This is a genomic window from Pseudomonas sp. PDM22 (genome assembly GCF_014851965.1).
In the GTDB taxonomy this organism is placed as follows: Bacteria; Pseudomonadota; Gammaproteobacteria; order Pseudomonadales; family Pseudomonadaceae; genus Pseudomonas.
In genome coordinates this window covers 228,585-285,582 of the sequence record NZ_JACVAR010000002.1, presented here as the reverse complement: position 1 = coordinate 285,582, position 56,998 = coordinate 228,585, and the positions used below count along the sequence as shown (strand labels likewise).

General features: G+C 65.9%; 48 protein-coding genes and 1 pseudogene (2 of these 49 only partly in view). 19 read left to right on the top strand and 30 right to left on the bottom strand.

Annotated elements, in window-relative coordinates:
• On the top strand, positions 1–439 hold the 3' end of the coding sequence (locus IB255_RS06980) for a fimbrial protein (protein WP_081517555.1). Its footprint begins 920 nt before the window's first position; the window shows 439 of its 1,359 coding nt (coding positions 921–1,359); the start codon falls outside the window, past its left edge; the stop codon is at positions 437–439.
• Positions 429–1,148 (top strand): molecular chaperone, encoded by a 720-nt coding sequence (locus IB255_RS06975; protein ID WP_081517554.1) that lies wholly within the window; start codon positions 429–431, stop codon positions 1,146–1,148. The genes IB255_RS06980 and IB255_RS06975 overlap by 11 nt, the downstream gene beginning before the upstream one ends.
• Before the next feature lie 75 nt (positions 1,149–1,223).
• Here IB255_RS06975 and IB255_RS06970 read toward each other — a convergent pair whose 3' ends face one another.
• The 4 genes from IB255_RS06970 to IB255_RS06955 form a co-directional block, all read right to left on the bottom strand.
• Positions 1,224–1,874: a response regulator gene (locus tag IB255_RS06970; RefSeq protein ID WP_081517553.1), complete on the bottom strand. Its 651-nt coding sequence runs from the start codon at positions 1,872–1,874 to the stop codon at positions 1,224–1,226.
• A 91-nt stretch (positions 1,875–1,965) separates the two neighbouring features.
• Positions 1,966–5,196 (bottom strand): hybrid sensor histidine kinase/response regulator, encoded by a 3,231-nt coding sequence (locus IB255_RS06965; RefSeq protein ID WP_081517552.1) that lies wholly within the window; start codon positions 5,194–5,196, stop codon positions 1,966–1,968.
• Between the two features lie 144 nt (positions 5,197–5,340).
• A complete protein-coding gene (locus IB255_RS06960; RefSeq protein WP_081517551.1) occupies positions 5,341–6,537 on the bottom strand; it encodes an EAL domain-containing protein in 1,197 nt (398 codons plus the stop codon).
• Complete coding sequence (locus IB255_RS06955; protein ID WP_081517550.1) at positions 6,516–9,362, bottom strand: ATP-binding protein; 2,847 nt, start codon at positions 9,360–9,362, stop codon at positions 6,516–6,518. Before IB255_RS06955 ends, IB255_RS06960 begins: the two co-directional genes overlap by 22 nt.
• A gap of 169 nt (positions 9,363–9,531) precedes the next feature.
• Between IB255_RS06955 and vapB the strand changes: the two genes are divergently transcribed.
• Both vapB and IB255_RS06945 read left to right on the top strand, forming a co-directional pair.
• Positions 9,532–9,780 carry a type II toxin-antitoxin system VapB family antitoxin gene (gene vapB / locus IB255_RS06950; RefSeq protein WP_081517549.1) on the top strand — a complete coding sequence of 83 codons (249 nt, stop codon included), beginning with the start codon at positions 9,532–9,534 and terminating at the stop codon, positions 9,778–9,780.
• Positions 9,781–9,805: 25 nt separating this feature from the next.
• Complete coding sequence (locus tag IB255_RS06945; RefSeq protein WP_081517548.1) at positions 9,806–10,219, top strand: type II toxin-antitoxin system VapC family toxin; 414 nt, start codon at positions 9,806–9,808, stop codon at positions 10,217–10,219.
• A gap of 33 nt (positions 10,220–10,252) precedes the next feature.
• Here IB255_RS06945 and recD read toward each other — a convergent pair whose 3' ends face one another.
• The 4 genes from recD to IB255_RS06925 all read right to left on the bottom strand — a co-directional run bounded on the left by recD (position 10,253) and on the right by IB255_RS06925 (position 20,347).
• Positions 10,253–12,280 carry an exodeoxyribonuclease V subunit alpha gene (recD, locus tag IB255_RS06940; RefSeq protein ID WP_081517547.1) on the bottom strand — a complete coding sequence of 676 codons (2,028 nt, stop codon included), beginning with the start codon at positions 12,278–12,280 and terminating at the stop codon, positions 10,253–10,255.
• Entirely contained in the window at positions 12,277–15,951 is a 3,675-nt protein-coding gene (recB, locus tag IB255_RS06935; RefSeq protein WP_192209919.1) for an exodeoxyribonuclease V subunit beta, read from the bottom strand. Before recB ends, recD begins: the two co-directional genes overlap by 4 nt.
• Complete coding sequence (gene recC / locus IB255_RS06930; protein WP_192209918.1) at positions 15,948–19,415, bottom strand: exodeoxyribonuclease V subunit gamma; 3,468 nt, start codon at positions 19,413–19,415, stop codon at positions 15,948–15,950. Before recC ends, recB begins: the two co-directional genes overlap by 4 nt.
• A gap of 101 nt (positions 19,416–19,516) precedes the next feature.
• Complete coding sequence (locus tag IB255_RS06925; protein WP_192209917.1) at positions 19,517–20,347, bottom strand: VirK/YbjX family protein; 831 nt, start codon at positions 20,345–20,347, stop codon at positions 19,517–19,519.
• 243 nt (positions 20,348–20,590) lie between these two features.
• Here IB255_RS06925 and ppk2 point away from each other — a divergent pair, with 243 nt between their 5' ends.
• On the top strand, positions 20,591–21,409 hold the full coding sequence (gene ppk2 / locus IB255_RS06920; protein ID WP_081518169.1) for a polyphosphate kinase 2: 819 nt from the start codon (positions 20,591–20,593) through the stop codon (positions 21,407–21,409).
• A 109-nt stretch (positions 21,410–21,518) separates the two neighbouring features.
• Here the strand turns inward: ppk2 and IB255_RS06915 are convergent, their stop codons facing one another.
• Positions 21,519–22,409, bottom strand: coding sequence for a LysR substrate-binding domain-containing protein (locus IB255_RS06915; RefSeq protein WP_192209916.1), 891 nt, complete (start codon positions 22,407–22,409; stop codon positions 21,519–21,521).
• 127 nt (positions 22,410–22,536) lie between these two features.
• Between IB255_RS06915 and IB255_RS06910 the strand changes: the two genes are divergently transcribed.
• A complete protein-coding gene (locus IB255_RS06910) occupies positions 22,537–23,154 on the top strand; it encodes a glutathione S-transferase family protein (protein WP_081517542.1) in 618 nt (205 codons plus the stop codon).
• Between the two features lies 1 nt (position 23,155).
• Here the strand turns inward: IB255_RS06910 and IB255_RS06905 are convergent, their stop codons facing one another.
• Both IB255_RS06905 and IB255_RS06900 read right to left on the bottom strand, forming a co-directional pair.
• Entirely contained in the window at positions 23,156–23,671 is a 516-nt protein-coding gene (locus tag IB255_RS06905; RefSeq protein ID WP_225594723.1) for a DUF6882 domain-containing protein, read from the bottom strand.
• A gap of 61 nt (positions 23,672–23,732) precedes the next feature.
• Positions 23,733–24,935 (bottom strand): MFS transporter, encoded by a 1,203-nt coding sequence (locus IB255_RS06900; RefSeq protein ID WP_081517541.1) that lies wholly within the window; start codon positions 24,933–24,935, stop codon positions 23,733–23,735.
• Between the two features lie 169 nt (positions 24,936–25,104).
• On the opposite strand from IB255_RS06900, the gene IB255_RS06895 reads away from it, so the two are divergent.
• Positions 25,105–25,335 (top strand): DUF2789 domain-containing protein, encoded by a 231-nt coding sequence (locus IB255_RS06895; RefSeq protein WP_081517540.1) that lies wholly within the window; start codon positions 25,105–25,107, stop codon positions 25,333–25,335.
• A gap of 45 nt (positions 25,336–25,380) precedes the next feature.
• Here IB255_RS06895 and IB255_RS06890 read toward each other — a convergent pair whose 3' ends face one another.
• Positions 25,381–25,656 (bottom strand): metal/formaldehyde-sensitive transcriptional repressor, encoded by a 276-nt coding sequence (locus IB255_RS06890; RefSeq protein WP_024764116.1) that lies wholly within the window; start codon positions 25,654–25,656, stop codon positions 25,381–25,383.
• 60 nt (positions 25,657–25,716) lie between these two features.
• Between IB255_RS06890 and dmeF the strand changes: the two genes are divergently transcribed.
• From dmeF to IB255_RS30920, 3 genes are all read left to right on the top strand, one after another.
• Positions 25,717–26,673 (top strand): CDF family Co(II)/Ni(II) efflux transporter DmeF, encoded by a 957-nt coding sequence (dmeF, locus tag IB255_RS06885; RefSeq protein ID WP_192209915.1) that lies wholly within the window; start codon positions 25,717–25,719, stop codon positions 26,671–26,673.
• A 98-nt stretch (positions 26,674–26,771) separates the two neighbouring features.
• Positions 26,772–27,701, top strand: coding sequence for a pseudouridine synthase (locus IB255_RS06880; RefSeq protein WP_081517538.1), 930 nt, complete (start codon positions 26,772–26,774; stop codon positions 27,699–27,701).
• Between the two features lie 79 nt (positions 27,702–27,780).
• On the top strand, positions 27,781–27,915 hold the full coding sequence (locus IB255_RS30920; protein WP_017519380.1) for a hypothetical protein: 135 nt from the start codon (positions 27,781–27,783) through the stop codon (positions 27,913–27,915).
• 181 nt (positions 27,916–28,096) lie between these two features.
• On the opposite strand, the gene IB255_RS06875 is transcribed toward IB255_RS30920, so the two are convergent.
• Positions 28,097–28,405 (bottom strand): PsiF family protein, encoded by a 309-nt coding sequence (locus IB255_RS06875; RefSeq protein WP_045209676.1) that lies wholly within the window; start codon positions 28,403–28,405, stop codon positions 28,097–28,099.
• Positions 28,406–28,629: 224 nt separating this feature from the next.
• Between IB255_RS06875 and IB255_RS06870 the strand changes: the two genes are divergently transcribed.
• The 3 genes from IB255_RS06870 to IB255_RS06860 all read left to right on the top strand — a co-directional run bounded on the left by IB255_RS06870 (position 28,630) and on the right by IB255_RS06860 (position 31,921).
• On the top strand, positions 28,630–29,706 hold the full coding sequence (locus tag IB255_RS06870; RefSeq protein ID WP_081517537.1) for a sigma-54 interaction domain-containing protein: 1,077 nt from the start codon (positions 28,630–28,632) through the stop codon (positions 29,704–29,706).
• Positions 29,707–29,946: 240 nt separating this feature from the next.
• Complete coding sequence (locus IB255_RS06865) at positions 29,947–30,162, top strand: hypothetical protein (protein ID WP_081517536.1); 216 nt, start codon at positions 29,947–29,949, stop codon at positions 30,160–30,162.
• A 286-nt stretch (positions 30,163–30,448) separates the two neighbouring features.
• The gene (locus IB255_RS06860; RefSeq protein ID WP_081517535.1) at positions 30,449–31,921 is read left to right on the top strand and encodes an inorganic phosphate transporter; all 1,473 of its coding nucleotides are present in this window, start codon (positions 30,449–30,451) and stop codon (positions 31,919–31,921) included.
• 60 nt (positions 31,922–31,981) lie between these two features.
• Here the strand turns inward: IB255_RS06860 and IB255_RS06855 are convergent, their stop codons facing one another.
• Positions 31,982–34,762 carry an ATP-binding protein gene (locus IB255_RS06855; protein ID WP_081517534.1) on the bottom strand — a complete coding sequence of 927 codons (2,781 nt, stop codon included), beginning with the start codon at positions 34,760–34,762 and terminating at the stop codon, positions 31,982–31,984.
• Positions 34,763–34,770: 8 nt separating this feature from the next.
• Positions 34,771–35,241, bottom strand: coding sequence for a TadE/TadG family type IV pilus assembly protein (locus tag IB255_RS06850; RefSeq protein WP_081517533.1), 471 nt, complete (start codon positions 35,239–35,241; stop codon positions 34,771–34,773).
• Positions 35,242–35,515: 274 nt separating this feature from the next.
• Here IB255_RS06850 and IB255_RS06845 point away from each other — a divergent pair, with 274 nt between their 5' ends.
• Positions 35,516–35,995, top strand: coding sequence for a prepilin peptidase (locus tag IB255_RS06845; RefSeq protein ID WP_081517532.1), 480 nt, complete (start codon positions 35,516–35,518; stop codon positions 35,993–35,995).
• A gap of 149 nt (positions 35,996–36,144) precedes the next feature.
• Positions 36,145–36,981, top strand: a complete 837-nt coding sequence (locus IB255_RS06840; protein WP_081517531.1) for a response regulator transcription factor — start codon at positions 36,145–36,147, stop codon at positions 36,979–36,981.
• A 24-nt stretch (positions 36,982–37,005) separates the two neighbouring features.
• Here the strand turns inward: IB255_RS06840 and IB255_RS06835 are convergent, their stop codons facing one another.
• The 9 genes from IB255_RS06835 to cpaB all read right to left on the bottom strand — a co-directional run bounded on the left by IB255_RS06835 (position 37,006) and on the right by cpaB (position 46,363).
• Positions 37,006–38,781 (bottom strand): pilus assembly protein TadG-related protein, encoded by a 1,776-nt coding sequence (locus IB255_RS06835; protein ID WP_081517530.1) that lies wholly within the window; start codon positions 38,779–38,781, stop codon positions 37,006–37,008.
• 18 nt (positions 38,782–38,799) lie between these two features.
• Positions 38,800–39,081, bottom strand: a complete 282-nt coding sequence (locus tag IB255_RS06830; protein ID WP_081517529.1) for a DUF3613 domain-containing protein — start codon at positions 39,079–39,081, stop codon at positions 38,800–38,802.
• A 19-nt stretch (positions 39,082–39,100) separates the two neighbouring features.
• Positions 39,101–39,901: a hypothetical protein gene (locus IB255_RS06825; RefSeq protein ID WP_168190493.1), complete on the bottom strand. Its 801-nt coding sequence runs from the start codon at positions 39,899–39,901 to the stop codon at positions 39,101–39,103.
• A complete protein-coding gene (locus IB255_RS06820) occupies positions 39,898–40,806 on the bottom strand; it encodes a type II secretion system F family protein (protein WP_081517527.1) in 909 nt (302 codons plus the stop codon). Before IB255_RS06820 ends, IB255_RS06825 begins: the two co-directional genes overlap by 4 nt.
• 10 nt (positions 40,807–40,816) lie before the next feature.
• Positions 40,817–41,704, bottom strand: coding sequence for a type II secretion system F family protein (locus tag IB255_RS06815; RefSeq protein WP_081517526.1), 888 nt, complete (start codon positions 41,702–41,704; stop codon positions 40,817–40,819).
• Complete coding sequence (tadA, locus tag IB255_RS06810; RefSeq protein ID WP_081517525.1) at positions 41,701–42,948, bottom strand: type 4b pilus Flp biogenesis ATPase TadA; 1,248 nt, start codon at positions 42,946–42,948, stop codon at positions 41,701–41,703. The genes IB255_RS06815 and tadA overlap by 4 nt, the downstream gene beginning before the upstream one ends.
• A complete protein-coding gene (gene tadZ, locus IB255_RS06805) occupies positions 42,945–44,129 on the bottom strand; it encodes a type 4b pilus Flp biogenesis protein TadZ (RefSeq protein WP_192209914.1) in 1,185 nt (394 codons plus the stop codon). The genes tadA and tadZ overlap by 4 nt, the downstream gene beginning before the upstream one ends.
• A gap of 65 nt (positions 44,130–44,194) precedes the next feature.
• Positions 44,195–45,427, bottom strand: coding sequence for a type II and III secretion system protein family protein (locus tag IB255_RS06800; protein WP_192209913.1), 1,233 nt, complete (start codon positions 45,425–45,427; stop codon positions 44,195–44,197).
• A gap of 15 nt (positions 45,428–45,442) precedes the next feature.
• On the bottom strand, positions 45,443–46,363 hold the full coding sequence (cpaB, locus tag IB255_RS06795; RefSeq protein ID WP_192209912.1) for a Flp pilus assembly protein CpaB: 921 nt from the start codon (positions 46,361–46,363) through the stop codon (positions 45,443–45,445).
• A gap of 376 nt (positions 46,364–46,739) precedes the next feature.
• Between cpaB and IB255_RS06790 the strand changes: the two genes are divergently transcribed.
• The 4 genes and pseudogenes from IB255_RS06790 (at position 46,740) to IB255_RS06780 (ending at position 51,305) form a co-directional block, all read left to right on the top strand.
• A complete protein-coding gene (locus IB255_RS06790; protein ID WP_192210331.1) occupies positions 46,740–46,937 on the top strand; it encodes a Flp family type IVb pilin in 198 nt (65 codons plus the stop codon).
• Positions 46,938–46,967: 30 nt separating this feature from the next.
• Positions 46,968–48,119: pseudogene (locus IB255_RS31185) on the top strand (cache domain-containing protein); the annotation flags it as partial.
• Positions 48,120–48,209: 90 nt separating this feature from the next.
• The gene (locus tag IB255_RS31180; protein ID WP_412548088.1) at positions 48,210–48,974 is read left to right on the top strand and encodes a methyl-accepting chemotaxis protein; all 765 of its coding nucleotides are present in this window, start codon (positions 48,210–48,212) and stop codon (positions 48,972–48,974) included.
• Between the two features lie 441 nt (positions 48,975–49,415).
• Positions 49,416–51,305, top strand: coding sequence for a methyl-accepting chemotaxis protein (locus IB255_RS06780; RefSeq protein WP_192209910.1), 1,890 nt, complete (start codon positions 49,416–49,418; stop codon positions 51,303–51,305).
• Between the two features lie 157 nt (positions 51,306–51,462).
• Here the strand turns inward: IB255_RS06780 and IB255_RS06775 are convergent, their stop codons facing one another.
• The 6 genes from IB255_RS06775 to IB255_RS06750 all read right to left on the bottom strand — a co-directional run.
• Positions 51,463–52,947, bottom strand: coding sequence for a helicase HerA-like domain-containing protein (locus IB255_RS06775; RefSeq protein WP_192209909.1), 1,485 nt, complete (start codon positions 52,945–52,947; stop codon positions 51,463–51,465).
• Positions 52,948–53,042: 95 nt separating this feature from the next.
• Positions 53,043–54,242 carry a nicotinate phosphoribosyltransferase gene (gene pncB, locus IB255_RS06770; protein ID WP_192209908.1) on the bottom strand — a complete coding sequence of 400 codons (1,200 nt, stop codon included), beginning with the start codon at positions 54,240–54,242 and terminating at the stop codon, positions 53,043–53,045.
• Positions 54,243–54,332: 90 nt separating this feature from the next.
• Positions 54,333–54,557, bottom strand: coding sequence for a hypothetical protein (locus IB255_RS06765; protein WP_081517518.1), 225 nt, complete (start codon positions 54,555–54,557; stop codon positions 54,333–54,335).
• The gene (locus IB255_RS06760; protein ID WP_081517517.1) at positions 54,554–55,258 is read right to left on the bottom strand and encodes a lipopolysaccharide kinase InaA family protein; all 705 of its coding nucleotides are present in this window, start codon (positions 55,256–55,258) and stop codon (positions 54,554–54,556) included. The genes IB255_RS06765 and IB255_RS06760 overlap by 4 nt, the downstream gene beginning before the upstream one ends.
• A gap of 3 nt (positions 55,259–55,261) precedes the next feature.
• A complete protein-coding gene (locus IB255_RS06755; protein ID WP_081517516.1) occupies positions 55,262–55,933 on the bottom strand; it encodes a class I SAM-dependent methyltransferase in 672 nt (223 codons plus the stop codon).
• An 82-nt stretch (positions 55,934–56,015) separates the two neighbouring features.
• Positions 56,016–56,998 carry the 3' portion of a sensor histidine kinase gene (locus IB255_RS06750; protein ID WP_081517515.1) on the bottom strand. It continues 292 nt past the right edge of the window, so only the last 983 of its 1,275 coding nucleotides appear in the window; its start codon lies off the right edge, out of view — the gene reads right to left on this strand; the stop codon is at positions 56,016–56,018.

The window sequence follows — 56,998 nt, the reverse complement described above, 5'->3', positions numbered from 1 at the left end:
CGACTTCAAATGCCAGTCGGGCGTGATCAACAGCACCGCCGTCAACGGCACGGCACTGGGCATCAAGGTCTCCGCGGGAGCACTGGCAGCCTCCACCGGGCTCGGTCTGGTCAACTCCAACGGTGGGCTTTCCTACCTGGTCTCCGATCGCTACGGCCAACCGGGCGTAGCCCAGGGCGTGGGCATCCGCCTGCTGCGCAACGGCAGCGAGATGAACCTGCTGGCCAACGAGAACTCCGCCAAGGGCAGCAATGCGGCAGCCGTCGGCTGGTACCCGGTGATCGGCGGCGCGTCGAACAACACCGGTACAGTGAGTGGTATCACCCAGTACACCGAGACCTTCCGCGCCCGCCTGGAAAAACTCGGCGTCGGCAGCATGCCCACCGTCACTCCCGGTCGCGTGGAAGCCACCGCCCAGGTGGTGATCCGTGTGCAGTAAACGGCTGCTCATCGCGCTGTTCGGCCTCGCGCTTCTGGGGGCCATGGAGGCTCACGCCGGCGTCACCGCCGAACGCACGCGGGTGATCTTCGACGCCGACCAGCGCGAGGCTTCGCTGGCGCTGGTGAACCAGAACAGTTACCCGGTCATCGTGCAGACCTGGATCGACGACGGCGATCTCGACGCCGCGCCGCAGACCGCGCAGGCGCCGATCATGCCCCTGCCCCCGGTATTCCGCCTCAACCCCGGCCAGCAGCGCAGCCTGCGCCTGCTCTACACCGGCGAGGCGTTGCCGCAGGACCGCGAGTCACTGTACTGGCTCAACCTCTACGAAATTCCGCCGCAATCCAGCGAGCCGCTGGCCGAGGGACAGTCGCGCCTGACCGTCACGCTGCGCACGCAGATGAAGGTCATCTATCGACCGCGCGCCCTGGCGAAAGACGCCGAGGAAGCTCCGCGCAAACTGGTCTTCCGAAGGGCCGGCAATGCGGTGCAGGTGGAGAACCCCACCGCCTACGTCATCACCCTGGCCGGCGCCGAAGTGCGTCAGGGCAGCGCCGGTTCGCCGCTACCGGCCGACCTGTTGCCACCATTCTCGCAGCGCACGCTGGCGCCAACCCAGCCACTGCCGGCAAGCGCTGGCGAGGTTCGCTACCTGTGGATCGACGATGGCGGGAACAGTCAGCAGGGCACTGCGCCACTGCGCTGAGGTCCGAAGCGACGGAGCCCGCTCCTTCAGGGGAAATCCAAAGCCGGGCCTCTGTGCAGGAGTACGGCATTGGGCCTACTGGAACAAATTGGCCATCACGCAGAACGTCAGCAGCGCCTGGTCGGTATCGACGTCCAGCTTGCGCATGGCGGAGATCTTCTGCGCGCTCACCGTCTTCACACTGCGGTTGAGCAGCAGCGCGATGTCACGCACGCTCATCCCCGAGACGAAGTGGCGCAGCACCTCATACTCCTTTACCGACAGGCTGGCGATACGCCCCTCCACATCGTCGCCGCTGGACAGCACGCTGCTCGAGGACTGCATGCCCGGCCCACGGTAGATGCGGTCCTGGGACAACGCCTTGAGCGCCACCAGGATCTCGTTGAGGTCGCCGTTCTTCAGGATCACCCCCGACACGCCCAGGTCGTACAGGCTGGAGAGGATCAGCGGGTTGGACAGCATGGTGAGGATCAGGATGCGCGTGTCGGGGAAGTTGCGCAGCAGGAACTCGATCAGCTTGATGCCATCGCCATAGGTCTGGTCGCCCGGCATGTTGTAGTCGGTGATGACGATGGCCGGCCGCTGCTCGCGGTACAGGGCCACCAGCTCGCTGGAATTGTGCGCCTCGCCGATCACCTCGAAGCGATCGTCCCGTTCGATCACCTCGCGAACCCCCATCAGGACGATGGGATGGTCGTCCGCTAGTGCCACTCTGACTTTTTCCATGAGTTTTCTTGAGTCCCAACGTTTGCGATCGTCGGCCGGCCACAGAGGCACGACCACACTTCCAGAGTAGCCCCGGTTATCGAACAGGCTCTCAGAGGCTGGCCAGGGCCGCCTCGATTCGTCCCAGCAGCGCGTTCACCGCCGCGGACAGTTCCGGCCCGGCGGGCTGCGCGATCAGCGCCTCCTCCACCGCGCCGCAGGCATCACTCAGGCCATGGGCCTGGACCACCGCCAACGCGCCACGCAGGCGATGGACCTGCTGGCGGACGGTCGCCAGGTCGCCCGCCTGCAGGGCTTGGGTCACGCCCTGCATGTCCTGGCGCATGGTGCGCAGGAACAGCTCGCGCATCTTCTCCGAGACCTGGATGCGGTCCTGTGCCGGCTCCTGTCCCTGCGCCGGGCTTTCCGGCGGTTCTGCCGGCGCATGCCCGCAGACCTTGAGCAAGCCGTCGTGCAGCGTGCGCAGGCTCATCGGCTTGACCAGCCAGGCGTTCATCCCCACCGCCATGCAACGCTCGCCCTCCTCGCGCAGGGCATTGGCAGTGACGCCGATGATGGGCAGCCAGCTGTCCTGGCGACGCAGTTCGCCGACCAGTTCGTAGCCATTCATCACCGGCATGTTCACATCGGTCAGCAGTGCATCGAAGGCGCCGGGCGCCCAACGCTGCAAGGCCTCGCGACCGTTGCTGGTGAGGGTGACGCGGCAACCCAGCTCCTCGAGCTGCTCCTTGAGCAGCGCCTGGTTGATCGGGTTGTCCTCGGCCACCAGGACCCGCAGGCCGAGCTTGCCCAGTCGGGCGACACGGGGAATCTGGCGGGGCTCGCCCCCTCCGCCCCGCTGCGCCAGGCGCAAGGCCTGGGCAATTCCGGACAGATGGTAGAGGCTGACCTCCCAGCCCAGGACTGAAGCTTGTGGCTGCACGCTGGCCTCGGTCAAAGCATTTACCCGCGCGCCGCTCCACAGCGGCTCGTCGCCGGCCTCGAGCAGGTCCAGCAGCACCGCACCAGGCGGAACGTCCAGCGGCAGCTCCTCCTGGACCAGCGCCGAGCCGCCCCAGCAGTCGACCCAGGCAGCCAGGTTCTGTGCCAGCTCCTTCACTGGCGCCCGCACGTAGACCGGTTGCGGTAGCAACGGCGCGTCGTCACCCAATGGCCGGGCGCGCTCCAGCACCGGCAGCACCAGGGTGAAGGTGAAACTGCTGCCCAGCCCGGTTTCGCTGACCACCCGCAGCTGTCCCCCCATCAGGTCGCTCAGTCGCGCGCAGATCGACAGGCCCAGACCGGTACCGCTGACCGTGTGCTCGTGGCCGTGAGCCTGGTAGAAGGGTTCGAACAGCCGCTGTTGCTGCGCGTCGGACATGCCGATGCCGGTATCGGTCACCTGCCACTGCAGGGCCGTCTCGCCCTTTTCGCCGACCACGATGCGCAGTCGCAGCACCACGCGGCCGATGTCGGTGAACTTCAGCGCATTGCTCAGCAGGTTGGCGAGAATCTGCCGGATGCGCGCAGCATCGCCGCGCACCAGGCTCGGAACATTCGTGTCGAGGCAGGCATACAGCTGCAGCTCCTTGCCCTCGGCCACGCCGGCATAGCTGGCGACCACGCCCTCCGCCAGCTCCAGCGGGTTGAACTCCACAGCCTCGAGCGCCATCTGCCCGGCCTCGATCTTGGACACATCGAGGATGTCGCTGATCAGTTGCAGCAGGGTCGAGGACGAGCGCTGGATGGTGGCGAGGTAGTCGCGTTGCTGGTGGCTCAGCTCGGTCAGCCCGAGCAGCTCCAGGGTGCCCAGCACCCCATAGAGCGGCGTGCGGATTTCATGGCTCATGGTGGCGAGGAACACCGATTTGGCCTCGCTGGCAGCATCCGCCGTGAGCTTGGCGTCGGCCAGCATCTGCTGCGCCTGCTTGTGCGCGCTGATGTCGTTGAAGGCGCAGAGCACCACTTTTTCGCCACGGTAGCGGGTCGGTGCAAAGCTGGCATGCAGGGCGCGTCCTTCCACCTCGAAGACCAGTTCGCCGTTGCCCTCGCCCACCCTTGCGCTGAGGTCCCAGTCGCGGCTGATGCGGGTGATGGCCTCGCCATCGCCCAGCCATTGCTCGGCCAGGCGATTCTGCATCACCACCTGATGGCCGCCATGGCGCAGCACGCACAGAGCCACCGGCGCGGTCTGGATCACCGCGCGACTGAAAGCATCGCTCTCGACCAGATCGAGGTGCGCCTGGCGTGCCGGCCCGATCACCCGCCGCGAATACCAGGAAATGGCCAGCCAGCCGCCAGCCAGGCTACCGAGGATCAGGGCCAGCCCGCCGAAGAACTCCCACTTGGCATAGCGGAAGAAACTGCCATAGCCCAGGTGATAGAGCCCGGTCCAGCCGCCGTCGAACTCACTGCGAATCTTGAACACCAGGCCGTCAGTCCCGATGTTGAGCCCATCCGCGTAGTCCCTTTCAGAACCGGGGACATCGATCAGCACGTTGCCGTGGGGGGTGATCAGCTCCAGCTCGTCGAACACCGGGCGATCGAGGATCTGCTCCATGTCATTGATCCGCCCCAGATCCAGCAGCGAAACCGCCACCACCCTGCGATCCAGGTCCGAATCCCACCAGAGGTCGTCAGGCAGGTCGAGGCTGACATAGGCCAGCAGTTCGCGACTGCCGCCCGTGTAGTTCTGCGCTTTTGCCCAGTGCACCCGCGTGTCGCTGCGCTGGGGGGAGCGTGCTTCCAGCGCCTGGCGCACCTGCTCGATCACCGGCAGGTAGGAGCGCCGGGTCACCGGACGATGATCACGGAAGTTGCCGATGGCGGGCACCGCCAGGCTGGTCGGCCCATTGAGATCGAGCACCAGGACCTGCGGCGACGGGAAGGACGAAGTGCTCCAGTAACTGCTGTAGAAATTCGCCAGCATGACGCCGAAGGAGAAGGTTCCGGCCCTCGCACGCGGGCCTACGCCCCGTACCTGTTGCGCCAGGGTGAACGGCATGGCGAAGGAAAACTCCCGCCCTTCGTGGATCTCCATGCCGTTCTCGCTGACCAGCATTCGCCGTTGCAGCGGGATCACATCCAGGTCCTGACGCTGGGTGGAGGCGTCGCTCTGCTGGGCAACGCGGTTGAGGAAAGCCTCGTGCTCGTGGAGGTCTCCCACCAGCCGGCTGAAATGGAAATGCACCTTGTCCCGCTCTTCCTGCACCAGTCGGCCAAGCGCCCAGTAACAGGCGCCAACCAGTATCAGCGCAAGGGAGACGGCACACAGCAGGACGATGTTCAGGCGCAGCGAAGTGCTCGCCAGTTTACGAATCGAGCCGTTGTCATGTTCCTGCATGCGAAGCATCCGGTGTCGCGGAAAGTGGCGGCGGAGGGCCCGCCGGATACCAGCAGACTGTAGATGTGAGTCAGGCATTAGGCGACCCGTCGGGCCTTTCGAAGCCGACGAGCATCCTGGCATCTGCGATGTTTCTGCCGTGGATCAATGTGCCATCGCGGAGCGTTCCTGGAGCAACTGGCGGGTGAATACGGCCGGCGGCACTGCCTCGGAGAACAGATAGCCCTGTGCGCAATCACACCGCAGCCGGCGTAGCAGCGCCAGCTCGTCCGGATGCTCCACGCCCTCGGCAATCACCTCCAGCCCAAGCTGCCGGCCGAGCTTGACGATGCTCTCCAGCGCCGCGGCCAGGCCGTCGTCGTCAACGCATCCGTGCACCAGCGCGCGATCGATCTTGAGCTCCGTGAAGGGTGTCGAAACCAGGTTGTACAGCGAGCTGTAGCCCTGGCCGAAATCGTCCTGGGCGAGGCCGAAGCCCTTCATGCGCAAGCGGCAGGTGCCGGCATAGTAGTTCGCCGGGGTCGCCGTGCTGCTGCATTCGAGCAGTTCGAAAACGATGTGCGCCGGCACTCCGCCACGGGCAGCGACGAAGGCTGCGAGCCGGTCCGGCAGCTCGGGATCATCCAGCAGGTGGGTCGGCAGGTTCACCGCCACCGACAGATGAAAGCCCAGCTTGCCCCAGTCGGCCTGGGCCTGCAGCGCCTGTTCGAGCACCGTCCAGAGCAGCGCTTCATCCAGCCCGGCAGCGGTCAGCGCCGCCATGAAGCTGCCCGGCCGCAACACACCGTGGCGAGGGTGCTCCCAGCGCACCAGCGCCTCCGCCGCAACGATGCGGCCATCGATCAGCGAGGCCTTGGGCTGGAACCACGCACAGAACTGCCGCTGCGCCAGGGCCTGTTCCAGCTCCTCGCGAGTCGGCGCGGGAACCGCCGGCGCACGCTGCTGCTCCGCACGTTCCAGGCGCAGGACGAGCTTCTCCAGCAGCCGGCGAATCACTGGCGCACGGGCAGGCTTGGCGATCTGTTCCAGCACGGTGATGCCATGGGCGCGGGCCACCATGCAGGCACTGCCCATCAGCGGGCGCGAGGCCGAACTCATGATCGCCAGCAGCGGCGGATGACTCATTGCGGCCAGCCGCTGGATCAGCTGCACGCCGTCAAGGCCAGGCATCATCAAGTCGCTGACCACCAGGTCGAAGCGTTCCCGCGCCAGCCAGCGCAGCGCCTCGGCGCCATCCTCGGCGGCACGCAGCTGCACGGCACCCTGCTCGCGGAACAGGTTGAGCAGGTACTCCCGCTGGAAGGGCTGGTCTTCGACGATCAGGATTCGCTGATGTCGCATGGCGGCACCTCCGCGGGCAGGCTGGTCAGGCATTGGCGCAAGGTGCGCAGGTCCACCGGTTTGAGCAGGCAGAGGTTCATGCCGGCAGCGAGGCAGCGTTCGCTCTCCTCGTGCATGGCGTTGGCCGTGGCGCCGACGATCGGCCCGCGATAGCCGCGCTGGCGCAGCGCACGGGCCAGTTCGTAGCCGTTGATATGGGGCATGTTGACGTCGGTGAGCACCACGTCGAAGGCATCGGGCTGCCAGCGCGCCAGCGCCTGTCGGCCATCGGCGGCCAGTTCGACTGCGCAACCGAGCATCTCCAACTGGTCGCGCAGGATCAGCTGGTTGATCGGGTTGTCCTCCACCAGCAACACGCGCAGGCCGAGGCCGATATCGGGCAGGGTCTCGGCCAGACGCGTGGCCTCGCCACTGGTGCAGCCCTGCGCCGCTGCCAGGGCACGACGCAGTCCTTCGAGGTTGTAGCGGCCCACATGCCAGTCGCAGCCTTCCTGACGGGGCTGCTCGCCGCCCAGGTCAGTCACCAGCACCCGGCAGCCCCGCCAGGCAGGCAGCGGCTTGCGGTCGTGGGGATTGAAGCGCAGGTCCACCAGCACGCTGGACGCGTCTTCCTCGAGCGACTGGTCGGCGGCCACGACCTGGGCCCGCGCGCCCCAGCGGGTGATCCAGCCGCAAAGGCTATCGGCCAGTTCGCGGGTCGGTGCGTGCACCCACACCATCGCGTTGCACAGTCTGGGGGCGCTGGAACTCTGCCGGTCCACGCATTGCAACGGCAGGCTGAGGGCAAAGCTGCTGCCCAGCCCCACGTCGCTGACCACCCGCAACTGCCCGCCCATCAACTCGGTCAGGCGCTTGCAGATCGACAGGCCGAGCCCGGTCCCGCCGGCCATGCGGGCGTTGCCGGAAACCTGGTAGAAAGCGTCGAAGAGGTTCTCCTGCTGGTCCTCGGGAATACCGATGCCGGTATCGGCCACCTGCCAGTGCAGGGTGTCGTTCCAGCCCTCGCCGGTCTCGGCGCGCACGCGCAGAACGATGCGCCCGCTGTCGGTGAACTTCACCGCATTGCTCAGCAGGTTGTTGAGAATCTGGCGGATGCGCGTAGCGTCGCCCAGCACCCGCTCGGGCATCTGCGAGTCACAGCAGGCATAGATCTGCAGGCCCTTGGCGCGAGCCGCGGCAGCGTATGACTGGACGCTGTCGAGGGTGAGCTCCAGCGGCGAGAACTCCACCGGTTCCAGGCCCAGTTGGCCAACTTCGATCTTCGATACATCGAGCACATCACTGATCAGTTGCAGCAAGGTCGAGGATGAGCGCTGGATGGCGCGCAGGTAGCCGGACTGCTGGTGGTCCAGCGATGTGCGGCCGAGCAGCTCCAGGGTGCCCAGCACACCGTAGAGCGGCGTACGGATCTCATGGCTCATGGTTGCCAGGAACAGCGTCTTGGCCTCGTTAGCGGTGTCGGACAGGCGCTTGGCTTCGGCCAGCGCCGCCTCGGTCTGCTTGCGCGCGCTGATGTCGCTGAAGGCGCAGCAGAGCACTTCCTCGCCCTTGTAGCGGGTCGGCGTATAGCTCAGGTACAGGTGCCGGCCGGTATGGGTTTCCACTTCCTCCGAGCCGCCCTCCTCGCCACTGCTGAAGCCACGCTCCAGCCAGCCGTGGCTCCAGTAGCGACGTTCGTCGCCGCTGCCCAGCCATTGCTGGGCGAGGCGGTTCTCCAGCACCACCTCGGCATCGCTGCGCCGCAGCACACAGAGCGCCACTGGCGCGGTCTGGATCATCGCGCGGGAGAACCCCTCGTTCTCCACCAGCGCAGTGAGGCGATGCTGCGCCGGGGCGATCAGGCGCCGGTTGATGCGCCGGCACATGCCCCAGACCAGCAGCGCACAGCCCAGCAGGAAGGCCAGCGATGCGAGGATCCTGGGCCACATCGGCAGCAGCAGGTCGTACAGGTTGAAGTAGTAGATCAGCGACCAGTCGGAGCTGCCCAGGTGCTTGAGCAGCGCCAGGTGGCTGGGCAGCACACCGGGCCCGCTGAAGGCGAAATTGTCGCCGTCCCACAGGTCGCTGAACTGCAGGCCGAGCTGCGGCGTCACCGCGCTGCCGAGGATCGCCCGGTGATCACGGTCCAGCAGCAGGAAGCGTCCGGCCTCGGGCACGCCGAAGGCGGCGGAGAGGTCGGCGCCGAAAAGCTCCAGCCCCAGCCAGCCGTTGTCCTGCTCGCTGGTCACGCGGGTGAACAGGTACTGCCGCGCCTGCGGGTCGGTCGGGTCGGCGAGCCAGCGCACCTGTCGCTCCTCCTTCGGCGTACCGGGCTGCGCCAGCGCCTCGAGCACCGACGGCGGCACCACGGCGTTGAGCGCCGGCGCTCCGTACAGCCGGTTCACCGAGCGCTCCGGTTCGGGGGAGACATAGATCAGGTTCAGCCGCTTGGCCTCCATCTCCGCCAGGTCGCGCCCGGACAGCGCCAGGCTCCAGCTGGAACCGGGCTCGCCGAGGGTGACGAAAATCTGCTCGTGGGGCGGCACCGGCACGCTCAACTGGCGCCACTGCACCGGTGGCTCGCGCATCTTCCAGGTCACGCCCCGGCTGATGTGCTCCAGCAGCGACTCGCGCTGGCTGAGATAATCCTGGGCCTCGTACATGGCCGCGTTCATCTGCCGGCGCAACTGCGACACTTCGCTGTTGAAGCTCGCGGCGAGGAACAGGCTGAGGGTGAAGAAAAGGCAGGCGATCACCACCCAGGCCAGCAGACGAAGGAGCTTTCGGGCCGCCTTCGGGGTGGAAAAGGACGAATCCTGACGACGAAGGAACTGCTTGAGTTTCATGGCCGCCAGCCTGGCGAAAAGCTTGCCAGGACGACATCAGACAAATCTAAAAAGTGTGGAAATGCGAGTTGCCGTCCATCTGGACCCATCGCCACCACAAAGACATATGCCTGGCATATGCTAGACTGACAGCATCAGATTGGCTGACCCATTTGCCAGGAGGTGCAACATGCCAACGACGACCGTTTCCCTGTTTCGCAACGGCAAGAACCAGGCCGTCCGAATCCCCAGGGACATGGAATTCAAAGGGGTAACCGAGCTGGTGATGAGCCGTGAGGGCGACACGCTGACCCTGCGTCCGGCGCGGCCGACCTGGAGCAGCCTGGCTGAACTCGAGCCCCTCGATGCTGATTTCCTGGGAGATCGCCCCGCGGTCATCAAGCCCGGCCGGGTAGACTTCAGCGAAGACGAGGGCTGACCCTGTGGCCGCTCCCGTGACGTACATGCTTGATACCAACATCTGCTCATTCATCATGCGCAACAACCCGCCCCAAGTCCTGCAGCGGCTGCAGGAGGCCTCGGAAACCGGCAACCGGTTGGTCATCTCGTCCATCACCTATGCGGAGCTTCGCTATGGCGCGGCGTCGCCGAAAGCTCCGAAGGCGGTGACGGCCTGGATCGATGCGCTGGTGCAGCGCCTGGATGAAGTGCTGCCCTGGGACGTCGACGCCGTGGATACGTCGGCAGAACTCATGAAGCAACTGCTCCAGTCGGGAACGCCGATCGGGCCGAACGATACCGGCATTGCTGGCCATGCCTTGGCGGCCGACTGCATCATCGTAACCAACAACACCCGCGAGTTTCGACGGGTGCCGGGACTTCTGGTCGAGGATTGGTGCAACGACCAGCCGGCCTGAAGAAGGCCAGGATTGCCCAGGCGCTCCGCTGCTTCAGGAACGATCCAGCAACCCGCTGGCCCGCTGCACCCGTCGTTCCGTCGCTGCCTCCAGCACCTGCCAGCCACGCCCGGCGCTGGCCAGGGTGAACCATTTGCGCGCGCGGGTGATGCCGGTGTAGACCAGCTCGCGGGTGAGGATGGGGTTGAGGCTGTCGGGCAGCAGCAGCGCGGCGTGGGTGAACTCCGAGCCCTGGGACTTGTGCACGGTCATGGCGAACACGGTTTCCACCGCCTGCAGGCGGCTGGGCAGGATCCAGCGGATGGCGTCGGTACCGTCGCCCGCCGGGAAGGCCACGCGCGCCACCCAGCGCACCGAGCCATCGTCGGCCGTCTGCGGCAGCGCCAGGGTGATGCCGATGTCGCCGTTCATCAGTCCCAGGCCGTAGTCGTTGCGGGTGACCAGCACCGGGCGCCCGGCGAACCAGCCGCTCGCCGAGGGGATCAGTCCTTCGCGTTGCAGCAGGTCGCCGATCAGGCTGTTCAACCCTTCCACGCCCCAGGGCCCGCGGCGCAATGCGCAGAGCAACTGGAACTGGCCGTGGGCTTCCAGCACCTTCCTGGCCCAGGTATCCAGTGCAGCCTGATCGGCAGTGTCCGCCGGGCGCGAACCGCTGACGACGCGCAGGTAATGGGCATAGCCGACCGGACCGAACAGGTCGCCACCGCGTCCGCCGTCGATCACCAGATCACGCAGGCTGCGGGTTTCCTGGGCGTCCACGGCGATGCGGGCGAGGTCCTCGTGCTGCGCCTTCCACACCTGGCGCAGGGCCGGGATATCGCCGGCGTTGACCGCCTCGGCCAACTGGCCGATACCACTGTCGGCACTGAAACGGTGACTGTGGCGGAGCATCGCCACGGCCTGATCGAGGTCACTGCCGGAGGTGTCCAGCAATGCAGGGTCGATCGGCTCGCCGGTCACGGCTTCCAGCCAGTCGCGGGTGACCGGGCGGTAATGACCTTCGCGCGCGCGGCTGCACAGCTCGCCGAGCACTGCGCCGGCTTCTACCGAAGCCAACTGGTCCTTGTCGCCGAGCAGGATCAGCCGCGCGCGCGGCGGCAGCGCGGCGAGCAGCGAGGCCATCATTTCCAGGTCGACCATCGAGGCTTCATCCACCACCAGCAGCTCCAGCGCCAGCGGATTGCCAGCATGGTGGCGGAACTGGCGGCTGTCCGGCCGGCTGCCGAGCAGGCGATGCAGCGTGGTGACTTCCGTCGGGATCGCCTCGCGCGCGGCTTCGCCATTGGCCAGCCCAGCGAGGTCGAGGCGCTGCACGGCGCCGGCGATGGATTCGTTCAAGCGCGCCGCGGCCTTGCCGGTGGGCGCGGCAAGGCGGATGCGCAGCGGTCGCCCGCCCTCCCCCAGCGCCAGGCTTTGCAGCAGGGCCAACAGCTTCACCACGGTGGTCGTCTTGCCGGTGCCAGGGCCGCCGGTGACGATGCCGAAAGCGTTGCCGGCGACCAGTGCGCAGGCAAGTTTCTGCCAGTCCGCGGGCGCGCCGTTTTTTTTCGGGAACAGCGCATCCAGCGCCTGGCGCAACTGTGCCGCAGGCAACCCGGCACGTAACGCATCGCCCTGCTGCAGACGCTGGTCGATACCGGCGCGCACTTCGCGTTCGTACTGCCAGTAGCGGCGCAGATACAGACGACGGCCGGACAGCACCAACGGCGTATCGCCAGGGCCTTCGCCGACCAGTCGCGGATCACTCAGCACGGCACGCCAGGCGTCGAGGTCGAAGCCGTCGAGCAGTACGCCAGGCAGCTCCGGGGCGTCCTTGGCCGAGTCGCCTTCGGGCGGCAGGGACAGGGCGAATCGGCTGTCGGCCAGGGTCGCTTCCAGGTCGAGGCAGACATGCCCGCGACCGAGCTGGTGGCTGGCCAGCGCGGCGGCGAGGATCAGCAGCGGATTGGCGTCGGGCGCGCGCTCGACCAGGAAGATCGCGAAGGCGCGGTCCAGCTCGCGCAGCCAGCCGCGCTCGGCCCAGCGACCGATCAGCTCAAGCATCTGGGCGGTGCTCTTCATGCCGGCACCTCCGCGCGGAACAGGCGGTCCAGCTCGTCCATCAGTGCCTTCGGCGGGCGCTCCAGGTACATGCCCTGGGTCGCCGAGGAACTGCCGCGCAGGAACAGGTACATCGCGCCTCCGATATGGCGGTCGTAGTCGTAGTCGGGCAGGCGCGCCTGCAGCAGCCGGTGCAGGGCGAACAGGTAGAGCGCGTACTGCAGGTCGTAGCGGTGCTCCAGCAGTGCCTCGCGCAGCGCGCTTTGGGTGTAGGCCTCGTCGTCGGCACCCAGCCAGTTGGATTTGTAGTCGGCCACGTAGTAGCGGCCCTCGTGCTCGAACACCAGGTCGATGAAGCCCTTGAGCATGCCGTTGAGCAGGTTCGCCTGCAGTGTCGGCCGCGCCACGCCGCCGAGCGTATGGCGAGTCACGGCGGCGTCGAGGCGCTGGCTGTCGACATGGCGGGTGGAGAACCAGAACTCCATTTCCTTCTGGAAGGTGGTCAGCCCGGCAAGGCTGACCGGCGTGGCATCGGGCACGCGGAAGGCCGTGCGCAGGTACTGCCCGAGCCAGCCGGTGAGCGGCTCGATCCACTCTTCCCAGCCGCGCACGGCGCAGCGCCGGGCGATCTGGTCGCGCAGCTGTTCTTCGTCGGCGTTGAAGCCTTCGTCGGCAGCCCACTCCAGCAGGCCGTGGAGGAAGCTGCCGGGATTCGCGCCGCGCGGGAAGGCGTGCAGGCTGAAAGGTGCGGGCACGGCTTCCAGCTCGCGATGTTCTTCCAGGCTGCTTTCGCGCAGCAGGTCTTCGCCGGCGCTGATGGGTTCGTCGGCGGCCGGCGCCGGGGCAATGTCGCTGTCTTCTTCAGTGGCCAGCGTCGCCAGCGCGGAATAGCTGGCGATCCACCATTTCTCCGCCACCCGGCGACGCGGCTCGCGGGCCGCGCCCAGTTCGCCGGCCTGCAGGCCGACGAAAAGCTCAGTGCCGACTTCCGGCGCCGGCCCCAGGGCGATTTCCACCTGGCCGGCCTGTAGGTCGCCCAGGCGCCCGGTCACGTCATCGACACTCAGCGCGTTGCCGCCGCCCAGCAGGTAGCCGATGGCGCCCTTGTGCAGTTCGGGGCTCTTGCTGTTGCTCATCACCAGCGGCGCCATGCCCAGCCATACAGCGTGGCGCGCACGGGTCAGGGCCACGTAGAGCAGGCGCATGTCCTCGCTCAGGCGCTCGTCGTTGGCCAGCTGGAAGGCGGCCTTGGCCAGCTCCTTGTCGCGGGACAATTCGACTACCCGCGACTCGCCGGACTGGAAGCTCGGCGGCGTGCCGCTCTTGCCGTCCAGCTCGCGCCAGGTGCAGATGAAGGGCAGCAGCACCAGCGGGTATTCCAGGCCCTTTGACTTGTGGATGGTCACCACCTTGATCAGGTCGGCGTCGCTTTCCAGGCGGAGGATTTCCTCGCTGGACGGGCTTTCCAGCTGCTCGGCCAGTACCCGCAGCAAAGCGTGCTCGCCATCCAGCTCCACGGCTTCGCGCTGCAGCCACTCCGCCAGGTGCAGCAGGTTGGTCAGGCTGCGTTCGCCATCGGTCTCGCGCAGCAGGCGCGCCGGCAGAGCGAAGTCGGCGAGCAGGCGACGCAGCATCGGCAGCACGCCCTGCTGTTGCCAGAGCACGCGGTAGTCGCGGAAGCGCAGCACCATGTCTTCCCAGAAGCGCTCGTCCTGGTTCAGCCGCTCCAGGGTCGCCCAGTCCAGCGCCAGGCTGCGGGTCGCCAGGGCGATGCGCAGGGCGCCATCGTCGCCGGGATCGGCGCAGGCGCGCAGCCAGTGCAGCAGGTCGACGGCTTCGGGACTGTCGAATACCGAATCGCGGTCGGACAGGTAGACGCTGGCGAGCCGGCGTTTGGCCAACTCGCCGCGCACGGCTTCGGCTTCGCTGCGACCGCGCACGAGGATGGCGATATCCGCCGGGCGCAGGGCACGCCATTGGCCATCGGCGTCGCGGAAGCCGCTCTGCGCGGAGCTCAGCCAGCGCTGGATGGCGCTCGCGCTGCGCTCGGCCATCTGCTGGCGGTACAGCGTGGAGCCGCAGACCTGGCCGTCGTTGTCCAGTTGCCAGAAGGTCATGGCCGGCGTTTCGCTGCCTCCGAGCAGCAGCGTTTCATCGCGGCCGCGTGCGTCGACGTTGAGGAACGGCACCGGGTTTTCCTGCCCTTCCACGGCAAAGCGGAAGGCGCCACGCGGATGGCCTTCGGCGAACAGGAAGCAACGGTTGGCCGCCTTCACCATGGCCAGCGTGGAGCGGTAGTTGGTGCCCAGCGTGTAGTGCCGCCCGGCGGTGGCGGCACGGGCGCGCAGGTAGGTGTGGATGTCGGCGCCACGGAAGGCGTAGATCGCCTGCTTGGGGTCACCAATCATGAACAGCCCGAGGTTTCGCGGGTTCTCGCCGATACGGTAGACGCGCTCGAAGATGCGGTACTGCAGCGGGTCGGTGTCCTGGAATTCGTCGATCAGCGCGATGGGGAACTGCTCGCGGATGCGTTCGGCCAAGCGCTCGCCACCGCTGCCGGCCAGGGCGCGGTCAAGGCGCACCAGCAGGTCGTCGAAGCCCAGTTCGGCGCGCTTCTGTTTTTCCACTTCGAGGTTGTGCCGCACTTCGCCCAGGGCGTGCAGCAGCAGTTGCGGGGCGATCTCCGGGCGCTGCTCGGAACGCTCGACCCAGGCATCGATGGCCAGCAGCGCGGGGTGCTCCGGCACCACGGCCTTGGCTTTCACCTTGATCCGCGTCTGGCCGAACTTGGCCAGGTTGTCCGGCGCGTCGGCGCCTTCGCTCCAGGCATCCAGCGCTTCGATCCAGCCGGTGAACACGGCGTCGTCATCCTTGCCGCGATAGCTGTTGCCGTTGAGATCGCCGCGCAGGTTGCGCAGCAGTTCGGCGACGCCCTGGCGATCCGCCGCCCAGGCTTCGCGGGCGCGGGTTTCGGCGGCGGCGAGTTCGTCGTAGAACTGCCCGGTGGCTTCCAGCAGTTCGCCCAGCGAAGCCGGGGCGGTCAGCGGCTGGTCGGCGTAGCGGAAGCCGGCCTCCTGCGCCGCCAGCAGCGGTTGCAGGGCGCGGGCCAGCGCTTCGGGGCCGGCGTAGCAATGGCGCACGGCGTTGGCCGCCGCCACGCCCAGCGGGTAGAAGTTGCGCCGCCAGTAGTCGCGCACGGCCTCGGCCAGCAGTTCGCTCTGGTCGGCGGCAAGGTCCTGGGTGAACAGGCTGCCGCTGTCGAAGGCGTGCTCGCGCAGCATGCGGTAGCACCAGCTGTGGATGGTCGAGACGGCGGCCTCGTCCATCCATTCGGCGGCCAGCCGCAGCAGGCGTGCGCAGCCGGGCCAGCGCTCGGCGGCGTAGCTGTCGCGCAGCTTCACCAGCAGGCCGTCGTGCTTCTGTTCGGGCTCGGCAAAGCAGCGCGCGGCCTCACCCAGGCGCGCGCGGATACGCTCGCGCAGTTCCTGGGTCGCGGCTTCGGTGAAGGTCACCACGAGGATTTCCGGCGGGCTCAACGGCCGGCCGAACGCGGCTTGCTCGCCGCCGTGGTCGAGGACCAGGCGCACGTAGAGCAAGGCGATGGTGAAGGTCTTGCCGGTACCGGCGCTGGCCTCGATCAGCCGGCTGCCATGCAGCGGAAAGTCGAGGGGGTTGAGCTCGACGGCGCTCATTGTTCGGCCTCCTTGCGCTGCAACAGTTCGAACAGGGGCCCGTAGAGTGCTTTCGCCCAGGCAGCGAATTCCCCGTCGGCGTTGAGCGCAGAGAAATCCGGGTAGACCCGCGCCAGCGCCGCCGAAGACGCCGCCTCGCCGCTCAGGTTGAAGCCGCCGTCGTAGCGCTTGGCGGCCTCGCGGGCGGCGCGATCTTCGTCATCTCCGGCGGCCAGCCAGGCGAACGCCGCCTTGCAGGCGACCGGCAGCGGGCGGCTCATACCCTGGAACCAGGCGTCCATCAGGTTGTTCAGTTCGGCGCGGGCTTGCTCGGCCGGCAGCGGCGGGAATTCCAGGGTGCCAGTCAGCCCGACCAGCACGCTGGTCACCGGTTCGCCGCACAGCTGCAACGCCAGGTGGCGCACCCACGGGCGCACCAGCCCGTGCCATTTGTAGCCCTTGCCTTCATGCAGTTTGCCGCTGACCAGTTGCAGGCTGGCGAGTTGCCCGTCGGCATTGCGACGCAGGCCGCCAAGCCAGTCGGCCAACTGGATGCCGGCGTGTTCGTGGTTGAGCTCGCGCTGTTCGTCTTCTACCTGCGACCAGTGCTCCAGCTGTTCGCGGTAGCGTGCCAGCAGGTCGTGCAACGGTGCCACCAGCGCCTGGGCGGAGAAGTCACCGAAGGCCGCCAGCGGCAGCCGGCCTTCGCGGCGCAGGCGCTCGACCTGGGCGGTCAGTTGCGCCGCCAGCTGATCATCCTGCCAGTGCTGTTCCACCCACGGGCGCAGGCGCTCGCAGAGTTCGAACTGCAATTGCCAGACATCCAGGCCATTCAGCTCGAAGGGCTCTTCGTCCTGGCCGGTCAGTTGTTCCTCGCCGAAGCGCACTTTCAGGCGTTGCAGGAAGAAGGCGCCGACCGGATTGGCGAGGAAGTCCGAAACCACGCGCAGGCCGATGGGCGCGTCGAGCACCGGCGGCGACAGCGGCGCGTTGTTCGTCTCGCCATCGTGCTCGCGGTGCACATCGCGCCACTCACGGGCGTAGGTATACAGGCCGTCGATGCCCTGCACCGAGGGAGCATCGAAGTAAGCGCGGCTGAAGGGTTGCAGCGGGTGCTCCAGGGTCAGCCCGTGCAACAGGTCGCTGTCGTTGGCGCCGTGCCAGCCGGCGGCGAGGTGGTCGCGCAACTGGCCGACCAGCACGGACGGCGGGCGCTCGCTGTTGTCGCGGATGCTCCGGCCAACCCAGCTGACGTAGAGCTGGCGGCGCGCGGAAAGCAGCGCTTCGAGCAAGAGGTAACGGTCGTCCTCGCGGCGCGAACGGTCGCCGGGGCGGTAGTCGTTGCGCATCAGGTCGAAGTCCAGCGGCGACTGCGGGCGCGGGTAGTCGCCGTCGTTCATGCCCAGCAGGCAGACCAGCTGGAAGGGAATCGCGCGCATCGGCATCAGGGTGCAGAAGCTCACCGCACCGGCGAGGAAGCGCTGGTTCAGGCCGCCGGCATCCAGCCCGCTGAGCCAGGCCTCGCGCACCACCGAAAGCGGCAGCGGGTCGGTGAAGCCGGCGTAGCCGCAGGTTTCCAGCCAGCCGTCGAGCAGGTCCAGCAGTTGCTGGCGGAGCAGTTCGTCGTGGTCGTCGGTGACCCGGAAGAAATCTTCCAGCAGGCCGCGCAGGCGTTGCACCCAGGTCGCCGCGTCGGCTTCCTCGGCGAGCAGGTCACAGGCCTTTTCCAGTGCGCCGAGCAAGCCGGCCAGCGGGCCAAGGGCGGCGGCGTCGAGGCCGCCGATTTCCGCGTAGGGCTGGATGCCCTGGAAGGCATCGCCCTCGCCCACCGCAAAGCCCAGCAGCATCCGCCGCAGGCCGAAGCGCCAACTGTTGGCTTCAGCGGCAGCGGGCAGGCCAAGGCGTTCGCGCTGCTGGCCGTCGAGGCCCCAGCGCACACCGGCGCCATCGATCCAGCGGCGCAGCAACGGCAGGTCGGCATCGGCCAGCCCGAAGCGCGCGCGCACGGCGGCGACGTCCAGCAGGTCGAGGATTTCGCTCACCGCGAAACGGCTATCGGGCAGCCGCAGCAGGTGCTCCAGCGCCACCAGCAGCGGCTCGCGGCCGCGCTGGCCCTGGTCGGCCAGGGTGTAGGGGATGAAGCGCTTGTCGTCGCGGGCGATCTGGCCGAACACGGCTTCGATGTGCGGCGCGTAGGGGTTGATGTCCGGGACCATGACAATCACGTCGCGCGGACGCAATGTGGGGTCGGCATCGAAGCGCGCGAGCAACTGGTCGTGGAGGATTTCCACTTCGCGCTGGGCGCTGTGGGCGACGTGGAAGCGCACCGAGTCATCGGTACGTGGGTCGACTGCCGGCCAGTGCTCGCGGGTCTCGTTGATCGGCCGCAGTTCGAGGATGTCGTCCTGCAACTGGCCGAGCAGGCTGCCCGGTTCCACGTCGCTGAACAGGTCGATACGCCCGTTGCTCACTGCGCCCAGGCGCGCGCGGTAGGTTTCCGGATCGTCGTACTGGTCGAGCAGGTTGATGTAGTCGCGGCCCTGCTTGCCCCAGGCGGCCAGCAGCGGCTGGGCGTACTGGTGCTGCTGGTCGTCGCTGAGCAGCTCCGGTGTGCCGGCGCGACGGCGCTGGCGACGGTATTCGTGGCGCAGCAGGTCCTTGTCGGCAACGATGTCGGCCCAGTGGTGACGGCAGGGGTTGTGCACGCAGAGCAGTACCTGGGCGTGGCGCGCCAGCACCGCGAGGGCCTCCACTGTCTGTGCGGGCATGGCGGAGATGCCGAATACCACCACGCGACGCGGCAGGTTCGGCAGCAGGTTTTCGGCGCCCTTCAGCTTCTCGATGAAGCGCCCGTGCACACCGGCACGGCTGGTGGCCAGGCCTTCGGTGCCGACATCGTCGAGCAGCGCGCGCCACAGGGCAGCCTGCCAGCGATTATCGGCCTCCAGCTCGCGGACTGTGCCGTTGGCCAGGCGCAGCTGATCGACGCTGCGGCTCCAGTCCTCCAGCCAGTCGGCGCGGTAGACCTGGTACTGGTCGAACAGGTCGGCCAGGCGTTCGGCCAGCTGGTGGCGCTTGCGCAGGTCGGTGTCGTCGGCGAGAAAACGTTGCAGGGTGGCGAACTCGTCGCGCTCCAGCAGCGTGGGCAGCAGGCGCATCAGACGCCAGGTCAGCGGGCCCTTGTCGAGCACCGAGACCTCGGGGATTTCATCGCGGCCCAGCGCCCCCCGGTAGGCACGCCAGAGGAATTGCGCGGGCAGTTGTACGTCCAGCGCGGCAGTGACACCGCAGCCGCCGTCCGCCACGTCACGCCCCAGCGCCAGCTTCAGCCACTGGGCGATGCCGTTGCTCTGCACCAGGATGACTTCGTTCTCCAGCGGCGCCAGCGGGTGCAGGCTCATCCACTGCACCAGCAGGTCGCGCAGCGCTTCCGGATGGTTGCCGTGGATCACCATCAGGCCGGGGGTCAGTCGCTGCTCGCTCATCGTGTCTCCTGGTGCGGAGCGGGCAACTGGGAGCGCCCGCCGGGGATGTCGGGCATTTCACCAAAAAAGCGGGCGGGCGGGGCAGTTTTTTACAGGGCGGCTCAGGCGGCGACGGCACCCTGCTCCCAGACTTTGCGGATGGAGCAGGCGATCTCTTCACGCAAGGCTTCGCGGCGACGAAACTCGCTGCGCCGCTGGCTCTTCACCTCGGCGATGTCACGCACCGGTTCGCGTTCGGGCAGGCGGTACCAGTGACGGTCGTGGCGGTTGCCCTGGAGCTCCAGCCAGAAGGCGTCGTAACTGGACTTGAGCTTGTGCGAACAGGTGTGTGCGGCGTCGCTGATGCCCAGCAACCGGCGGCCACCCATCTGCTCGCCCAGCGTATAAAGAGCGGTGAGCAGCAGGCTCTTGGGGCGCAGACCGAACATTTCCTTGCCCAACCATTTGACGGTGCCTTCATCCATTGTCGTGCGAGGGCCCTGCAGCCCACCGATCAGCAACTGGCCATTCTTCCCGAGGCTGAAACTCAGGGAGTACAGGCGCTCGCCGTCGGCATTGCGCAGGTACAGGCCCAGTTCCCCCTCGCGATAGAAATCCGAGGGTTCCAGCAGCACTTCCAGCGCGTCCCCGCTTTTCAGCGGAACCCGGCTGAGGTGTACCGTCCCCAGCGCCAGCAACTTGTCTCTCCAGCCGCCGGGCAGGCACTGAAGCTGCGAATAGTGCTCCAGCAGCGCAGCAAGCCGGCGCCGCACGCTCCAGTGGCGACACAGATACTTTCGCCGGTGCTTCCGGGCGGGAGGCAAGCCGCCCCTGTAGGACTCCGACAGCACAGGCATGTGCGCGATGCAGCGCGACCAGCGCCAGTGGAGACGGGGAAACAGGGCCGCGGCCAGCGCCAGTTGGCCGGTCTTGCGAATGGTTTTCCAGCGCATGAGTGAGAGGGCTCCGGAGCGGGAGAAAGCGGCGCACCCCTGCGCGCGCAGAATGAAAGGCGCGCCAGTTTGGTCGTGAGCATCACACCGGGGGATCGGCTTACAAGCCGCCCTGCAGAGTGATACTTCCGATTGGTATGCAGCAAAGTCCGACGGATATCGGCTCGCTTTCGCAGATGCTCGATGGCAAACCACCGCTATGCTCTGGAGTGGTACCCCCGACGCCCCTACATGGAGACCAAGATGGGCAAGAAGAGCAAAGCCAAGAGCCAGGCTGTAGAACCGCAAGGCAAGATGAAGAACAGCGAGTACGAGGAACACCTGCGCAAACTGTCCGTGGAACTGGTCAAGCTGCAGGAGTGGGTGGTGCACAAGGGCCTGAAGGTCTGCATCGTCTTCGAAGGTCGCGACGGTGCCGGCAAGGGCGGCACCATCAAGGCGCTCACCGAGCGCGTCAGCCCGCGAGTGTTCCGGGTGGTGGCGCTGCCCACGCCCACCGAGCGCGAGAAGTCCCAGCTCTACGCCCAGCGCTACATCAAGCACCTGCCTTCAGCCGGCGAGGTGGTGATCTTCGACCGCAGCTGGTACAACCGCGCCGGCGTCGAGCGGGTGATGGGCTTCTGCACCGAGGAGCAGGCCGACAAGTTCCTCGCCGTGACCCCGATGTTCGAGCGCATGCTCACCGAGTCGGGGATCATCGTGCTGAAGTTCTGGCTGGAGGTCAGCCCCGAGGAGCAGGAGCGCCGCCTGAGAGACCGCATCACCGACGGCCGCAAGATCTGGAAGCTGTCGCCGATGGACGTGAAGTCCTTTACCAAGTGGGACGAATACACCCGCGCCCGCGACCTGATGTTCGCCGCTACCGACTCGCCCTGGGCGCCCTGGATCGTGGCGCCGTCCGAAGACAAGAAGCGCGTGCGCCTGAACGTCATCAAGCACATCCTCAAGCACGTGCCGTACAAGGAAATCCCGCGCGAGGAAGTGAAGCTGCCCAAGCGCGGCAGGATCGGCAAGTACAAGAGCCCCGACTATCCGTTCCACTACATCGACGAGGTCTTCTGAGGCCAACCGGGGCTGGTGCTCGCCGGCCCCGGATCGATCTGCACCAAGCGCCCACCGCTCACTGCGCTTCGAGCCAATCGCGGACGAAGTACGCCCCCCCCAACTGGCCTCAGGCAATGGAGCGCAGATACTTGGCGACCTCGCCAGACAACCATCCGGCAAACGCTGCCACCTTGGCCTGGGTTGCCTCGCGCTCGGGCCACACCAGCCAGTAGGGGAAGCCGTACGGCACGCGCAGATCGCTGAGCGCCACCAGCTCGCCGCTTTCCAGCGCTCCGGCCACCAGGCTGCGCCGTTCGAGACCGATTCCCTGCCCCATGCGCACCGCCTCGATGCTCAGGTTGGAGTCGTTCACCACGAACTCCGCCGCCTCCTGTGGCACCGCTACGCCAGCCGCCTGGCACCAGCCCAGCCAGGACTCGAAGCCGGTGACACGCGGGCAGCGAAGGATTTCTGCAGGCGTCAGGGGCAGACGCCCACCGTTGAAGTCGGGCGCGGCAACGACCACCACTTCATCCTCGAACAGGTATTCCTGCGCCAACCCTTCCCAGTGGCCCTGGCCGATGCGGATCGCCACGTCGGCCAGGCCCTGGCGCAGGTCCATCACTTCCAGGCTGGCCAGCAGGCGCAGGCGGTACTGTGGATAACTTGCGCGCAAGCCCGGCAGACGTGGAAGCAGCCACTTCTGGCCAAAAGACGGCGTGAGTGCCACCACCAGCTCATCCTCGCCCGGACGCGCCTTGGCCAGGCGGGTCGCCTCGGCGATGTCGCGCAATGCGCCGCGAATCTGCAGGGCATAGAGGCGGCCTTCCTCGCTCAGGCGCAGTCCTCGCCCCTCGCGCTGCAGCAGGGTGATGCCCAGCAGGCTTTCCAGCTGGCGCACCTGCTGGCTGATAGCCGAGTGGGTGACATGCAGTTCGCTGGCGGCGAGGGTCACGCTGCCGAGCCGGGCAACGGCCTCGAAACTGCGCAGGGCGGAGAGCGGTGGCAGTGCGCTCATGTAAGTTTTCCTAACCGAATCGGTCACTAATCGTCGCTATTTCCCAGCGACCAAAGCCGCTAGATTCATGACCAACGCGCGAAAACCGCGCCAGCCACGATGCAATTTCCACTAACAGGATGTACCCATGCAACAGAAGCTTCCGCACCTGATCGGCATGCTCGACTCGCCCTACGTGCGCCGCGTCGCCATCACCCTGCGCCTGCTCGGCATCGAGTTCAGCCACCAGTCGCTGTCGGTGTTCCGCACCTACGAGGAATTCCGCGGCATCAACCCGGTGGTGAAGGCGCCGAGCCTGGTCCTGGGCGACGGCCAGGTGCTGATGGACTCCACTCTGATCATCGACTGCTTCGAACACCTGGCCGGGCGCAGCCTGATGCCCGCCGAACCGGCCGCGCGGGTACGCGCCACGCGCTTGCTGGGCCTGGCCCTGGCGGTCATGGAAAAGGCCGTGCAGCGCTACTACGAGCAGCAGCGGCCGCAGGACAAACAGCTCGCCACCTGGCAGGAGCGGGTCGACCAGCAGTTGCACGCGGCCCTGGCGCAACTGGAAAGCGAGCTGCGCGAGATGTCGCTGGACGCCGGCGCGCCGCTGGATCAGGCCGGGCTGAGCATCGCCGTGGCCTGGACCTTCGTGCAGCTGCTGCACTCCGAGGACATTCCGGCCGAAAGCTACCCGGCAGTACGCGACTGGGCGGAACAGGCCGAAGCGCTGGACGTCTTCAAGGCCTTCCCGCCGATGTGAGTCAATGAGCCTGCGGCTTGCTCAGGGTGACGGTGCCGAAGGTCATGAAGACGAAAGCGCTGCCAGCGGGGCCGCGATAGGCTCCCTGGGCCTCGCCCAGCTTGCAGGCCAAGGCGGTGAATTCCCAGGCCTGCTCCTGACTGCACTCCAGCTTCTGCGTGGTGAGCAACTCGATACCGTTCTCCTCGCCGTACTGGCGCACGGCGAAGGCATGCTCCTGCAGGGGCGCCACGACGGAGGGATGCTCCCAGCCCCACAGCCAGGTGCCATCGGCCGAGTTGTAGGTGCCGATGATCTGCACCGGGCAGCTCGCAACCATGCCCTCGGGATGGGCGAACTCGATGATTCCGCTGTCCTGATCGACACTCCACGAGCACTCGCCAAGGTGCCAGGTGCCATCGTGCACCTCGGCCTTGGCGGTCAACTCGGCGACGCATTGGTCGAGGAATGCCTGGAATGGCGAAGCCGGAGGGCTCGGCGGGGTTTCCTTGCCCAGAAGGCGTTTGAAAAAATTCATGGTCGGTCCTTCAACTCTCTGCATGGAAAATCATGGGTGATTGCGGCTGCCCGCATGGCTGTCAGTCGCGCGGCAGCTCCTCGTGCTGCTGCCGGGTGAAGCGCAGCAGGCCGAAGCAAATGACGAAACCGCAGAGCGCCAGCCCGGCGGCAACCAGGAAGATCGACGCATAGCCATGTCGGGCGGCAACCAGCCCCATCAGCGGGCCGGCGATGCCCATCGCCAGGTCGAAGAACAGCGCGTAGGCGCCCAGTCCCGCACTGCGGCTGCTGGCCGGGATGCGCAACACCGCCTCGACGCCCAGCGATGGATAGACCAGCGACAGGCCGCAACCGGTGAGCGCCGCGCCCAGCAGCGCAAAACCCGGCCCCGGCGCCTGCCAGAGCAGCAGCAGGCCGAACACTTCCACGCCGAGACAGACCACCGCGACGGCGAAACCGCCGAAGCGATTGACCATGCCCGAGAAGATCAGCCGCGCGCCGACGAAGCAGACGCCGAAGGCCGTCAGGCACCAGGCCGGGTTCGCCCAGCCCTGACTGCCGTAATAGAGGGTGATGAAGGTCGCCAGGGTGCCGAAGCCGATGGAGCCGAGCATCACGCACATCCCGTAGGGCAGCACGCGGCCGAGCACGGCATGGAAGGCCATGCGCACGCCCGGAATGGTCGGCACCTCCTCCCGACTTCGAGCTGCCAGCCAGCCCAGCGCGGTGAGTACCAGGATACTCACCCCCAGGCTCCACAGGCCCAGCGAGGCCGACATGGTGACTCCCAGCGGCGCCCCGATGGCAATGCCGCCGTAGCTGACGATGCCGTTCCAGGAAATCACCTTGGCGGTGTTATGCGTGCCCACCAGCGCAATGCCCCAGCTCGCCGTACCAATCCCCAGCAGTCCCTGCGCCAGGCCGAACAGCAGGCGGCTGCCGAGCAGCAAGGTCAGGCTCAGCCAGGTCACGGACGCGAAGCTGGTGGACGCCAGCACCAGCACACCGCCGGCGCCCAGAACGCCCAGGCCGTAGAGCACGGCGCGCTTGGCCCCGTAGGTATCGGCCACGTAGCCCGCCAGTGGGCGGGACAGCAGGGTGGCAATGTACTGCAGGCCGATCACCACGCCGGCGATCACTGTCGAGTAGCCCAGGCCTTCGTGGACGAAGCCGGGCAGCACCGGCAGCAGCAGGCCGATGCTCAGGAACAGGACGAAGGTGAAGAAGACGGTCGCGAGGATGCGCAGGGTAACGGCGGCGTTTCGCTGCTCGGACGAGCTCATGGACGGGCCTGACGGTGGGTGGCGGAGCGTGTGCGGGGACGATTGAAAGCAGGCTATCTATTTCCGCCGCGATTGCCAATCCGAACCTTGCTCGCCGGCCGATGCTCCTATAGTTGTTGCATTGCTGCGCGCCGTGGCGGCGCGCTCCACTTCAACCCAGGAGATAGTCATGGATACCAGCCAGCACAGCCTGAGCGCCCTGTTCAAGCAACTGGGGCTGCCCGACGGGCGCAAGGACATCGATACCTTCCTCGGCAGCCACCGCCTCGCCGAGGGCCAGAAACTGCCGGACGCGCCGTTCTGGAACGCCGCCCAGTCGCAGTTCCTGCGCGAGGCGCTGCAGCAGGATTCGGACTGGACCGAGGAAGCCGACGAGCTGGCGGTGCGCCTGTCCAACTGATCGAGCAGCTTCGGCTGCTCTGCTTCAAAGGCGCGGGCGGCGGCCCTATTTCAAATAGGAACGCAGCACGCCCATGACCTGTTCGAGGTCCTCGTGGCGCTGTGCCGCAGTACGGTCCTCGGCGCCCAGGTGGTCGCGCAGGTGGCCTTCGAGCACTTCGGCCATCAGGCCGTTCACCGCGCCGCGGATCGCGGCGATCTGCTGCAGGATCGCTGCACATTCGCTACCCGCCTCCAGCGCCCGTTCCAGTGCTTCGCTCTGGCCCTTGATGCGCCGCACCCGGGTCAGCAGCTTCTTCTGGTCCTTGATGGTATGTCCCACGTCAAAACTCCAAAGGTATACTGGGGTATAGTATCCAGACTGATTCTGTGGACCATCATCATGCAGCACGCCGCCCACCCGCAAGACGGTCGCCACGACCACCAGTTCCACGAAGGCAATCCCCTGGCCGAACGCAACACCCTGCGCGCCGCGCTGCTGACCGTCGTGATGATGGTGGTGGAGATCGCCGGTGGCTGGATCTTCAACTCCATGGCGCTGCTCGCCGACGGCTGGCACATGAGTTCCCACGCCCTGGCGCTAGGGCTGGCGTTCTTCGCCTACGTGGCGGCGCGGCGCTTCAAGGGCGACGCGCGCTTCGCCTTCGGTACCTTCAAGATCGAGATTCTCGCCAGCTACACCAGCGCCATCCTGTTGCTGGGCGTGGCGGCGCTGATGATGTTCGAGTCCGTCGCACGGCTGCTCTCCCCTTCACCGATCCATTACCAGCAGGCCATCGCCATCGCGGTCATCGGCCTGCTGGTGAACCTGGCCTGCGCCTGGCTGCTGCGCGGCGAGCACCATCACCATGGCCACGATCACCATCATGGTCATGACCATCACCACGGCCATGAACATCACGCCCATGGTCACGACCTGAACCTGCGCGCGGCCTATCTCCACGTGCTGGCCGACGCCGCCACCTCGGTGGCGGCGATCATCGCCCTGATCGGCGGCCTGATCTGGGGCGCCGCCTGGCTCGACCCGCTGATTGGCATGGTCGGCGCCGTGCTGGTGGCCGTCTGGTCGGTCGGCCTGCTCAAGCAGAGCGGCCGGGTGCTGCTGGATGCGGAGATGAACGACCCGGTGGTGGAGGAAATCCGCGAGGTGGTCGCCGAGCTGCCCAATCCGGCGCGCATCACCGACCTGCACCTGTGGCGCGTGGGAAAGTCGCGCTACGCCTGCATCCTCAGCCTCGCGAGCAGCGGCGGCCTGACGCCCGAGCTGGTGCGCCAGCGCCTGCAGGTCCACGAAGAACTGGCGCACATCACCGTGGAGATCAACCCGATTCCCGCCTGAGGACGGCCCATTAAAAGACCGGAAGTCGTGGCGGCTTTGACGGCCGCCACGCCGCTGCGGCCTAATGCGCAGCCTGTCGAACCCGGTCGCCTGCCTGCATGTCCAGCTCCCGCTTCTCCACCGCCCAGCAACGCGCCAGCATCCTGCACCTGCCCGCCGGCCCCTGGACGACGGTGCTCGACTGCCTGTGCGCTCGCTTCCCGGCGATCAGCCGCGACACCTGGCTGGACCGCATGGCGCGCGGCAAGGTGCTGGACAACGACGGCCAGCCCATCGGCCCCGAGCACCCCTACCGCGAAGCACTGCGCATCCATTACTTCCGCGAGGTGCCGCAGGAAACGCCGATCCCCTTCCAGGAGAGCATCCTGTATGCCGACGAACACCTGGTGGTGGCGGACAAGCCGCACTTCCTGCCGGTGACGCCCGCCGGGCAGTACGTCGAGGAAACCCTTCTCGCCCGCCTCACCAGGCGCCTGGACAACCCGCAGCTGGTGCCGCTGCACCGCATCGACCGGCTCACCGCCGGGCTGGTGCTGTTCTCCGCCAACCCGACCAACCGCGATGCCTACCAGGCGCTGTTCCGCGAGCGGCGAATCGACAAGCTGTACGAAGCCATCGCCCCGGCGCTGCCGCAACGGGCGTTCCCGCTGGTGCATCGCTCGCGGATGGTCGAGGGCGATCCCTTCATCCGCATGCAGGAAGTGGACGGTGAGCCCAACAGCGAAACGCGCATCGAGGTGCTGGAGCAGCGCGGCGAGCTGTGGCGCTATGGACTGCATCCGGTGTCCGGCAAACGTCACCAGTTGCGCGTGCACATGTCGGGCCTGGGCGCGGCGCTGTGCTTCGACCCGCTCTACCCGACGCTGCCACCACGCGGCGAGCGGCCGCCGGAAGACTTCGACAAGCCGCTGAAGCTGCTAGCCCGGCAACTGGAGTTCATCGACCCGCTCACCGGCGAGGCGCGGCATTTCAGGAGCCAGCTGGAACTGACCTGGCCTTCCATCAATTTCATCGATGGTCACCCTTAAGACGATCCATTTCCGTCGATAGTGGCCCGGGTGTTTTCATAGCTCCACCCCAAGGAGAGAAAGCATCGGGAGCCCGATCATGAGCTACAGCGCCAAGTCCTTTTCCGCCCTCGTCAACGCCCTGCGCGCCGATGGCATCACCCGTCCCGAACAGATGGCACGGCAGCCCTTCCGCAATGCCCAGGGCTTCTGGTCCGCGGTGGCCAAGAAATGAACCTCGTGCGGCGACTCCCGCCTGCGCTGCGCATGGATGCGGTGATCGTCCTCTACGCCCTGGCCGCGGCCTGGCTGGTCTTCTCGGGCCTGTAATGGCGGACCGGTGAAAAAGACCCAATGAAAAGGGCAGCCACGGCTGCCCTTTTTCGTGTCCCGCGCGGCCCTGCCGCGCTCCATCCTCACTTCTTCAGACAGGTGCTCATGAACGCCTTGCGTTCATCACCCTTGAGCGCCTTTTTCGTCGCATCGGCGTTGCAGGTCTTCATCTTTTCCTGCTGCGCCGTCGTCGCCTTGGTTTCGCCCCCACCAGCCTTCAGGCAGGTGCTCATGAACGCCTTGCGCTCATCACCTTTGAGCGCCTTGGTGGTGGCATCGGCGTTACAGGTTTTCATCTTCTCCTGCTGCGCGGTCTGCGCGGCGGTGGCGGCAAAGCCTTGCGCCGAAAAAAGCAGAGCCAGGACGAGCAGCGGAATCCGAACGGTGGTCATGGAGTGGTCTCCCAGGATGGAATTGCCACTCTGAGCGTAGCTCGCAGCCCAGCATTCGCGAGGGCTGCGCCGCGATGCTGCACTTCATCCCGCGCGGCCCGTGATGGCTTGCGCGAGGCGAAAAAGAAAATCAGTTATATATAAATTCGAATTGATAATTTTTTGAAATATCAAAAATACAGCAGTATGGCGCTGCCACCCATTCGGTACACCAGGAACCTGCCATGTCGCTGTTGACCCTTCCCAATGCCCGCGAGCAAACCAAGTCGGTCCGCGCCACGGTGCTGGTGTTCAAGGACCCGCGCTCGCAGGAGCTGCTCAACCGCATCGAGCGCCTGGCCCCGAGCGAGGCCAACGCATTGATCATCGGCGAGACCGGTACCGGCAAGGAGCTGGTCGCGCGACATATCCACAAGCTCAGCCGCCGCAGCGGCGCGCCCTTCGTGGCGGTGAACTGCGGTGCGTTCTCCGAGACACTGGTGGAGAGCGAGCTGTTCGGCCACGAGAAAGGCGCCTACACCGGCGCCACGACCAGCAAGGCCGGTTGGTTCGAGTCGGCCAACGGCGGCACCCTGTTCCTCGACGAGATCGGTGACCTGCCGCTGAACATGCAGGTGAAACTGTTGCGCGTGCTGCAGGAGCGCGAGGTGGTACGCCTGGGCTCGCGCACACCGGTGCCGATCAACGTGCGGGTGGTCGCCGCCACCAACGTCAACCTGGCCGACGCCGTGGTGGCCGGGCATTTCCGCGAGGACCTGTTCTACCGCCTGCACGTCGCCACCATCCGCCTGCCCCCGCTGCGCGAGCGTCCCGGCGACATCCTGCCGCTGGCCGAGTTCTTCCTCGAAGAGCACTGCCAGCGCCTGGGCTACAACCGCGCATCCCTGAGCCCCGAGGCCGAACGCAAGCTGCTGGGTCACACCTGGCCGGGCAATATCCGCGAGCTGGAGAACGCCATCCACCACGCCCTGCTGGTGTGCCGCAACCAGCAGGTGCAGCCAGGCGACCTGCAACTCGCCGAGCTGCCGTCCGCGCCACGCCACGACTCGCTGCGCCACGAAACCTTCCCCCACGCCCTGGCGCCCCGCGTCGAGGCCACCCTGGAGCAGGCGCTGCTGGAGCTGTTCGAAAGCAACAAGCCCGACCTCTACGAGCACGTCGAGGAAGTGCTGTTCCGCACCGCCTACCACTTCTGCCATGGCAACCAGCTGCAGACCGGCCGCTTGCTGGGCATCAGCCGCAACATCGTCCGCGCCCGCCTGGAAAAGATCGGTGAACTGAACCTCAGCCGCACCGGCTGAGGTGAGTTCAGCCCGCGCCAGCAGCGGGCTGAAACCGTCCGTCGGCGATCCCCGTCCGGCCTCCCCCCGCGAAAGGTTATAATCCGCGCCGGTTTTGCAGCCGGCACGCCAGTACAGGCTGAGCGTCTACACTTTCAGGGCATCGCCCGGGCGGGACGTCGACAGCCAGCGAAAGGCCCATCGCCGTCAGCTGCCAGTCACCCTCTTCAAGTCATCAGCTTCAAGTCATCAGGAACCATCGTGACCAAAGACGAACTGCGCGCGGAACTGGAGCGCCAGGAGCAACGTTTCAAGGATGAACAGGGCGGCGAAGTGACCCTTTATGCCGCCCAGCCCGAACCCGGCAAGAAACCCTGGCGCAAGCGACCCAGCGTGCAGGACAAGGCCTTCGACCGGGAACTGGAAAGAATCGAAGAAGAACGACAGAAAAAGGATCAGGAAGGCGCTTCCGTTTAAAGCGCAGGTACGGCCCCAGACTGAAAGACCCACCCGAATCTGTTGTGGGAAAGTCTTGATGCGATGGGCGAGCAGCGCTCCGTGGGGGAGCCCGCCAGTTGGCCTGCAAACACTCATCCGATGGGCCGGCGGCCCGCGTGGAAGCATTGCAAACTTTTTCCACCCTGCCTGAAAGCGCCGTGCGACGAGGCGTCGCGCAAATTGGAGAAACCGTTCCAGGCTAAATACGGTGCTCCAAGCTTCTGGCATAATCGCCGCCCCGTCTCCGACCGGTCATAGAATTTTCATGTTCGATCTCTTCAGCGGACTCGATCTCTGGGTGGGTATCAGCCTGGTGCTGGCACTCACATTCGTCCTGGCGTTCGAGTTCATCAACGGCTTCCACGACACCGCCAACGCGGTGGCCACGGTCATCTACACCAAGGCCATGTCCCCGTACCGCGCGGTGATCCTCTCCGGCATCTTCAACTTCCTCGGCGTGTTGCTCGGTGGCGTCGGCGTCGCCTACGCGATCGTCCACCTGCTGCCGGTGGAGCTGTTGATCAATGTGAACACCGGCCACGGTCTGGCCATGGTGTTCTCGCTGCTCGCCGCGGCCATCACCTGGAACCTGGGCACCTGGTACTTCGGTATCCCGGCTTCCAGCTCGCACACCCTGATCGGCTCGATCCTCGGCGTTGGCCTGGCGAATGCGCTGATCAACGGCGTACCGGTGGCCGACGGGATCAACTGGGGCAAGGCCATCGACATCGGCCTGTCGCTGATCTTCTCGCCGCTGGCCGGCTTCATCGTCGCCGGCGCCCTGCTGATCGGCCTGAAGTGGCTGTACCCGCTGTCGAAGATGCACAAGACCCCGGAAACCCGCCGCGACGTCGACGAGAAGAAGCACCCGCCGTTCTGGAACCGCCTGGTGCTGGTGATCTCGGCCATGACCGTGAGCTTCGTGCACGGCTCCAACGACGGCCAGAAGGGCATCGGCCTGATCATGCTGGTGCTGATCGGCATCGTCCCGGCGAAGTTCGTCCTCGACCTGAACAGCACCACCTACCAGATCGAGCGCACCCGCGACGCCGCCATCCACCTGCAGCAGTTCTACAACCGCCACTCCGACACCCTCGGCGAGATGCTCGCACTGGGCAAGGCCGGCGACGCGGACATGCCTGACCTGTACCGCTGCGAGCCGAAGCAGACCGAAGCGACCCTCAAGGGCCTGCTGAGCGACCTGCACGGCGTTTCCAGCTACAACGACCTGAACGACGACGAGCGCGTGCAGGTACGCCGCTACCTGCTGTGCCTGGACGACACTGCGAAGAAGGTCGGCAAGCTGTCCGAGCTGCCGTCCCGCGAGAAGGCGGACCTCGAGAAGCTGCGCAAGGACCTGACCAGCACCACCGAATACGCGCCCTTCTGGGTGATCATCGCGGTGGCCCTGGCCCTGGGCATCGGCACCATGGTCGGCTGGAAGCGCGTGGTGCTCACCGTCGGCGAGAAGATCGGCAAGCAGGGCATGACCTATGCCCAGGGCATCGCTGCCCAGCTCACCGCGACCGCCGCCATCGGCATGGCCAACATCTACAGCCTGCCGGTGTCCACGACCCACGTGTTGTCCTCGGGCGTGGCGGGCACCATGGTGGCGAACCGCAGCGGCCTGCAAGGCAGCACGATCCGCAACATCCTCATGGCCTGGGTGCTGACCCTGCCGGTGTCGATCGCGCTGTCCGCCGGCCTGTTCTGGCTGTCCTCGCGCTTCATCGGCTGATCCCGCGCCGCGCACCACGAAAAACGCCTGCATCCGCAGGCGTTTTTCATTTCCGGACGCTCAAACCGTAATAGCCTGCCTCGGCAGGCGGATGACGAAACGCGCGCCGCCCTTGAAGTTATCCACAGACAGGCTGCCGCCCATGTTACGGATCAGGTCGTGGCTCACCGACAGTCCCAGCCCCGTGCCCTTGCCGATGGGCTTGGTGGTGAAGAAGGCCTCGAAGATGCGCTCGATCACCGCCGGGTCGATGCCGCCAGCGTTGTCGCGCACATGCAGCTCCACCCAGCCGGGGTCCGTGCAGGGTTCCTGCGACACGCCGACCCAGCGCGCGCCCTCTTCTCCTCGTCCCAGCAGAGCGTCACGGGCGTTGGCCAGCAGGTTGATCAGCACCTGCTCCAGCTGGTCGGCATAGCCACGCACCACCACCCGTTGCGCCGGCGGCCGGCATTCCAGGGTGATGCCCTGCTGCGTGAGGCTCTCGCCCAGCAAGGCAACGGCGCCTTCGCAGGCGTCGTAGGGATCGAAGGGCGCGGCCTCCAGCTCCGACTTGCGACTGAACACCCCCATGTGGCTGATCACCCGCGAAAGCCGGTCGATCTGCGCGTCCGCACGCTCGAGCTTTTCCTTCAGGTATTCGGGCTCGCCCAGCTTCTGCCGGGCGTTGTAGAGGGACATACGCATGACGTGCAGCGGCTGCTTCATCTCATGCGCCATGCCGCTGACCATCTCGCCCAGGCTGGCCATCTTCGCGCCCTGGGCCAGCTGCTGCTGGGCGTGGCGCACGGCGGTGTTGTCGCGGCCCACGGCCTGGATTTCCACCAGCCGCCCCTCGGCATCCAGCAACGGCCGGTCCGACCAGATCAGCCAGAGGTTGCGCTGGCCGGGGAGGCAGAAGCGCAACTCCCAGGAATCGTCCACCGCCCCCTTGCCGCCGCCCACCAGGCGCGCGCGCAGGGCGCTGCAATCCTGCTCCGAGAGCCACTCGTCGAGCCGCCGACCGAGCAGCGTGTCCACCGGTTCACCGAGCACCTGGGCAAAGGTGTGGTTGATGAAGGTCAGCTGCAGGCCGGGGTCATAGCGGCAGATCAGCGCCGGGGAGTCCTCGACCAGCACGCGATAGCGCTCCTCGCTCTCGGCGATCTGCAGTGCGGCCAGGTGCTGCTCGGTGACATCCAGCCAGAGGCCGACAGCCTCCTGCGGGATGCCCTGGATGTCACGCAGCAGCTTGGCCTCGTCGTACAGCCAGTGCCACTCTCCAGCGCTGTCGCACAGGCGGTACTCGGTGCGCACGCGGCCTTCGCGCAGCAGCTCGCGGCCACGATCGAGAAAAGTCTCCAGGTCTTCGGGGTGCACCCGCTCGGCCAGCGCCTGCCAGTTCTGGCCCTGCAGGTCGAGGCCGAGCAGGTTGCCGGCGCTCTCGCTGTAGAACTCGGGGATCAGGTGCCCCTCCTCCACGCGCTGCACGTAGATCACCACTGGCGCGCTGTCGATCAGGTTGCGCAGCCGCGCGTGGGCGGCCAGCGCCTGATCTTCCTGCAACTTGCCTTCGCTGATATCCAGCAGCACACCGTCCATCAACTGGTCGCCAGCACGTGCCTGGCGCCGGCCCTGCAGGCGCAGCCAGCGCCGCGTCTGAGCGGAAGAAGCACCGCGCAGGCGCAGGTCCTGGACTAGCCGCCCGCCCGGTTGCAGGTTGCGCAGGCGCAGGCTGAGTTCGTCGGCGTCGGCGGGGTGCAACTGGCTCAGCAGGTCGGTCAACGCCAGCTGCAACTGCCCGGCGGGCAACCCCAGGCTCGCCGCCACCGCTGGTGACAGTTCGAACAGGCCTTCGTCGACGCGCAAGCGCCACCAGCCACCGCCCACCATGTCCTGCAGCAGATTCAGGCGCCGGCTGCTGTCGCGCAGGCTGTGCAGTTCGGTGCGTTCGTGAACGAGATTGGTGAGGATTTCCGCCAGGTACTGCCAGTCGCTCGGCGCCAGCCCCGGCCAGCTGGCGCCATGCTCCATCGGTTCGGCCAGCAACCCGGCCAGCCGCCCACCGCGCACAGGGGCAGGAATCAGGTAGAGCTGGGCGCAGCACAGGGTACGCAGCAGCTCCGATGGGTTGTCATCGGCCCCCAGCAGGCAGGCACCGCTGGCGGCCCGCAGTTCATCGCCGGGCAGGGCCAGGTTTTCCCGCAGCAGGCTGTCGAAACCGGGCTGTACGTAGCAGGCAAAGACCCTCAGGCTCTGGTCCGGCGCTTCCAGCAACAGGGCCATGCTACGCATGTGGAAGTTGCTGCAGAACGCCTCCAGCACTTCACCGACGGCCTCGCCGAGGCGGCGTTGCGAGCTGTGGCGCAGGCGCGCCAGCAGCAGTTTGCTGAGGTTCAGGCATTGCAGCTTGTGTTGCTGGCTGTCGGACTGCCAGTTCAGGTCGGAGATGTCCGTGCCCAGCAGCAGGCAGTGCTCGTTGGCCTGCAGGACCGCCTGGAAGCGGCAGACCAGCGGCAGGTCGCCGGTGCTGCGCAGCACCAGGTCGAGCCGCTCTCCCCCGCGCAGACTGGACACCTGCATGCCACCGGGAATGCGCCGGTCCAGATAGTCACCCAGCCCAGGCAGGTCGCCGTTGCCCGGCACCGGCGGGAGCAGACGGTGCGCCTGGCTGCCGCCACGGGCGATGACGCGATCGCGGCTGTCCAGCTCCAGCCACAGGTCCCAGTGGCCGGTCACTACGGGCTCGGTCAGTTCTTCCACCGGCAGTGCCGGACGTCTGCGTGCCGCCAGTGGCCGGCTGGGCACCGGGTTGTCATTCATCTCATGCTGGCCGCGAGGCCTGGAGCGCCAGAAATCGAACATCCAGTACCTCAGAGCAGGACGCTGGCGGTGCCGCTGAGCACGTCGGGCAGGCGCGGTACCGTGCCGATTCCCGGCAGGGTCAGCAGCGGGACGATGGGCGAGGTGGCGTAGGGGTAACTGACGCACACCTGCACGCGGGTGTAGTCACGACCCGAAACAGACTCCGTGGTGGGTGTGGCCATGAATTGCCCGCCGTAGCAGCCGTTGCGCCAGCTCGCGGGCATCCAGCTCAGACGCTCGGTCACGGCGCTGTCCACGGCAGCCTTGAGCGCGGCGTTGTAGCCGCCCGGTGCCTGGGGGTTCACCGAGACGGCCACTCGCGCCCCCGCCGCCGCCGCATCGTTGAACGACTGCAGCATCAGCAGGGGCACGCAATAACCGAGCAGTCCGTAGAGAACTGCGAAGAACAGCACGAATACGGCGGCGAACTCGATAGCCACCGCGCCTCGTTGAGTGCCACGCCCGCCGACTCCGTTCATGCGAAATACTCCCGGACCAACTTGCAACTTGAATGATCGTTCAACTTGTCGGCACAGCGGAACTTTACTGAAGATACTCGCCGTCGGATAAACACCGTTCTCCAGCAATACTAGGCGCTCTTCCAGGATTCGCCCTCATGGCCTATCGGAATAACCTTGCGAGCCAAACTCGATTACCCATGGCTTCAATTGCAATATGGCGCTGAAGTGGGGGATACCTTAAAACTCCACTAACCTGCTTCGAAGTCGCCGTGCCGGAATAAGGACATTCTCGATGCTGTTCAAACTCTGCCTGCTGGGCTGGTTCGCCGTCTGTGCCAGCCAGGACCTCACCCGGCTGCGGGTCAGCAACTGGCTGACGCTGGGCGGGGCGCTGGCGGCCCTGCTGTTCCTGCTGGTCACGGGCCATACGCTGACAGGCTATGCGCCGCTTGCCGCGGGGGTCGCCGCGTTGCTGGCGGCGCTGCTCAGCGTGCCGGGTTACTGGCTGGGGAAGCTGGGCGCCGCCGACGTGAAAATACTGATCGCCCTGGGCCTGGCCAGCGACCCGCTGACGGTGCTCTACACCCTGGCGCTGGCCTGCCTGTTCTGTGTGGTGCTGATGTTCGCCAGCAAACTTTTGATTGATTCGGATAAAGTACCGGCTAATTGCAAATCGCAATTAACCAAACTGCAACCGTCAAGATTCAAGTCATTTCCCTTCATCTTCGCACTGTTCGCCGGTCTTCTGACGACCCTGTCGCTCCTCAAATAAAAATGATTCCGACAATTGGCAGAATCCAAACTTAACGACTATATGCTAAGGGTTAATACCATCCATCGCCTGTGGGACGATCCGGCTACGGTAATTGAACGGCCGGACGATAAAAATAATGGAAGTAATCTTTCAAGGAGCGTGCAGTCATGGAAAAAACGGCCAATCGCCGTTTCAGCGTGCTGGTCATCGATGACGAGCCTCAGGTCACTGCGGAGCTTTCCGAACTGCTGGAGAACAGCGGCTACCGCTGCGTGGTCAGCGACAGCAAGGACAGCGCCCTGCAGAAATTCCGCGATGACGCCTCGATCGGCCTGGTGATCTGCGATCTGGGCCTGGGTCGCGACAACGGCATCCGCGTGGTCGAGGCGCTCAAGGATGTGGCCGGTGCGACGCGGTTCTTCGAGACCATCATCCTCACCGGCCAGCAAGGCAGCCAGGAAGTGATCGAGGCCATGCGCGTCGGCGTCGCCGATTACTACCAGAAGCCAGTGGCGCCGATGGACCTGCTCAAGGGCCTGGAACGCCTGGAGGCGCGCCTGCATGAGCGCATCCGCAGCCAGCTCAGCCTGAGCCATGTGAACCAGCGCCTGGAGTACCTCGCCGAATCGCTCAACTCGATCTCGCGGGATATCCACAAGATCAAGTACGAGGTCCATGGCGGCGGCGGCCAACCGGCCAGCAGCAGCGTGCTCAAGCAGGAACAGCCCGAGCCTGCGGCCAGCGCAGCACCGAGCAACGCCGAGCAGATGACGCCGGTGGTGAACAACCCGCTGTTCAACAAGCTCTCGCCGCGCCAGCAGGCAGTGGCGCGCCTGGTGAGCAAGGGGCTGACCAACTACCAGATCGCCTATGACCTGGGGATCACCGAGAACACCGTGAAGCTCTATGTCTCCCAGGTGCTGCGGCTGATGCACATGCACAACCGCACCCAGCTCGCCCTCGCCATCTCCCCCAGCGCCTCGCAGAGCAGCGCGGTGCACTGAGCCCGCCGCCACCTCCACCGGCCTTCAGATCAGCAGCTCCGCGCCGCCGGTCTGGAGGTCGATCAGGCGCACGTCGAGGATGCCGGTCTGGATGCCCAGGAGCTTGAGCAGCGGATCGACCAGAGTGGTCGCCAGCAGATTCACGACGCTCGACAAGGCACCCGTCAGCAAGTTACCGATTCCCAGCGCGGAATTGATCAGTGTGCTCGAGACGCTGTTGACCAACTGCCCCAGCGGGCACAGCAACCACCCCACCAGCGGAAGGTCGCAAGTCAGGCTGGGGGGCAAGGTGACAGTGACCTTGAGATTCTTCGCCAGATCCGCAACACCGGCGGCCAACGACGCCCCCAGAGGACTCTGCACGCGCTTGGCGGCACTGGGCAGATCAGCGGGCGATGCCACGTTGAACTTTATCTGCTGTTCTCCGCCGGCAGCGAACGAAGTCGCCTGATTGCCATTGCTCAGGTTGACCAGCTTGAGCTTGTCATCCGCACCGGGGAACAGGCCGACGCTGGCGTTCAAGGTCAGATTGGCGATCCCGGGCTTGGCCTGGATATCGACCTCCACCGGCTTCCCTACCCCGCCACAATTGATGCTCTCCAGCGCCGCAGTGCCCTTGGCGACGTCGACTTGCAACGCCACGTCGGTCGTCACCAGATTCAGATTCAGCAGATCGACATGCACCGCAGCCGTGAGGCTTATCTGCGTCGACGTGGCCTGCGTCCGCCAGGTGCCGTCGCTGTTCTTGCCGGGATAGCCGATGGCGATCTGTGGCGGCGAGATAACCGACAGACTGAGCGTCTGGGTGGCCAGGCCCGGAATGGAAAGTTTCTGCGCAGGCACTGCCACCGCATGCTTCTGGTTCGCTACCAACGCCGTCGCCATCAGCAGGTCGAACAGATTCACTCCCGCATTCAATGCCGTATCGCGCACACTGTCCGGCGCCACCACGCTGAGAATATGCCCCAGCGTCAGCTGCGCCGTCGGCACGTTGATGGTGGCCAGCGCCGTACGCAGCAGCGCCGTATTCACCCCGGCCAGTTGTGAGGAGTCCGCCGCGTTGACCATGGCCTGGAGCAACTGCGCAGCGGTGACGTTGGTGCCCAGCAGGCTGTCGATCTTGCCCAGTTCGAGGTTCACCCCGGCGGCCTTGAGCTGCTGGCTCAGGGCGAGCAGCGAGACGTTGGCCCCGGCGATGCCCTGGTAGGTCACCACGTCCAGGTTGAGGTTGGTGCCCAGCAGCCCGCCGAGCAGGGCATTGAGCAACGGCGAGTTGCTCGAATCCAGGCTCAGCACACCGCTACCCGCGGAGATTCCCGCCATCGCCGAGCGCCGTGCCACGGCCTGGGCACTGATCACCGTAGTGCTCGAGGCACCGCTGAACAGACTGGCGACGTTGAGCACCAGGCTGGAGGGAACGCTGTGGGTAGCCTGCACGCGAACGGAATCCGCCAGGTTGCCGCCAGCGCTGAATACCCGCTGGGAATCGGCACTGCCGTAACCGGCAGAAAAGCTGACACTGCCCAGCGTCCCCACCAGGGTGTCGCCGGTGCCGGGCACGAAGCCGTTCTTCGCCGCGCTGGCGGTGACATAGCCCTGAATGTCGGCGGCCAGCTGCGAGCCGCACATACCGCCCTGGGTGGCGGCTTCCAGCGCCGCCATGTCCGCCACACGCTGCAGCTTGCGTTGTTCGAAGTACAGGCGCCCGGTGTCGATCACCAGGGCCAGGCAGATCAGCGCCAGCAGCAGCGTTCCCGCCGCCATGACGCCGATTGCGCCTCGCTGCCTTTCACGTCCCATGGCAGCCTCCGGAAGGGATCAGTTCTTGTCGGTGCTGAAGCCGTTGTTGTCGTCGAGCAGGTACTCGGGAATCTCGTGGGTATAGCTCTTCAGGTAGCGCTGGTAGGCGCGATCGCGCTCGGCCGGTGTGGCGCTCTGCCGGTGGGCCGAGGCGGCCTTGCCGCTGCTCTGCAGGTCCAGCCAGGTCAGCACTTCCTGCTGGTCACGAGCGGTGGTGCCGGCTTCGGTGTGGGTAGTCTCCACCGCCTGGGCCAGCATCGGCGTCGCCAGCAGTGCGCCGGCCAGAATCCATGTCTTCATCCCTCCCTCCCTGCCCACCTCAGCGGGCCTTGACCAGCAACTTGGCGTCCCGCGCCACCGCCGGGGTCGACTCGACCAGCGCGGGGTGCGCGTCTTCCACCGCATCGTCCACGTAACTCACGCTTTCGGCCTGCACCGCCGGCTGGCTGGCCGGGCTGGCGGGGCTTGCCGGGCGCAGGTCCTTCGCCTGGTCCTGGGCCGCGCGGACCTGATCGGCGGACAGCCCGACACTCTGGATCAACCGGCTGGCCTCGCTGTTCTCACCCTGGATGAACATGACGCTGAGCAGGTTGGTGGCCGGCAGCTTGTCGTGTTCGTTCAGCTCCATGGCGGTGATGAACTCGAAGCGCGCCTTCTCCAGCTCACCGCGCCGCAGCAGGACGTAACCCAGGTCGTTGCGCAGCGCGCTGTCGGTGGGCTGCAGGCGCGCCGCTTCACGCAGCTCGCGCTCGGCTTCCACGGTATTGCCGCCGCGCATGGCGATCTGGCCCAGGCCATGATGGGCCTCGGCGGACTTGCAAGTGCCCAGCAGTCCTTCGTAGACGATGCGCGCCTTGGGATCACCGATACGGCGCAGGGCCAGCGCCTTGCTTTCGCGCACTTCCAGCGAGTTCGGCGGCAGGGTTTCCAGGTTGGCCAGGGCGGCGTGGGCGCGGCCGTTGTCCAGCATCTCGCGGGCCAGGTTGAGCTGCAGCTCCACCGCCTGGCCGAGCTTCTCGTCGCAGTTCTGCCCGACGCTCGGCCCGCCCCCCAGGCTGTCGAAGTTGGCGCAACCGCCGAGGGTCAGGCCCAGCAGGCCGATCAAGCACGCGTTTCTCATCCCATTCTCCCCAGGGCCTTGGTGATCGCGAGGAAGCCGGGCCCGGCGAGGATGATCAGCAGCGCCGGAAACAGCAGCGTCATCATCACCAGGCTCATCTTCGCCGACATCTTGCTGACCTTTTCCTGCAGGCCGGTCAGGCGGCGATCCTCGAACAATTGCTTGAGCGTCAGCAGCGACCCGCGAGCACTGCCGCCCTGGCGCAGCATCTGTCGCAGCACGTTGCAGCAGTCGCTCAGTTCCCCCACCGCCAGGCGCTTGCTAAGCAGCTCCAGCTCATCCGCCAGGTCCAGGCCGCTTTCGGCATGCGCCAGCACACCGTCGAGCTCTTCGACCAGCACCGGCACGATGCTCCGCCCTTCCCGGCTGACGACCCTCAGGCTCTGCTCCACCGTGAGACCGGAGTCGAAAAGGATGCGGATCAGCTGGATGAACAGGATCACCTCGTCCGCCAGACGCTGACGGCGCTTGCCGGCGAAGTAGGCCAGCACCCGCTTGGGCAGCAGGAAGCCGATCCCGGCAGCGAAGGACAATGGCAGCAGCGGCGAGGTATGGGCGTGCCCCGGCGTGGCCAGGACCACCAGTACGATGGCCACGAACAGCAAGGGAACCAGGAATATCGACATCAGGTAGATGCGCCGCGGCGTACTGCCGGACCAGCCGGCCTGGTTGAGCAGCAGCCGGACTTCCTCGTCGCGCAGCTGCAGGCGCCGACCCAGGCCACTCTCGCTCATCCGATCGAACGCCCGCGCCATGCGCTGGCCCGCGCCGTGCGGCGTTGCATCGCCCCCCAGGCGCTGCTCGATCAGGCGCTGTTCACGACCGGCCGTGCGGCTCTGCGAGAGCAGCAGGAGGATCGCCGCCAGGGCCAGGATCACCGCCATCAATCCGTACATCAGGGGCATGCCGGCCTCCTCAGATGCTCTTGAGCATGCGCCAGAGCGTGTAGCACCCCAGCACCTGCAACCCCAGGGAAGTCAGCAACATCAGGCGGCCACCGTGGTCGTGCCACATGTTCATCAGGTAGCCCGGATTGCTGAACAGGATGTAGCCGCCCAGGCTCACCGGCAGCAGCGCCAGCACCAGGGCGCTCATGCGGGTTTCACCGGTCATGGCGCGCAGCTGGCGGCCGAGTTTCTCCCGCTCGTGGATGACCTTGATGATGTTTTCCAGCAGGTCGGTGGTATTGCCGCCGTAACGGTGGTTCACCGCCACGCCGAGGGAGAGCACGTGCAGCTCTTCCACGTCGTAGAGCTCTGCAACCTCCTGCAGCGCCTCTGGCAGACTGATGCCCAGCAACACATGGTTGTTCACCAGCGAGAAGATTTCCCGCAGCGGGTCGTCGGCCGCGTTCACCGCCTGGGTGATGGCATCGCCCAGGGTTCGCCCCGAGTGCAGGCTGCGTACCACCTGGTCGAGGAAGTTGGGCATCTGCCGGATCATTTTCTGCAGGCGACGCCGGTACAGCAGATTGAGCAGTGCATGGAAGCCGAGCACGCCGACCCCGACGCCGCAAAGCGCCCCCACCGGACCGGCCAGGCGCTGCCCGAACAGCCCCAGCACAATGCAAACCACCACGGCCCCCAGTACCCAGCCGCGCATGTCGGTGATGCCGGCACGCCGCATGCGCCGCGCCAGCCAGTGGCTGCTGCGGGCGCGCCCTCCTCCGGCAACCACAGTCTCTCCGCTCAGGCGGCGCATCACCAGCTCATGGTGCCGCGCACGCCAGCTCATGCCCGCCAGCCCCATGCCCAGCGCCGCCAGCGCCAAGCTGGCCACGACCAGCCAGAGTGCGCCGCTCATAGCAGCACCTGGCGAAACTTGATGCCGCCCGGCTGGGCCGTGCGGACGAATTGCCCGGTGCCACGTCGGTCGAGGCTGAACAGCGAGTTGGTGACGTAGACACCGTCACGTACCTCCAGCACTTCGAGGATTTCGCTGACGCAGCGGCGGCCGTTGGACAGGCGGGTAATCTGCACGATGATGTCCAGCGCCGAGCAGAGCATCTGCCGCAAGGTCTGCTCCGGCACGCGCTGCCCGGTGAGCCCCACCAGCATCTCCAGGCGCAGCAGCGAATCCATGGCGGAGTTGGCGTGCACGGTGCTCATCGAGCCATCGTGACCGGTATTCATCGCCTGCAGTACGTCGAGCACTTCGACGCCGCGGATCTCGCCGAGGATGATGCGGTCCGGGCGCATCCGCAGGGCGTTGCGGATCAGGTCGCGGGCAGTCACTTCGCCGAAGCCTTCGGCATTCGGCGGACGGGTCTCCAGCCGTACCACGTGGTCGTGGCCCAGTTGCAGCTCGGCGGTATCCTCGATGGTGACGATGCGCTCGCGCTCGTCGATGAAGCTGCTCATGACGTTGAGCAGCGTGGTCTTGCCAGTGCCGGTGCCGCCGCTGATGAGGATGTTGCAGCGGCTCGCCACCGCCTGGCGGAGGAACGCCAGCATCGCTTCGTCGACGCTCTGGTAGGCCAGCAGGTCGGCACTCTTGAGCAGCTCCTTGCTGAATTTGCGGATCGACAGGCAGGGCCCGTCCAGCGCCACCGGCGGGATGATCGCGTTGACCCGGCTGCCATCGGGCAGGCGCGCGTCCACCATCGGGCTGGACTCGTCCAGGCGCCGCCCCAGGGGCGCGAGGATGCGCTGGATCACCCGCTGCACATGGTGGTCATCGATGAAGCGCAGGTCGCTCTGGTACAGCCGGCCTTCGTGCTCGATGAACACCCGGTCCGGGCCGTTGACCAGGATTTCCGAGATGCCCGGATCGCGCAGGAGGATTTCCAGCGGACCGAAGCCGGTCAGTTCGTCGACCACCTCCTCGGCGAGGCGGTCCAGCTCGTAGCGGGAGATCGCCAGCTGGCGGCGCGAGGCGTACTCGCAGACCTTCTCGGAGACGTACTGCGCCACCGCCGGCCGCGCGCCCTCCAGCAGGTTCATGCCGTCTTCGTCGATCTCGTCGATGATGTAGCGGTGCAGGCGCATCTTCAGCGTCTGCAGGTCCTGGTCGTGGCGGCCGTGACCACCGCCGTAGTGCTGGCTCATGAGCGCGCGGCCTTCGCCCGGCCGATCCAGCTGAACAATCCGCGCTTCTCGGCCACGCCGGCGCCCAGCGCCTCCGCCAGGTCGCGCAGCTTCACCGTCAGCGGGTCGCGCGGAGCCAGGTCGAACAGGCTCTGGCCGACGTTCTTGGCACGCAGGCGGGCTTCGGGCGAGGCCGGCAGCACGCCGAAGAGGTCCAAGCCGAACATCTTGCCCAGCGCCGGTGCATCCGGTGGCACCGAGGCCCAGTAACGCTCGATCAGCAGCTCGATACGCGGCAGCGCAGGCGTGCGTTCGCGCAGGCGGCGCAGGCGCTCCAGTCCTTTCTTGCACGATGGCACGCTCTGGTCCACGAGCCACAGCACGCGGTTGGCCTGCATCAGCAGCTGGCCGCTGAGTTCACCTTCGGCAACGCCGGTGAGGTTGATCAGGATATGGCTGAAGGCACTGCGCAGGTTGCCCAGCAGCAGGTAGAGCTCGGCGGTGGTGATGCGCTCCAGCACGCCGGGTTCGTCCGACAGGCTGAGCACGCGCAGGCCGGATTCATGGCGGGCAAAGGCACTGTCGATCAGGGTCTGGTCCAGGCGGCGCAGATTGCGCAGCGCATCAGCGAAGGTGAATGACGGCTCCATGCCGAGGATCGCCAGTGCCTCGCCGGTGGGTTGGCCGATGTCCACCAGCAGCACGCGATGGTCCGCCTGGCGTTGCAGCGCCAGGGCCAGGTGCAGGGCGACGAAGGCCCCATCGGCGTCGGGCCTGGCGCTGATCAGGCTGATCAGCTCGCCCTGCTGGGTGGCGCTCACCGGCACCGTGGGCAGGCGCCCGCCGAGACGACGGACCAGCCCGCTCAGCTCGCTGGCACGGGCGCCGTAGGTGACGAAGTCCCGGGCTCCTGCGCGCATGGCGGCCAGCACCAGCTGGTTGTCCAGACCGTCCCCGACAGCGACGACCGAGAGCAGCGGTCGCGCCGAGACCAGCCCCTCGATGAGCGAACCCTGGGAGACCAGGTTGGCCTTGTTCAGGCTGGTGAACAGGACCGTCGCACCGGTGACGTCCAGCAGCGACAGTAGCTCCTCCAGCGTACCGCTGTTGGCCAGGACGACCTGCCCGCAGCCGGCCAGGCTGCTCTGCAGCCACTCCTGCTCGCCGGGATGCTGGACCAGCGCCACGAAAGTCTGACTCATGCCCGTGCTCCCTTGCTTTGCCTTGCCTCCCGCTCTCTGGCGGGTCAACGCTTCGTAGGTATCCATCAGTGCGACATCCCGCTGCTGGCCTTGCGCTTGTCGAAGCGGCCGTCCTCGAGGAAGTAGAACTCGCCAAAGCCCGGGTCGTAGTCGCGCAGGCCTTCGCCAGGAAGCTTGGGCAGCGCGGCATTGACGGCCAGCGGCTGTACCAGGTGCGGGGTGACGATCATCAGCAGTTCACGGTCGTCCTTGTCCAGGTTCGAAGATCGGAACAACGCGCCGATCACCGGGATGCTGCCGAGGAAGGGGAACTTGTCGATGTTGCTGATGGTGCTGCTGCTGATCAGCCCGCTGATCACGAAGCTCTCGCCGTCGGCGAGCATCACGCTGGTATCGGTGCGCCGCACGGTCAGCGCGGGCACGGCGATGTCGTTGGTGCGGATGCCGCTGGAGAAGTCCAGCTCGCTGACTTCCGGGGCGACCTTCAGGGCGATGCGCTTGTCGTTCATCACCGTCGGGGTCAGGGTCAGACGCACGCCGAACTCCTTGTACTCGATGGTGATGTTGTTGTTATCGCCATTGGGCACCGGGATCGGGAACTCGCCGCCGGCCAGGAACGATGCCGTCTGCCCGCTGGTGGCCACCAGGCTGGGCCGCGCCAGGGTGTAGGCGAAGCCACTGCCTTCCAGGGCATTGATGAAGCCCAGCCACTTGCTGCTGCCACCGCCCCAGATGATGTTGAAGCCGCCGTTGGCGTTGCCGAAGGTGCCGTCCAGGTTGCCGACGGGATCGACAGAGAGGTTGCCCAGGCTGCCCGGCGAGCCCAGCACGAAGGTATTGGAGCCGCGCCGGACCAGCGAGGTACTGGCCTGCTTGAGCTTGCTGCGACTGACTTCCACAAAGCGGATATCGGTCTGCACCTGGTTGGGCAGGCTGCCGGCGCCAACGCCGGTTGCACCCGCCACGTCGCCTACGGCGCGCGCACCAACCCGTACTAAGGTGCGCATCGGCTGGTCGCTGCAGGCGGTCCAGATCAGCAGGCTGGTGAGGCCTTCGGCCTTGCCGGTGACGAGGAAGTCGCGCTTGTCCAGCACCTGCACGTCGGCGATGTTCGGATCGCCGATGGCCAGGCGCTTGATCGGCACCGGCAGTTGCTGGTCACGCTGGGCGCCCTGCTCGACGTCGAGATTCAGTTGCTGGTCAGCGAAGCCTGCGCAGGCGCTCGGGATGGCCTGCGCCGCGGAGTGAACGGCACAGGCCAGCAGGGCAACCAGGGGAAGGATGAAGCGCTTGGACATCGATGCACTCCTTGCTCAATGTGCTTCACGGGTAACGGTGGTGCCTCGGTAGACCACCACGCCGGCGTCGACCTGCGGCGCGGAAACCTGGCGCACGGCGGGGGCCGGCGCCTGGCGCGGCTTGCCGATGAGTTGTTCGAGGGTGATCGGCTGGCTGGAAGCGGAGCCGAGGGAGGCCTGGATATAGCGGCCCTGCTGCTCCTTCTCGTAGAGGTTCTCGTCCTTGCTGCGCACTGCCAGGCGCAGGGAGCCGGCCTGACTGGCGAGCATCAGGCGCGAGGCGGCTTCGGCGGGCACTGCCAGCACGGCAGTGCGCGGCGGTTTGGGTGTCTTGTCCTTGGGATCGCCGGCGTTGCGCGCCTGGCCGTCGGTGGAAACGGCGATCTGCTCGCCGTAGGTCAGCACCCGCACGCCGGGCAGCACCACCTGGGCGCTGAGGCTGCGCTCGGTGCTCTGCTGGTCCTGGACGAAGAGCATGACGTCGACGTAATCGCCGGGGAGCACGAAGCCGCCGCCACCGATGACCTCGTCCACGGCAATCGCCATGGCGCGCTCGTCCGGCCGGATGGTACGGGCCAGAGGGCCGCCCGGTTCGGTCACGGCGGAGGTGAGGATATTGCCCGCTGGAACGGCGACCCAGACGCGCTGGCCGATCACGGCTTCGGGCTTGGGGAAGCTGCCGGCGGGAGCGGTTCGCAGCATTTCCACGCTGACATCGTCCTTGCCGATCACCGCCAGGGGAGGCAAGTCACGGGCAGCCACCACCACGGCGGTGCGCTGCAGCTTGTCGGCTTCGGCCATTGCCACCGGCGCCACCTCCTGCACCACGCCGGCAACCGGCGCGGCCGGTTTGCCGACCTTGAGTCCGAGATACCCCACCACACCGGCGCACACCAGCAACAGCCCGGCGAATACCATCAGCACCTTGCTATTCATGACCACATCCTTGGGCAATCTCGGAAATGCAGACCAGAGGGTCCGCGGCCTTGTCGTAAGAAGTCCGTTACCGGCAGCACCGGGGTTTGTCCTTCAGACCTTTATTGTTGTTTCGGCCAGGCGAGGAAGTTCGATAAGAACCATTCCTCATAATCAGTTTTCAGTTGTGCCATGGCTGAATCTAGTAGCTGTGTTTAGAGCGTCAACCACGCCAGTTAAATTTACGACCTGCAATTATTTATATGCCGAGAGGGTTATAACTTTGGTATTAGCGCTATTTGAACAATTGCATTCAGCCATACGACGCCTAGCCTGACGATGAAGTCGGGGCGCCGCCCCGGTGGTATTCGAGGGAGCACCCGCGATGGACCTGACAATAAAAAACCTGTCCCTGAAACTGTATTGCAAGGCCAAGGCTTTCGCGGCTGACAAGGAAGGGGCAACAGCGATCGAGTATGCAGTTATCGCAGGCTTGATTTCAGTGGTGGTCATTGCCGGTGCAAGCGTTATCGGCGAAGACCTTGGAACTATCATGGAAAACATCCAGAACGAAGTTAAAAACGCCGTGAGTTGATAAGCGGACGAAATTACAGACTCCCGCGTCATGGCGCGGGAGTCTATTTCCGCGCTTCTCGAAAAATCTCGCTCAAGCTCTCACGTCACCGGCCGATACATCCTGCCTATTCCCACGCGTCATCTGCAGGATGCTTCACTCATGCTTCGTTCGCTGTCCTTCTCCAGGAAGATCCTCCTGGCAGCCTCCCTCGTGGTCACCTTCGCCTTCGCCTGTTTCATCTTCTTCAACGATCTGCGCCAGCGCGAGGCCATCCACTCCGACACCGAATCCTACCTCTCCGAGGTCGGCAGCCTGACCGCCAGCAACATCCACAGCTGGCTGGAAGGTCGCATCCAGCTGGTGGAAGCGGAAGCGGCGCAACTGGCCGACGGCGAGCCGACGCCCGAACGCATCCAGCACGTGCTGGAGCAGCAGGTGTTCCAGAAGAACTTCGAATCGGTCTACCTCGGTGAAGCCGCCAGCGGCGTGTTCACCATGCGCCCCTATGCGCCGATGCCCGACGGCTACGACCCGCGCACCCGCGGCTGGTACAAGGACGCCGTGGCCGCTGGCCGGCTGATCGTCACCGAGCCCTTCCTCGATGCCGGCACCAACGAGCAGATTCTCGCCATGTCCATGCCGGTCATGCGCAACGGCCAGCTGGTCGGCGTGGCCGCCGGCGACATGAAGCTGGAAACCATCACCGCGATCATCAACTCGCTGAAGTTCGATGGCGACGGCTACGCCTTCCTGGTCAGCGATGCCGGCAAGATCCTCCTGCACCCGGACAGCAGCCTGATCTTCAAGAGCCTCGGCGAGGTCTACCAGCAGGGCGCACCCAAGGTGCAGCCGGGCGTACAGGAAGTCAGCATCAACGGCGAGGACCAACTGGTCTCCATGACGCCGGTGAAGGGCCTGCCGGGCGTGACCTGGTACGTCGCACTGGTGCTCAACAAGGATTCTGCCTATGCGATGCTCAGCGACTTCCGCAACACCGCCATCGTCGCCACTGTCATCGCCATCGTCGCCATCCTGTTCCTGCTCGGCATGCTGATCCGCGTGCTGATGGCGCCGCTGACCGACATGGGCCGCGCCATGCAGGACATCGCCCAGGGCGAAGGCGACCTGACCAAGCGCCTGAAGGTCGCCAGCAACGACGAATTCGGCGTGCTGGCCAACGCCTTCAACCGCTTCGTCGAACGTATCCACGAATCGATCCGCGAAGTGGCCTCCACTGCGCGCAACCTGCATGACGTCTCGCAGCTGGTGGTAAATGCCTCCAACTCCTCGATGAGCAACTCCGACGAGCAGGCCAACCGCACCAACAGCGTGGCCGCGGCGATCAACGAACTGGGCGCCGCCGCACAGGAAATCGCCCGCAACGCCGCCGATGCCTCGCACCACGCTACCGACGCTTCGCACCAGGCCGGTGACGGTCGCCAGGTGGTCGAGCAGACCATCAGCGCGATGAACCTGCTGTCCGACAAAATCAGCTCCGCCTGCGCCAACATCGAAGCGCTGAACAGCCGCACGGTGAACATCGGGCAGATCCTCGAAGTGATCAAGGGCATCTCCGAGCAGACCAACCTGCTCGCCCTGAACGCCGCCATCGAGGCCGCCCGCGCCGGTGAAGCCGGCCGTGGCTTCGCCGTCGTAGCGGACGAAGTGCGCAACCTGGCCCACCGCGCCCAGGAGTCCGCGCAGGAAATCCAGAAGATGATCGAGGAGCTGCAGGTCGGCGCCCGCGAAGCCGTGGACACCATGACCGAGAGCCAGCGCTACAGCCTGGAGAGCGTGGAGATCGCCAACCGCGCGGGCGAGCGCCTGGCCAGCGTGACCCACCGCATCGGCGAGATCGACTCGATGAACCAGTCGGTCGCCACCGCCACCGAGGAACAGACCGCCGTGGTCGACTCGCTGAACATGGACATCACCGAGATCAACACCTTGAACCAGGAAGGCGTGGAAAACCTGCAGGCCACCCTGCGCGCCTGCGCCGACCTGGAGAACCAGGCCGGCCGCCTGCGTCAGCTGGTGGACAGCTTCCGCATCTGATCGCCGCAGCCAATAAAAAAGGCGCCTTCTGGCGCCTTTTTTTGTTCGCGAGCATCCCCTGTGCTCTGGTTTCGGCTCCGCGTCGACCTGTAGGAGCGAGCCATGCTCGCGATCGCGGGCATGGCTCGCTCCTACAGGTAAATGCCGACCCTGTATCACCCATGAAACACCCGCCACAGAGCCGCCCCTACCGTTCGTCCGACTCCCTCAAGCTTCCACCGGGCACGCCGAAATCAAGGGTGAAGGCCTTTGATACCAACCAACAAACCGGGCCTGTCGTCACCGCCGGCACAAGGGAGTTCCGGCCACGCCCGCACGGTTATCCGCCGCGCCGGCGCCGTCCGTTTCACACCACGGGGACGGACGTTCTACGGCGACACCGGATCTGTCGCCCGGACCAACGCCGCTCAGGCATCCCACTACCTCCGGACTCGACGCAGCATGATCAAGAGCCTGAAATTCAGCCATAAGATCCTCCTGGCCGCCTCTCTTGTTGTTTTCTCGGCATTCGCCCTCTTCACCCTCTACAACGACTACCTGCAGCGCAATGCGATCCGCGAGGACCTCGAGGATTACCTGCGGGAGATGGGCGACGTCAGCGCCAGCAACATCCAGAACTGGCTGAGCGGCCGCCTGCTGCTGATCGAAAGCACCGCCCAGACCCTCGCCCGCGACAGCTCGCCCGAGCACCTGACCGGCCTGCTGGAGCAGGACACCCTGCGCAAGACCTTCAACTTCACCTACCTGGGCCAGGAAGACGGCACCTTCACCATGCGCCCCAACAGCGCCATGCCTGACGGTTACGACCCGCGCACCCGCCCCTGGTACAAGGATGCCGTCGCGGCCGGCGGCACCACGCTGACCGAACCCTACATCGACGCAGCCACCCAGCAACTGATCATGACCGTCGCCACCCCCGCGCGCGGCGGCGGCAAGACCCTGGGTGTGGTCGGCGGCGACCTCGGCCTGCAGACCCTGGTGGAGATCATCAACTCGCTGGACTTCAGTGGTATGGGCTACGCCTTCCTGGTCAGCGGCGACGGCAAGATCCTCGTGCACCCGGACAAGAACCAGATCATGAAGACGCTGGCGGACGTCTACCCGCAGAACACGCCGAAGATCGGCAGCGGCTTCAGCGAGGCCGAACTCAACGGCCACGAACGCATCCTCAGCTTCACCCAGGTGAAGGGACTGCCGTCGGTGAACTGGTACATCGGCCTGTCCATCGACAAGGACGCCGCCTACTCCATGCTGAGCAAGTTCCGCGCCTCGGCCATCGTCGCTGCCGCGATTGCCATCGTCGCCATCTTGCTCCTGCTGGGCATGCTGATCCGCGTGTTGATGCAGCCGCTGACCACCATGGGCCGCGCCATGCAGGACATCGCCCAGGGCGAAGGCGACCTGACCAAGCGCCTGAAGGTCGCCAGCAACGACGAATTCGGCGTGCTGGGCAATGCCTTCAACCGCTTCGTCGAACGTATCCACGAATCGATCCGCGAAGTGGCTTCCACCGCACGCCAGTTGCACGACGTCTCGCAGCTGGTGGTGAATGCCTCCAACTCGTCCATGAGCAACTCCGACGAGCAATCCAACCGCACCAACAGCGTCGCCGCAGCGATCAACCAGTTGGGCGCCGCCGCCCAGGAAATCGCGCGCAACGCCGCCGATGCCTCGCACCACGCCACCGACGCCTCGCACCAGGCCGGTGACGGGCGTCATGTGGTCGAGCAGACCATCAGCGCAATGAACCTGCTGTCGGACAAGATCAGCTCCGCCTGCGCCAACATCGAAGCGCTGAACAGCCGCACGGTGAACATCGGGCAGATTCTGGAGGTGATCAAGGGCATCTCCGAGCAGACCAACCTGCTGGCCCTGAACGCCGCCATCGAGGCCGCCCGCGCCGGTGAAGCCGGTCGTGGCTTCGCCGTGGTGGCGGACGAGGTGCGCAACCTGGCACACCGCGCCCAGGAGTCGGCGCAGCAGATCCAGAAGATGATCGAAGAACTGCAGGTCGGCGCCCGCGAAGCCGTGGACACCATGACCGAAAGCCAGCGCTACAGCCTGGAAAGCGTGGAAATCGCCAACCGCGCCGGCGAGCGCCTGGCCAGCGTCACCCACCGCATCGGCGAGATCGACTCGATGAACCAGTCGGTGGCCACTGCGACCGAGGAGCAGACCGCCGTGGTCGACTCGCTGAACATGGACATCACCGAGATCAACACCCTGAACCAGGAAGGCGTGGAAAACCTCCAGGCCACCCTGCGCGCCTGCGCTGACCTGGAGAACCAGGCTGGCCGCCTGCGCCAGCTGGTGGACAGCTTCCGCATCTGATTCCGGCGGAGACGAAAAAGGCGCCTGCGGGCGCCTTTTTTGTTCGCGAGCACAGAGTCCACCGCCAACAGGGGGACGTAGGGCGCATAACCCGGAACGGGTTATCCGCCGATGCCACAACGGCGGGTAACGCTGGCGCGTTATCCGCCCTACGATCTTATCTTCGCTTGCTACCGCCCAGCAGCGCGCCCATCAACCCGCGCACCAATTGCCGGCCGATCTGGTTCGCCGCCTGGCGCACCACCGTCTTGCTGACCTGGCTGGCCAACGAACCCAGAATCTCGCCGGCCATGTCACCGAAATCGGTGCCGCTGCCCTTCTCTTCCTTCTGCTCGGTCGGTGCCATCTTGTTGTCGGCGCGGCCGGTCAGCTTCTCGTAGGCGGACTCGCGGTCGATCGGCTGGTCGTAGCGACCGGCCAGCGGCGAACGGCGGATGACATCGGCGCGCTCGGCATCGGTCAGCGGGCCGATGCGCGACTGCGGAGGCGCTACGGCCACGCGCTGGACCATCGCGGGCGTGCCCTTCTCCTCCAGCGTACCGACCAGCGCCTCGCCGATGCCCAGCTCGGTGAGCACCTTCAAGGTGTCGAAAGCCGGGCTGGGCCGGAAGCCGTCGGCCACCGCGCGCAGGGATTTCTGTTCCTTGGCGGTGAAAGCGCGCAGGCCGTGCTGGATGCGCAGGCCCAGTTGCGCCAGCACGTCGTCCGGCAAATCGCCGGGCGACTGGGTAACGAAGTAGACACCCACGCCCTTGGAGCGGATCAGCCGCACCACCTGCTCCAGGCGATCCTGCAGGGCCTTGGGCGTGCCGTTGAACAGCAGGTGCGCCTCATCGAAGAACAGCGCGAGGATGGGCTTGTCCGCATCGCCGCGCTCGGGCAATTGCTCGAACAGTTCGGCCAGCAGCCAGAGCAGGAAGGTGGCGTAGACCTTGGGGGCGTCATGCACCAGCTTGCTGGCGTCCAGCAGGTGGATGCGGCCACGGCCGTCGGCCTCGGGACGCAGCAGGTCTTCCAGCTGCAACGCCGGCTCGCCGAAGAAGTCCTCGGCTCCCTGCTGCTCCAGCAGCGCCAGCCGCCGCAGCAGTGCCTGGGACGAGGCGCCGGTGAACAACGCTCGGTCTTCGCCGAGGATGTCCGGGTTTTCCTTGAAGTGGTTAAGCAGCGCCTTGAGGTCTTTCAGGTCGAGCAGCAGCAGGCCTTCGCGGTCGGCCACCTTGAACGCGGCGAACAGCGCCGCCTGCTGGCTCTCGGTCAGCTCAAGCAGGTTGGCCAGCAGCAGCGGGCCCATCTCCGACAGCGTGGTGCGCAGCGGATGACCGGTCTTCCCGGCCACGTCCCAGATGCTCACCGGGTAGGCCTGAGGCTTGTGGTTCAGCCAGGGCATGCTGGCGATGCGTTCAGCCACCTTGCCCTGTGGGTTGCCCGCGGCGGCGATGCCGCACAGGTCACCCTTGATGTCAGCGGCGAACACCGCGATGCCGGCGTCGCTGAAGGATTCGGCGAGGTGCTGCAGCGTCACTGTCTTGCCGGTGCCGGTGGCGCCGGCGATCAGGCCGTGGCGGTTGGCGAGTTTCCAGGACTGGCCGACCGGCTGCCCGTCGGGCCCGGCGCCGATGATGAGTTCGTTGGTGGCTGACATCCGTTGTTCCCCTTCAGTGGACCTGTCGCGCCAGAGGGCCTGTCGCGTTGGCTGCTTGAGCAAGAGTGGCGCGTCCCGGCGCGCTGCGCAATCGGCTACCCCGGTACTTTGAAGACGTGCTTGAGGTAGTGCAGGAAGTTCTCGTCCTTGCACTGGGTCTTGCCCGGCGCATCAGAGATCTTCGCCACCGGGTGGCCGTTGCAGGCAGTCATCTTCAGCACGATGTTCATCGGCTGTACGCCCGGCACATCGCAGGTGAAATGGGTGCCAATGCCGAAACTGACGTCGATGCGATCGCGCAGCGCCCGGTAGATTTCCAGCGCACGCGGCAGGTTGAGCCCGTCGGAGAACACCAGGGTCTTGGTCAGCGGATCGATGCCCAGGTGCTCGTAATGCCGGATGGCCTTTTCCGCCCACTCCAGCGGATCGCCCGAGTCGTGGCGCAAGCCGTCGAAGAGCTTGGCGAAGTACAGGTCGAAGTCCGCCAGGAAGGCTTCCATGGTGATGCAATCGGTCAGCGCGATGCCCAACTGCCCGCGGTACTCGCGAACCCAGGCGTCCAGCGCGGCGGCCTGGCTGTCGATCAGCCGCGGGCCGAGCTGCTGGTGCGCCATCAGCCACTCGTGGGCCATGGTGCCCAGCGGCTTCACCCCCAACTCGCGCGCCAGATGGACGTTGCTGGTGCCGACGAAGTGGCCGGGGAAGCCATCGCGCAGGTCGCGTACCACCGCTTCCTGTACCGGATAGGAGAAGCGCCGGCGGGTGCCGAAGTCGGCCATCTTGAAGCCAGCCAGCTCTTCGGCGCTGGCCTCCTTGCGCAGCCAGTCGAACTTCTCCTGCAGGCGCTCGCGGACCATCGTCAGCGTCGTGCCCGGATGGCGGTGGCGGTTGCGCACTTCGCTGATGATCGCCAGCAGCGGCACCTCGAAGAGAATCACGTGCAGCCAGGGGCCTTTCAGGCGCAGGAACAGCTCATCGTTCTCCACACCCAGCTGCACATAGCTGGGGTTGAAGCGGAACAGGCCGAGGAAGCGGATGAAATCAGGCTTGAAGAACGGGATGCGCTCAAGGAAAGCGAGGTCCAGCGGTGCGAAGGAAAGCTCCGACAGCTGCTCGATCTGCTCGCGCAGCGGGTCGAGGTAGGCGCGCAGGTCCTCTTCGTTGCGGCAGCGGAACTCCCACTCGACTTCGGCGTTGGGGTAGTTGTGCAGCACCGCCTGCATCATGCTCAGCTTGTAGAAGTCGGTATCCAGCAGGTTCTGCACGATCCGCCGGGAAAATGCGCTGTCGCTCATGCTCATCTCATTGCAGGCTTGAACCGGCAGTCTAAACCCGTCGCCCACAAAAAACCCCGCCTAGGCGGGGTTTTGAGTTGGAATCAGAAATCAGCGTGCTTTGCTCTGCGACATCCCGAACAGGAAAAGCAGCAGGTCGTCATCCGGACGGATGTCCTGTTGCTTGGCGCGCAGGTTGGGCGGCATCGGGCAGCTGTCCAGGCCGCCTTTTCCGGAAATGACCGAAGGCCCCGGCTCATGCCAGGCCGCCGCCGCCAGGGTCGCCACCCCGAGCGCGCCGATGAGGAGCAAACCTCGCGTAATTTCTAACTTCATGTCTGCAACCCTTTGATGGCGCTGCCAAACGCCGCTTGGTAACCATAGACAAAGGCCTGCCATTGCGCCTCTGTCCACGACGAGCGGCGTTTCACCTGGCGAAGATCGTGACGGGCAGCACGCTGAGCGCTGAAGCGCTGGCGGGCTTTTTCCATGTCAATCAGGGCCACTTCGATCTTCTCGCCATCCATCTTCACGAACACGTGCTTCAGGTAGAGGCAGCCATGCTGCCAACGGCCGGCGTTAAGCTTTGCAAGGGTACTACCGTAATGTTGCAGAATTCTTTGGTGCAGGGCTTCGCCCCAACGCTCCTGGTCGCCACGGGCGTAGCAGTCTTCCAGGCTGCTGAAACCGTCCAGGGACTCGGTGACCAGCAGGGCCTGCCACTCGCCGTCCACCTTGCGGCAGCCGGCGTAGACCAGGGTCGGCACTCGCACGCCCAGGGCTTCGGCGGCCTTGAGCGCATTGCGCTCACGGATGGCGGTGGGGTAGCCGAAGGGATGCAGCAGGTCGCGGTAGATGTGGCCCATCTGCTGCTTGCGATAGAGCATCCGGCCGTCGGAGGTCAGGACTCGCTGCACGCCGCTTTCGCCGCCGCGCCGACGGTTGGGTTCCTCGACCCATTTGCCGGGCACCTGGAGCCAACGGTCGATGGCGTTCTCACCGGAAATTTGCTGCAGCGACGCCAGATCAACGGCCATCCATCACTCCTTACGCAGAATGTAGACCCGCCACATGTGTACGAGCGGGACGAAATCAATGTGATCCTGGACCTTGAAACCAGCCTGGCGGAACTCCGCCTCGATGGTCTTGGCGGGAATCACGAAGCGGTTCTGGTAGGCGTGTTTCTTGCGATTCGACTCGGCGCGAGCACGTTTCCAGGACTTGAAGTTGCCATCGACCCACATCGACAGGATCACCGAATCGCGAGTTACGCGGTGAAATTCGCGCAACATCGTCAAACGATCGTCAGATTCGCCGATATGGTGCATCAGGCGCATCGAGAAGATGCTATCGACGGCATTGTCGGGCAGATCAATGGCAAACGCGGAAGTCTGCAAAGGTCGGACGCGTTTTACAACCTCATTCGGTTGACCGGCGCAGGCCACGGCGATCATGTCCGGGGAATTGTCCGCCCCGATGATGACCCGGTTCTCCTTTTCGGCCAGCATCGGCCAGAAGCGTCCGGCACCGCACGGCAGGTCGAGAACCAGATTCGGCTGCCCCGCCAGCTTGAGTGCCTGGCGGGCCACTTGGACATCGCGCCAGTGGGAAAGTTTCCGGGAGAGTCCGGCCTGGTGCTTGCGCAGGTAACGCTCTGCGTGCTGGCGGTCGTACTTTTGGGAGAACTCCAGGTCGACGGGTTTTTCAGTCATCGGATATTTACCTTTCCCGAATTCAGGGCGAACGATACGAACCAGCCTGTCACAGCCGGGTCATGCACTTGTGAAGTTTTTGTCAAACGACGGCTAGGCGAACTTCGAAGCGACAGCCATGGGGTTCGGCCGGACGCAGCGTGACGTCCCAGCCTTCGGAAGCGCAGATCCGCTTGACCAGCGACAAGCCCAGCCCAAGCCCCTCACCACGCGGGTTCTGGCCGCGCACGAAGGGCTGGAAGACGCGCTCGCGCTGTTCTTCCGGGATGCCGGCGCCGGTGTCTTCGACCCAGAATCCGTTCGGTCCAAGTTGTAAGCGGATGCTGCCGCTTTCCGTGTAATGCATGGCATTGCGCAATAAATTGCTCATTACCGAGCGCAGGAAAGGCGCGTTGAATTGCCCGGGCATCTCCTGGCTGACGTTGTATTCCAGGGTCAGCCCCTTCGCTTCGATAGGGCCGCGCCACTGTGCGACCAACTCGTCGCCGATCGTCCGCAATCCGGCCTGGGACACGATAGCCATGTCCTTGCGCTGGGCCCGCGCCAGCATCAGGAAGGTCTGCACCAGATCGCGCATCTCTTCGCAGGCGCTGTTCATGCGCGCCAACTGAGCGCGCGACCGCGGGGTGAGCCCCGGCTCTTCCGCCAGCAGCTCGCAACTGGTGGCGATCACCATCAGCGGTGTGCGCAATTCGTGGCTGACGTCGCTGGTAAAGAGCTTCTCCCGGGTCAGCACATCATGCAGCCGCCCCATGGCGTAATCGAAGGCCGCCGCCAGCTCGCCCACCTCGTCGTTGGCGTAGTCAGGCGACATGGGCGGCGCCAGTTCCAGCAACTGGTCACGGTGGCGGACCTGGCGCGCCAAGCGCGATACAGGCTCCATGACCTTGCGCGCCAGCAGCCAGCCCAGCACTCCGGACAGGGCCAGGCTGAGCACATAACCGGTGACCACGGCGGCGTAGAGGATCTGCTCGCGCGCCTCGAAGTCGCTCTGGTCCTGCAGCAGGACGAAGCGGCGACCATCGACGTCGCGCGCCAGCGCATGGAAGGACAACTCGCCGTCGA

Coding starts and splice junctions, on each gene's coding strand:
- IB255_RS06825 (WP_168190493.1), bottom strand. CDS start 39,901: ATGAGAAACGCGTGCTTGATCGGCCTGCTGGGCCTGACCCTCGGCGGT.
- IB255_RS06880 (WP_081517538.1), top strand. CDS start 26,772: ATGTCCAGCTCCCGCTTCTCCACCGCCCAGCAACGCGCCAGCATCCTG.
- IB255_RS06945 (WP_081517548.1), top strand. CDS start 9,806: ATGCTTGATACCAACATCTGCTCATTCATCATGCGCAACAACCCGCCC.
- tadA (WP_081517525.1), bottom strand. CDS start 42,948: ATGAGCCAGCACTACGGCGGTGGTCACGGCCGCCACGACCAGGACCTG.
- IB255_RS06905 (WP_225594723.1), bottom strand. CDS start 23,671: ATGAATTTTTTCAAACGCCTTCTGGGCAAGGAAACCCCGCCGAGCCCT.
- IB255_RS06830 (WP_081517529.1), bottom strand. CDS start 39,081: ATGAAGACATGGATTCTGGCCGGCGCACTGCTGGCGACGCCGATGCTG.
- recD (WP_081517547.1), bottom strand. CDS start 12,280: ATGAAGAGCACCGCCCAGATGCTTGAGCTGATCGGTCGCTGGGCCGAG.
- IB255_RS06895 (WP_081517540.1), top strand. CDS start 25,105: ATGGATACCAGCCAGCACAGCCTGAGCGCCCTGTTCAAGCAACTGGGG.
- IB255_RS06970 (WP_081517553.1), bottom strand. CDS start 1,874: ATGGAAAAAGTCAGAGTGGCACTAGCGGACGACCATCCCATCGTCCTG.
- IB255_RS06820 (WP_081517527.1), bottom strand. CDS start 40,806: ATGCCCCTGATGTACGGATTGATGGCGGTGATCCTGGCCCTGGCGGCG.
- IB255_RS06760 (WP_081517517.1), bottom strand. CDS start 55,258: ATGGCCGTTGATCTGGCGTCGCTGCAGCAAATTTCCGGTGAGAACGCC.
- IB255_RS06850 (WP_081517533.1), bottom strand. CDS start 35,241: ATGAACGGAGTCGGCGGGCGTGGCACTCAACGAGGCGCGGTGGCTATC.
- IB255_RS06875 (WP_045209676.1), bottom strand. CDS start 28,405: ATGACCACCGTTCGGATTCCGCTGCTCGTCCTGGCTCTGCTTTTTTCG.
- IB255_RS06835 (WP_081517530.1), bottom strand. CDS start 38,781: ATGGGACGTGAAAGGCAGCGAGGCGCAATCGGCGTCATGGCGGCGGGA.
- IB255_RS06960 (WP_081517551.1), bottom strand. CDS start 6,537: ATGCGACATCAGCGAATCCTGATCGTCGAAGACCAGCCCTTCCAGCGG.
- IB255_RS06860 (WP_081517535.1), top strand. CDS start 30,449: ATGTTCGATCTCTTCAGCGGACTCGATCTCTGGGTGGGTATCAGCCTG.
- IB255_RS06965 (WP_081517552.1), bottom strand. CDS start 5,196: ATGCAGGAACATGACAACGGCTCGATTCGTAAACTGGCGAGCACTTCG.
- IB255_RS30920 (WP_017519380.1), top strand. CDS start 27,781: ATGAGCTACAGCGCCAAGTCCTTTTCCGCCCTCGTCAACGCCCTGCGC.
- IB255_RS06775 (WP_192209909.1), bottom strand. CDS start 52,947: ATGTCAGCCACCAACGAACTCATCATCGGCGCCGGGCCCGACGGGCAG.
- IB255_RS06840 (WP_081517531.1), top strand. CDS start 36,145: ATGGAAAAAACGGCCAATCGCCGTTTCAGCGTGCTGGTCATCGATGAC.
- IB255_RS06955 (WP_081517550.1), bottom strand. CDS start 9,362: ATGAAACTCAAGCAGTTCCTTCGTCGTCAGGATTCGTCCTTTTCCACC.
- IB255_RS06765 (WP_081517518.1), bottom strand. CDS start 54,557: ATGAAGTTAGAAATTACGCGAGGTTTGCTCCTCATCGGCGCGCTCGGG.
- IB255_RS06845 (WP_081517532.1), top strand. CDS start 35,516: ATGCTGTTCAAACTCTGCCTGCTGGGCTGGTTCGCCGTCTGTGCCAGC.
- IB255_RS06925 (WP_192209917.1), bottom strand. CDS start 20,347: ATGCGCTGGAAAACCATTCGCAAGACCGGCCAACTGGCGCTGGCCGCG.
- pncB (WP_192209908.1), bottom strand. CDS start 54,242: ATGAGCGACAGCGCATTTTCCCGGCGGATCGTGCAGAACCTGCTGGAT.
- IB255_RS06910 (WP_081517542.1), top strand. CDS start 22,537: ATGCAACAGAAGCTTCCGCACCTGATCGGCATGCTCGACTCGCCCTAC.
- tadZ (WP_192209914.1), bottom strand. CDS start 44,129: ATGAGTCAGACTTTCGTGGCGCTGGTCCAGCATCCCGGCGAGCAGGAG.
- recB (WP_192209919.1), bottom strand. CDS start 15,951: ATGAGCGCCGTCGAGCTCAACCCCCTCGACTTTCCGCTGCATGGCAGC.
- recC (WP_192209918.1), bottom strand. CDS start 19,415: ATGAGCGAGCAGCGACTGACCCCCGGCCTGATGGTGATCCACGGCAAC.
- IB255_RS06800 (WP_192209913.1), bottom strand. CDS start 45,427: ATGTCCAAGCGCTTCATCCTTCCCCTGGTTGCCCTGCTGGCCTGTGCC.
- vapB (WP_081517549.1), top strand. CDS start 9,532: ATGCCAACGACGACCGTTTCCCTGTTTCGCAACGGCAAGAACCAGGCC.
- ppk2 (WP_081518169.1), top strand. CDS start 20,591: ATGGGCAAGAAGAGCAAAGCCAAGAGCCAGGCTGTAGAACCGCAAGGC.
- IB255_RS06855 (WP_081517534.1), bottom strand. CDS start 34,762: ATGTTCGATTTCTGGCGCTCCAGGCCTCGCGGCCAGCATGAGATGAAT.
- IB255_RS06915 (WP_192209916.1), bottom strand. CDS start 22,409: ATGAGCGCACTGCCACCGCTCTCCGCCCTGCGCAGTTTCGAGGCCGTT.
- IB255_RS06815 (WP_081517526.1), bottom strand. CDS start 41,704: ATGAGCGGCGCACTCTGGCTGGTCGTGGCCAGCTTGGCGCTGGCGGCG.
- IB255_RS06870 (WP_081517537.1), top strand. CDS start 28,630: ATGTCGCTGTTGACCCTTCCCAATGCCCGCGAGCAAACCAAGTCGGTC.
- dmeF (WP_192209915.1), top strand. CDS start 25,717: ATGCAGCACGCCGCCCACCCGCAAGACGGTCGCCACGACCACCAGTTC.
- IB255_RS31180 (WP_412548088.1), top strand. CDS start 48,210: ATGAGCAACTCCGACGAGCAGGCCAACCGCACCAACAGCGTGGCCGCG.
- IB255_RS06780 (WP_192209910.1), top strand. CDS start 49,416: ATGATCAAGAGCCTGAAATTCAGCCATAAGATCCTCCTGGCCGCCTCT.
- IB255_RS06755 (WP_081517516.1), bottom strand. CDS start 55,933: ATGACTGAAAAACCCGTCGACCTGGAGTTCTCCCAAAAGTACGACCGC.
- cpaB (WP_192209912.1), bottom strand. CDS start 46,363: ATGAATAGCAAGGTGCTGATGGTATTCGCCGGGCTGTTGCTGGTGTGC.
- IB255_RS06900 (WP_081517541.1), bottom strand. CDS start 24,935: ATGAGCTCGTCCGAGCAGCGAAACGCCGCCGTTACCCTGCGCATCCTC.